The 57,021-nt window shown below is 62.1% G+C and carries 50 protein-coding genes, 1 tRNA gene and 5 pseudogenes (2 of these 56 cut by a window edge); 17 read left to right on the forward strand and 39 right to left on the reverse strand.

The genetic code is table 11. The annotated features are described in order from the left end of the window. Positions 1-970: pseudogene (locus AIOL_RS01065) on the forward strand (IS3 family transposase) (it extends 128 nt beyond the left edge of the window). Positions 971-1,119: 149 nt separating this feature from the next. Then, complete coding sequence (locus tag AIOL_RS25780) at positions 1,120-1,257, forward strand: helix-turn-helix domain-containing protein (RefSeq protein ID WP_235438883.1); 138 nt, start codon at positions 1,120-1,122, stop codon at positions 1,255-1,257. A gap of 29 nt (positions 1,258-1,286) precedes the next feature. On the opposite strand, the gene AIOL_RS24165 is transcribed toward AIOL_RS25780, so the two are convergent. Then, on the reverse strand, positions 1,287-1,691 hold the full coding sequence (locus AIOL_RS24165; RefSeq protein WP_082152361.1) for a substrate-binding domain-containing protein: 405 nt from the start codon (positions 1,689-1,691) through the stop codon (positions 1,287-1,289). A 364-nt stretch (positions 1,692-2,055) separates the two neighbouring features. Beyond that, complete coding sequence (locus AIOL_RS01075) at positions 2,056-2,763, reverse strand: glutathione S-transferase family protein (protein ID WP_049641188.1); 708 nt, start codon at positions 2,761-2,763, stop codon at positions 2,056-2,058. Between the two features lie 386 nt (positions 2,764-3,149). Between AIOL_RS01075 and AIOL_RS01080 the strand changes: the two genes are divergently transcribed. Further along, positions 3,150-4,028 (forward strand): LysR family transcriptional regulator, encoded by an 879-nt coding sequence (locus AIOL_RS01080; RefSeq protein ID WP_049641189.1) that lies wholly within the window; start codon positions 3,150-3,152, stop codon positions 4,026-4,028. 81 nt (positions 4,029-4,109) lie between these two features. Here AIOL_RS01080 and AIOL_RS01085 read toward each other — a convergent pair whose 3' ends face one another. From AIOL_RS01085 to AIOL_RS01130, 9 genes are all read right to left on the reverse strand, one after another. After that, complete coding sequence (locus tag AIOL_RS01085) at positions 4,110-7,163, reverse strand: efflux RND transporter permease subunit (RefSeq protein WP_049641190.1); 3,054 nt, start codon at positions 7,161-7,163, stop codon at positions 4,110-4,112. A gap of 4 nt (positions 7,164-7,167) precedes the next feature. Continuing rightward, positions 7,168-8,355 (reverse strand): efflux RND transporter periplasmic adaptor subunit, encoded by a 1,188-nt coding sequence (locus tag AIOL_RS01090; protein ID WP_235438818.1) that lies wholly within the window; start codon positions 8,353-8,355, stop codon positions 7,168-7,170. A gap of 560 nt (positions 8,356-8,915) precedes the next feature. Next, entirely contained in the window at positions 8,916-10,178 is a 1,263-nt protein-coding gene (locus AIOL_RS01100; protein ID WP_049641193.1) for an ABC transporter substrate-binding protein, read from the reverse strand. Positions 10,179-10,184: 6 nt separating this feature from the next. Next, positions 10,185-11,150: a branched-chain amino acid ABC transporter permease gene (locus AIOL_RS01105; RefSeq protein ID WP_049641194.1), complete on the reverse strand. Its 966-nt coding sequence runs from the start codon at positions 11,148-11,150 to the stop codon at positions 10,185-10,187. Next, positions 11,147-12,061: a branched-chain amino acid ABC transporter permease gene (locus AIOL_RS01110; RefSeq protein WP_049641195.1), complete on the reverse strand. Its 915-nt coding sequence runs from the start codon at positions 12,059-12,061 to the stop codon at positions 11,147-11,149. The genes AIOL_RS01105 and AIOL_RS01110 overlap by 4 nt, the downstream gene beginning before the upstream one ends. Continuing rightward, on the reverse strand, positions 12,058-12,786 hold the full coding sequence (locus AIOL_RS01115) for an ABC transporter ATP-binding protein (protein WP_049641196.1): 729 nt from the start codon (positions 12,784-12,786) through the stop codon (positions 12,058-12,060). The genes AIOL_RS01110 and AIOL_RS01115 overlap by 4 nt, the downstream gene beginning before the upstream one ends. Then, entirely contained in the window at positions 12,779-13,540 is a 762-nt protein-coding gene (locus AIOL_RS01120) for an ABC transporter ATP-binding protein (RefSeq protein WP_049641900.1), read from the reverse strand. The genes AIOL_RS01115 and AIOL_RS01120 overlap by 8 nt, the downstream gene beginning before the upstream one ends. A 4-nt stretch (positions 13,541-13,544) precedes the next feature. After that, complete coding sequence (locus AIOL_RS01125; protein ID WP_049641197.1) at positions 13,545-14,621, reverse strand: aldo/keto reductase; 1,077 nt, start codon at positions 14,619-14,621, stop codon at positions 13,545-13,547. Continuing rightward, positions 14,618-14,992, reverse strand: a complete 375-nt coding sequence (locus AIOL_RS01130) for a TIGR04076 family protein (RefSeq protein ID WP_049641198.1) — start codon at positions 14,990-14,992, stop codon at positions 14,618-14,620. Before AIOL_RS01130 ends, AIOL_RS01125 begins: the two co-directional genes overlap by 4 nt. Before the next feature lie 115 nt (positions 14,993-15,107). On the opposite strand from AIOL_RS01130, the gene AIOL_RS01135 reads away from it, so the two are divergent. Beyond that, positions 15,108-16,574 (forward strand): aldo/keto reductase, encoded by a 1,467-nt coding sequence (locus tag AIOL_RS01135; protein WP_082152364.1) that lies wholly within the window; start codon positions 15,108-15,110, stop codon positions 16,572-16,574. Positions 16,575-16,619: 45 nt separating this feature from the next. Here AIOL_RS01135 and ccoS read toward each other — a convergent pair whose 3' ends face one another. The 11 genes from ccoS to fnrL form a co-directional block, all read right to left on the reverse strand. Next, on the reverse strand, positions 16,620-16,757 hold the full coding sequence (ccoS, locus tag AIOL_RS01140) for a cbb3-type cytochrome oxidase assembly protein CcoS (protein ID WP_049641200.1): 138 nt from the start codon (positions 16,755-16,757) through the stop codon (positions 16,620-16,622). Next, positions 16,754-18,886: a heavy metal translocating P-type ATPase gene (locus AIOL_RS01145; RefSeq protein WP_049641201.1), complete on the reverse strand. Its 2,133-nt coding sequence runs from the start codon at positions 18,884-18,886 to the stop codon at positions 16,754-16,756. The genes ccoS and AIOL_RS01145 overlap by 4 nt, the downstream gene beginning before the upstream one ends. After that, positions 18,883-19,332, reverse strand: coding sequence for a FixH family protein (locus AIOL_RS01150; protein ID WP_049641202.1), 450 nt, complete (start codon positions 19,330-19,332; stop codon positions 18,883-18,885). Before AIOL_RS01150 ends, AIOL_RS01145 begins: the two co-directional genes overlap by 4 nt. Then, positions 19,329-20,744, reverse strand: a complete 1,416-nt coding sequence (ccoG, locus tag AIOL_RS01155) for a cytochrome c oxidase accessory protein CcoG (RefSeq protein WP_049641203.1) — start codon at positions 20,742-20,744, stop codon at positions 19,329-19,331. The genes AIOL_RS01150 and ccoG overlap by 4 nt, the downstream gene beginning before the upstream one ends. 66 nt (positions 20,745-20,810) lie before the next feature. Beyond that, positions 20,811-21,260: a c-type cytochrome gene (locus AIOL_RS01160; protein WP_053101134.1), complete on the reverse strand. Its 450-nt coding sequence runs from the start codon at positions 21,258-21,260 to the stop codon at positions 20,811-20,813. Next, entirely contained in the window at positions 21,261-22,112 is an 852-nt protein-coding gene (gene ccoP, locus AIOL_RS01165; protein ID WP_049641204.1) for a cytochrome-c oxidase, cbb3-type subunit III, read from the reverse strand. Continuing rightward, positions 22,105-22,320, reverse strand: coding sequence for a CcoQ/FixQ family Cbb3-type cytochrome c oxidase assembly chaperone (locus AIOL_RS01170; protein ID WP_049641205.1), 216 nt, complete (start codon positions 22,318-22,320; stop codon positions 22,105-22,107). Before AIOL_RS01170 ends, ccoP begins: the two co-directional genes overlap by 8 nt. Positions 22,321-22,333: 13 nt before the next feature. Next, positions 22,334-23,059 carry a cytochrome-c oxidase, cbb3-type subunit II gene (gene ccoO / locus AIOL_RS01175; protein ID WP_049641206.1) on the reverse strand — a complete coding sequence of 242 codons (726 nt, stop codon included), beginning with the start codon at positions 23,057-23,059 and terminating at the stop codon, positions 22,334-22,336. Between the two features lie 11 nt (positions 23,060-23,070). Beyond that, entirely contained in the window at positions 23,071-24,705 is a 1,635-nt protein-coding gene (gene ccoN, locus AIOL_RS01180) for a cytochrome-c oxidase, cbb3-type subunit I (RefSeq protein ID WP_049641207.1), read from the reverse strand. Between the two features lie 88 nt (positions 24,706-24,793). Next, a complete protein-coding gene (locus AIOL_RS01185; protein ID WP_049641208.1) occupies positions 24,794-25,201 on the reverse strand; it encodes a universal stress protein in 408 nt (135 codons plus the stop codon). A 369-nt stretch (positions 25,202-25,570) separates the two neighbouring features. Beyond that, complete coding sequence (gene fnrL / locus AIOL_RS01190; protein ID WP_049641209.1) at positions 25,571-26,299, reverse strand: transcriptional regulator FnrL; 729 nt, start codon at positions 26,297-26,299, stop codon at positions 25,571-25,573. A 53-nt stretch (positions 26,300-26,352) separates the two neighbouring features. Here fnrL and hemN point away from each other — a divergent pair, with 53 nt between their 5' ends. Beyond that, positions 26,353-27,708, forward strand: a complete 1,356-nt coding sequence (gene hemN / locus AIOL_RS01195; protein WP_049641210.1) for an oxygen-independent coproporphyrinogen III oxidase — start codon at positions 26,353-26,355, stop codon at positions 27,706-27,708. Between the two features lie 653 nt (positions 27,709-28,361). Here hemN and AIOL_RS01200 read toward each other — a convergent pair. Both AIOL_RS01200 and AIOL_RS26195 read right to left on the reverse strand, forming a co-directional pair. After that, positions 28,362-29,039, reverse strand: a pseudogene (locus tag AIOL_RS01200) (carbohydrate ABC transporter permease); the annotation flags it as partial. Further along, positions 29,039-29,674 carry an ABC transporter ATP-binding protein gene (locus tag AIOL_RS26195; RefSeq protein ID WP_449240094.1) on the reverse strand — a complete coding sequence of 212 codons (636 nt, stop codon included), beginning with the start codon at positions 29,672-29,674 and terminating at the stop codon, positions 29,039-29,041. The gene AIOL_RS26195 and the pseudogene AIOL_RS01200, both read right to left, overlap by 1 nt. 71 nt (positions 29,675-29,745) lie before the next feature. On the opposite strand from AIOL_RS26195, the gene AIOL_RS01210 reads away from it, so the two are divergent. The 4 genes from AIOL_RS01210 to AIOL_RS01225 all read left to right on the forward strand — a co-directional run bounded on the left by AIOL_RS01210 (position 29,746) and on the right by AIOL_RS01225 (position 34,256). Next, positions 29,746-30,717 carry a LysR family transcriptional regulator gene (locus tag AIOL_RS01210; protein WP_053101139.1) on the forward strand — a complete coding sequence of 324 codons (972 nt, stop codon included), beginning with the start codon at positions 29,746-29,748 and terminating at the stop codon, positions 30,715-30,717. A 215-nt stretch (positions 30,718-30,932) separates the two neighbouring features. Continuing rightward, positions 30,933-33,110 carry a molybdopterin cofactor-binding domain-containing protein gene (locus tag AIOL_RS01215; RefSeq protein WP_049641211.1) on the forward strand — a complete coding sequence of 726 codons (2,178 nt, stop codon included), beginning with the start codon at positions 30,933-30,935 and terminating at the stop codon, positions 33,108-33,110. A gap of 39 nt (positions 33,111-33,149) precedes the next feature. After that, entirely contained in the window at positions 33,150-33,611 is a 462-nt protein-coding gene (locus AIOL_RS01220) for a (2Fe-2S)-binding protein (protein ID WP_049641212.1), read from the forward strand. A 21-nt stretch (positions 33,612-33,632) separates the two neighbouring features. Continuing rightward, the gene (locus tag AIOL_RS01225) at positions 33,633-34,256 is read left to right on the forward strand and encodes a hypothetical protein (protein WP_049641213.1); all 624 of its coding nucleotides are present in this window, start codon (positions 33,633-33,635) and stop codon (positions 34,254-34,256) included. 46 nt (positions 34,257-34,302) lie between these two features. Here AIOL_RS01225 and AIOL_RS01230 read toward each other — a convergent pair. Continuing rightward, positions 34,303-35,280 (reverse strand): annotated as a pseudogene (locus AIOL_RS01230) (IS3 family transposase); the annotation flags it as partial. A 189-nt stretch (positions 35,281-35,469) separates the two neighbouring features. On the opposite strand from AIOL_RS01230, the gene AIOL_RS01235 reads away from it, so the two are divergent. After that, complete coding sequence (locus tag AIOL_RS01235) at positions 35,470-35,784, forward strand: hypothetical protein (protein ID WP_049641214.1); 315 nt, start codon at positions 35,470-35,472, stop codon at positions 35,782-35,784. Positions 35,785-35,904: 120 nt separating this feature from the next. Here the strand turns inward: AIOL_RS01235 and AIOL_RS01240 are convergent. The 4 genes from AIOL_RS01240 to AIOL_RS01255 all read right to left on the reverse strand — a co-directional run bounded on the left by AIOL_RS01240 (position 35,905) and on the right by AIOL_RS01255 (position 39,618). Continuing rightward, a tRNA-Arg gene (locus AIOL_RS01240) sits at positions 35,905-35,981 on the reverse strand. Between the two features lie 62 nt (positions 35,982-36,043). Continuing rightward, positions 36,044-37,447, reverse strand: coding sequence for a sensor histidine kinase (locus tag AIOL_RS01245; RefSeq protein WP_049641215.1), 1,404 nt, complete (start codon positions 37,445-37,447; stop codon positions 36,044-36,046). A gap of 24 nt (positions 37,448-37,471) precedes the next feature. Further along, the gene (locus AIOL_RS01250; RefSeq protein WP_049641216.1) at positions 37,472-38,881 is read right to left on the reverse strand and encodes a dihydrolipoyl dehydrogenase family protein; all 1,410 of its coding nucleotides are present in this window, start codon (positions 38,879-38,881) and stop codon (positions 37,472-37,474) included. Positions 38,882-38,886: 5 nt separating this feature from the next. Continuing rightward, positions 38,887-39,618: a TVP38/TMEM64 family protein gene (locus AIOL_RS01255; protein WP_049641217.1), complete on the reverse strand. Its 732-nt coding sequence runs from the start codon at positions 39,616-39,618 to the stop codon at positions 38,887-38,889. Between the two features lie 298 nt (positions 39,619-39,916). Between AIOL_RS01255 and rpmH the strand changes: the two genes are divergently transcribed. The 4 genes from rpmH to AIOL_RS01275 all read left to right on the forward strand — a co-directional run bounded on the left by rpmH (position 39,917) and on the right by AIOL_RS01275 (position 43,367). After that, entirely contained in the window at positions 39,917-40,051 is a 135-nt protein-coding gene (rpmH, locus tag AIOL_RS01260; protein WP_005980833.1) for a 50S ribosomal protein L34, read from the forward strand. A gap of 11 nt (positions 40,052-40,062) precedes the next feature. Next, entirely contained in the window at positions 40,063-40,446 is a 384-nt protein-coding gene (gene rnpA / locus AIOL_RS01265; protein WP_049641218.1) for a ribonuclease P protein component, read from the forward strand. A 195-nt stretch (positions 40,447-40,641) separates the two neighbouring features. Further along, entirely contained in the window at positions 40,642-42,711 is a 2,070-nt protein-coding gene (locus tag AIOL_RS01270) for a bifunctional sulfate adenylyltransferase/adenylylsulfate kinase (RefSeq protein ID WP_049641219.1), read from the forward strand. Beyond that, a complete protein-coding gene (locus AIOL_RS01275; RefSeq protein WP_049641220.1) occupies positions 42,708-43,367 on the forward strand; it encodes a hypothetical protein in 660 nt (219 codons plus the stop codon). Before AIOL_RS01270 ends, AIOL_RS01275 begins: the two co-directional genes overlap by 4 nt. 259 nt (positions 43,368-43,626) lie before the next feature. Here the strand turns inward: AIOL_RS01275 and AIOL_RS01280 are convergent, their stop codons facing one another. Both AIOL_RS01280 and AIOL_RS24780 read right to left on the reverse strand, forming a co-directional pair. Next, entirely contained in the window at positions 43,627-44,199 is a 573-nt protein-coding gene (locus AIOL_RS01280) for a transcriptional regulator (protein WP_049641221.1), read from the reverse strand. A gap of 115 nt (positions 44,200-44,314) precedes the next feature. Next, positions 44,315-44,443, reverse strand: a pseudogene (locus AIOL_RS24780) (IS3 family transposase); the annotation flags it as partial. Between the two features lie 259 nt (positions 44,444-44,702). On the opposite strand from AIOL_RS24780, the gene AIOL_RS01285 reads away from it, so the two are divergent. The 3 genes from AIOL_RS01285 (at position 44,703) to AIOL_RS01295 (ending at position 48,466) form a co-directional block, all read left to right on the forward strand. After that, positions 44,703-45,446, forward strand: coding sequence for a substrate-binding periplasmic protein (locus AIOL_RS01285; RefSeq protein ID WP_160314379.1), 744 nt, complete (start codon positions 44,703-44,705; stop codon positions 45,444-45,446). Positions 45,447-45,459: 13 nt separating this feature from the next. Further along, positions 45,460-47,709, forward strand: a complete 2,250-nt coding sequence (locus AIOL_RS01290) for a hybrid sensor histidine kinase/response regulator (protein WP_160314380.1) — start codon at positions 45,460-45,462, stop codon at positions 47,707-47,709. 85 nt (positions 47,710-47,794) lie between these two features. Further along, the gene (locus tag AIOL_RS01295) at positions 47,795-48,466 is read left to right on the forward strand and encodes a response regulator transcription factor (protein ID WP_082152367.1); all 672 of its coding nucleotides are present in this window, start codon (positions 47,795-47,797) and stop codon (positions 48,464-48,466) included. Between the two features lie 408 nt (positions 48,467-48,874). On the opposite strand, the pseudogene AIOL_RS26430 reads toward AIOL_RS01295, so the two are convergent. The 8 genes and pseudogenes from AIOL_RS26430 to AIOL_RS01330 all read right to left on the reverse strand — a co-directional run. After that, positions 48,875-49,006 (reverse strand): annotated as a pseudogene (locus AIOL_RS26430) (IS6 family transposase); the annotation flags it as partial. Positions 49,007-50,004: 998 nt separating this feature from the next. After that, positions 50,005-50,448: a MarR family winged helix-turn-helix transcriptional regulator gene (locus AIOL_RS01300; protein WP_049641225.1), complete on the reverse strand. Its 444-nt coding sequence runs from the start codon at positions 50,446-50,448 to the stop codon at positions 50,005-50,007. Between the two features lie 54 nt (positions 50,449-50,502). Next, a complete protein-coding gene (locus AIOL_RS01305; protein WP_049641226.1) occupies positions 50,503-51,087 on the reverse strand; it encodes an amino acid synthesis family protein in 585 nt (194 codons plus the stop codon). A 60-nt stretch (positions 51,088-51,147) separates the two neighbouring features. Next, positions 51,148-52,014 carry a UPF0280 family protein gene (locus AIOL_RS01310; protein WP_049641227.1) on the reverse strand — a complete coding sequence of 289 codons (867 nt, stop codon included), beginning with the start codon at positions 52,012-52,014 and terminating at the stop codon, positions 51,148-51,150. 2 nt (positions 52,015-52,016) lie between these two features. Continuing rightward, positions 52,017-53,504 (reverse strand): hypothetical protein, encoded by a 1,488-nt coding sequence (locus AIOL_RS01315; protein ID WP_049641228.1) that lies wholly within the window; start codon positions 53,502-53,504, stop codon positions 52,017-52,019. After that, positions 53,505-54,269, reverse strand: coding sequence for an AAA family ATPase (locus AIOL_RS01320; protein WP_049641229.1), 765 nt, complete (start codon positions 54,267-54,269; stop codon positions 53,505-53,507). Then, positions 54,259-57,000, reverse strand: coding sequence for a molybdopterin-dependent oxidoreductase (locus AIOL_RS01325; protein ID WP_049641230.1), 2,742 nt, complete (start codon positions 56,998-57,000; stop codon positions 54,259-54,261). Before AIOL_RS01325 ends, AIOL_RS01320 begins: the two co-directional genes overlap by 11 nt. After that, positions 56,997-57,021: the end of an FAD binding domain-containing protein gene (locus AIOL_RS01330; protein ID WP_049641231.1), read on the reverse strand. Its footprint extends 806 nt past the window's final position; only the last 25 of its 831 coding nucleotides appear in the window; its start codon lies beyond the right edge, outside the window; its stop codon occupies positions 56,997-56,999. The genes AIOL_RS01325 and AIOL_RS01330 overlap by 4 nt, the downstream gene beginning before the upstream one ends.

Raw genomic sequence — 57,021 nt, forward strand, 5'->3', positions numbered from 1 at the left:
CCGGGCGCAATTGAAACGTCTCAAGGAACTGGAAAAAGAAAACCAGCATCTTAGGCGGGCAGTGTCTGACTTGACCCTCGACAAGCTGATCCTGACTGAGGCCGCACGGGGAAACTACTAAGCCCTTCACGTCGCCGCCGGTGCATTGATCATGTGCGGCAGACGCTTGGCGTATCCGAGCGCCGCGCCTGCCGCACATTGGGACAGCACCGCTCGACCCAACGCAAGGTTCCAACTGGCCGGTCCGATGAGGAGCTGTTGACCGAGGATATCATCGAGCTTGCCCGAAAGTTTGGGCGGTACGGGTATCGCATGGTCACTGGCTTGCTCAACAACTCGGGCTGGTATGTGAACCACAAACGGGTTGAACGGATATGGCGACGTGAGGGGCTGAAGGTCCCGCAAAAACAGACAAGGAAGGGGCGGCTCTGGCTGAACGACGGTTCCTGTGTGCGGCTTCGGCCAGAACGACCGAACCACGTCTGGTCCTATGACTTCGTTCAGGACCGGACCCATGACGGGCGTGCGTATCGCACACTCAACATCATCGACGAGTTCACCAAGGAGGCTCTCATGATCCGTGTCGATCGCAAGCTCAATTCCATTGATGTCGTGGATGCCCTGACAGACCTGTTCATCTTGCGCGGACCGCCCGAGTTTATCAGGTCGGACAACGGACCCGAATTCATCGCCCTGAAGGTCAGGGAATGGATCGGAGCGGTCGGTGCGAAGACGGCCTATATTGAGCCTGGATCACCCTGGGAGAACGGCTACTGCGAAAGCTTCAATGCCAGGTTCCGCGATGAGCTGCTCAATGGCGAAATCTTCTACTCGCTCAGAGAAGCTCAGATCCTGATCGAACCAATGGCGCATCCACTACAACACCATCAGGCCACACCGCGCCCTGGGATACCGACCGCCCGCGCCAGAAAGCCTCGTCCCGATAGACCAGAGGCCCATCATGCACTAACAATTGACCCGGACCACCCGATGGCGGCTCTCCATGGGAACCTGCGCGAAATCAACAATATCGCCGAACGCTTGTCTTTGGGGCTTGATCTGCACCTGACCCGGTCCAGCCAAAGTGAAGACGCCGAGCGGCTGAATTACAAAGACCCAATGGACAATTTCGAACGGCGTCTCATCGAAAGCGCCCTGTCCGAGACCGGCGGGCGCAAAGCAAACGCAGCATCTCTTCTCGGGATCCCGCGCAAACGTCTTTATCTACGGATGAAAACCCTGAATATGCTGGATTAGTCAGGCTTTTGGGCCCGGATAGCGCCAGGTCAGCTGCTTTCTCCGGGGATCAGATCAAAACCCAGATCGGTCACTGTTTCGACAGGCGGACCAGAAAGGGCTTTCAGAATCCTCCGCGCTGCAATCCGGCCGGTGTCGTGTCTTCGGGTGTAGATTATGGTGAGCGGTCGCGGCAGGGCTTCGGTCATCGCCAGCCCTGTAAAGCCTGTGATGGCAACATCTTCAGGAGCTCGGAGCCCATTCTCAGGGCGATAGAACATACTGCCAATCGCGGCGAGGTCATTTGAGTTCATTACGACATCTGTATCGGGCGCGGCCGCAAGGAGCTGCTGCATTGCCGCGCTTGCCTGCGAGTGTGTCGGGGGGGGGGGCGTAGAAATCGGGGGTAAAATCGCAAAACCGTGTTCTCTCAAGCTGGGCTCGTGAGGCGACATATCGCTCTTTTTTGTTGATCGATGCAACACCTTAAACAACCCCAGACTGCATACCTTTAGACTTGATCTGACGGCCACTCAGCTTACGAGGCTGAGATCTTTGCCTGCGCGCAACTCCGCCAATGTCTGTGCTGTCATCCCCGGCATCGTTTCGGCCACCATTGAATTGGCCGCAACACGATACCGGCATTCGTTGAACCGACTGGTCAGAAACACGCACCTCCTGCTCAACTGAAGTCAGTCGGAATTGCTGGCGGAACCGCGGATAGAGGTCGAGATATTGCCGATCAATGGGCGCTTTCAGGTACGATTTTGTGGAAATCCAATTTTGACGTCCTTGTCTCGCGGTTGGTTGCGATCGGGTTCAATTTGCGATTGTTGTGACGTCTTCCTGCCCTCCACCGGCGGCGTAGGGTTCATAGAATTGAAGAAGTTGATCATCGTAATATTCGACCTGGGCTGAGGTCGCCCGCACATCCTCCGAACGGCACATTTCACCGAACCAATCCCCCAGTGATGAGGCGTGCGCGAGCGGACGGAACGACTTGTAGTAAGGCAAGAGAAGATTCATTCGGTAGGCGAAAGGGAAAAGCGCAACGTCCAACATGCCGGGGTGCTTTGCGTCTATCGCTGATCCACGTCCCACCGTTGCGGTTTCAAGGGATGCCAATCCTTCTGACAATGCTGTTCGGCTCTCTTGTGACTGAGCGCTGCCAACCGGCGCTTTCAAAAACCGATAAAACTGCGGGACGATCCAGCCGTTGATGTGATCAAGCCAATATCTCTGGTCGGCGCGCAGCGTAGGCGCGTTGTTCCAAAACTGCCCTGCGGCCAGATCATTCAGAAACTCCAACGACCGGATCGAATCTGGCACCCTTACGCGGTTGGCCTTGCCGTCCGAGAACTCGACGACGGGAACCTGCCCTTTTCCCCGAGAGATTTCCATCCAGTGTTCAGTTTTGTCATAAGGGTCGATCTCTATGTAAGTGTAGTCGAGACCTAGCATTTCCAGCGCTATCCAGGTGCGTTGAGCAAAGGGACAGTACCATGCGGAATAGAGCTTGATGTTCATCCGGTTGCCTCCGCGACGGCCAAAGGGCGGGGGATCAGATCATGTCGGGGCTTCTTGAATTGCGTCACCGCGGCATGTCTGGCCTCTGAGGTCTGCACGGTTCGTTTTCCGTAACGTTTGACTGTGTTTTTCATAATCTTTGGTCACTTTGATGCGTTTGGCGCAACGACCTGTGTGTCGCAGACCATGTTTCCTTGAACAGGATTTGGAGTAGGTTGCGGATTAAGACAATCCCGGGATAATGGATATGTAATATCCGATTTTGGATGAATGCTGGATGTGAGCATCCTTCTGGGGTGCGAGCCGCAGAACCAAAGCAAATACCGGAGGGCCGTAATTTGCCTACGAATACCGGGTCGGTTCTTAACACGGACCACGAACTTGCGATGCGAGTCTTTCTAGCCGTCGCCGAGGAAAACGGTTTCTCGGCCGGGGCTCGCCGCATAGGCATCCCGCAATCCAGCGCGTCCAGGCAGATTGCGAATTTGGAGCGGCGCATCGGCACGAAGCTCTTTCAAAGAAGTACCCGCAGATTGAATTTGACCCCGAGCGGAGAGATCTTCTTGGAACGTGTTCACGCAATAATATCCGAGATCGATGCTGCTACGGCCTCGCTTTCGACGGCCAACTCGGAAGTCGCTGGTCTATTGCGGGTGTCCATGCCTGCCGCGTTCGGGCGGTGCTGCGTGCTGCCGCTGCTGCAAAAGTTTCGCCTGCAGAACCCGGAGGTTGCGTTTGGCCTTTCGATGACGGACGAAGTTCAAGACATGGTCCAATTGGGGTTTGATGTTGCCATAAGAATAGGAGCTTTGCCCGATTCCAGTATGATCGCCAGAAGGCTTACCGCGTCTAGCTCCCTGCTTTGCGCCAGCCCGGCTTATCTGGACCGACGCGGACGGCCAGCGGCGGCAACAGACCTCTCGAGACACGATTGCCTTCAATTCAGGACAACGCCTGGCCAGAACGTTTGGCATCTGAAGAGAGGGGATCAAGCCGTCAATGTTAAGGTCTCGGGCCCGTTATACTGTGACAGCGGCGACACTTTGTTGAGCGCCGCCGAGCAAGGTCTTGGGGTCGCCTTCTTGCCGCGATGGTTGGTCCAACGCCCCATCGACAGCGGAAGACTTGAAGTCGTGCTACCTGATCACGAGGATCCGAGCCCTTCCGCCATTCACGCTCTTTACCCAACACGCAATTTTGTGCCGCGCAAAGTCACCGCGTTTGTGGACTTCCTCGCTGAGGAACTCCGACGCTCGGATCTTTGAAACGAGACCCTACAGAAAGCAGGCGCTTGCCAGGGTTCGAAGTTGCGTTTTGCGAACAGCTTCACCCTGTCGCGTGCCAATTTATGGCGCCTGTTCTGTTTCGCTCGAACGGACTCTGAAGAAGATTGCATAGAGCGCCGGAACAATAATGAGTGTGAGGATGGTCGCGAAGCTGAGGCCGCAGATGATCACCACGGCAAGCGACCTGAAGAACGGATCCCAGAGGAGCGGTACAACACCCAAGACTGTCGTCAGAACACCCAGAGACACCGGTCGGACTCGGCTGACTGCGGCGTCCACTACGGCGGCCATGCGCGCCTTGCCATCCGCGATCTGCGAGTCGGTCTCGTCGATCAGCACGATGGCGTTCTTGATCAGCATGCCCGTCAGCGACAGGACGCCGAGGATGGCCATGAACTCCATCGGCGTTTGCGACCCCGCCAAGCCAAAGATCACGCCGATTAGGGCGAGCGGGACGGTCAGCCAGATGATGATGGTTTGGCGCCAGGCGTTGAACAGGAACAGGACGACTAGGAACATTGCCCCAAAGCCCAAAGGCATGATCGACGCCAGACCGGCATTGGCCTCTGTGGAATTCCCATACTCGCCCCTCCACTCCAGCGAGTAGCCGGGCGGCAGCTCGATGGCTTCGATGGGGCCGCGCACGGCGTCAAAGAGATCCCCAGAGAGCACCCCGGGCGCGTTGTCAGCCTGTGCCGTGATCGCAAGCTGGCGATCAATGCGACGCAGATTGCCCGCCTCAAAGACGATGTCGAACCGGTCCACCACTTGGTTGATCGGGATATAGCCACCGATTGCCTGAGCGAAGACCTGAATGTCTCGGAGCTCGCCGATATCATCGCGTGCCTCCTCGACCGGACGCATCACAACGTCGCGCAGCTCGTCGCGCTCGCGGTAGACACCTAAATTCGTGCCGACGAGGTGGCCGTGGATCGCGCTTGAGATCTCGCCTTGGGTGAGGCCGATACGGCGCGCGTTTTCTGTGTTGATCACCGGGCGCACGACCTGCAATTGCTCGCGCCAGTCGTCTTTTACCGCAACCGCCCCCGCCTGGGACAGGATGGTCTTGGCCTGCCCAGCCAAATCGCGCAGCACCGCCGGATCGGACCCGAAAAACCGCGCCTCTACCTTTGAGCCGCCGCTTGGACCCAGCACGAATTTCCACACCTTGGCGTTGGACTCTGGGTAGGCCTCGTCGATATGGGCTTGCAGGTCTGTACGCAGCCCGTCGATGACGGAGTAATCCTCGACATCCACAAGGACCTGACCATAGGCCGAGTTATTGCCCTCGGATTCATAGATGAGCATGAACCGTAAATGCCCGCCGCCGACCACGGTATTGGTCCCCGTGACCCCATCCAACCCACGCGTATAGTCTGCGATTTCCAGCAGGTCCTGTTCGGTGCGCGTTATGTCCGCGCCTTCCGGCAGGAAGTAGTCGATGACGAATTGAGCACGCGTCGAGGGCGGAAAGAAACCCGGCGGCACGGCGCTAAACATGGCGATAGCGGAAACAAAAAGCGCAACAATCAAGCCCACGGTCAGCCAACGCAGGCGGATCGCCACCGCAAGGAGCCGCCGATAGCCTCTGAGCATCGCGTTCTCCTTTGGCTCTGCTTCCGCTTTGCCTTTCCTCAAGAGCAGCGTGCAGTAGTAGGGCGTCAGCCATATCGCTATGAGCCACGAGAACAGCAGCGCGATGCCAATGGTCCAAAACAGGCTACCGGCATATTCGCCGGTGTTATCGGGGGAAAACCCGATGGGCGAGAAGGCCAGAATGCCCACGAGCGTCCCACCCAGCAACGGCCATGTTGTTTGTTTGACAACCGCGCGTGAGGCCGGTCCCGCGTCTTCGCCGCGCTGCACGCGCACAAGCGTGCCCTCCACCACAACAATGGCATTATCGACGAGCATGCCCAGGGCAATGATCAGCGCCCCCAGCGAGATCCGCTGCATGTCGAGCCCGTAGAGATACATGCCGAACAGCGTACCCGCCACAGTGACCAGCAGGATGCCCCCCATCAGAATGCCGGACCGCAGGCCCATCACCAACAAAAGAGTGCCCACGACGATGGCAAGCGCCACCATCACGTTCACCACAAAGTCGTTGACCGACACCTCGACGCTCGCGCCTTGATCCGAGATCGGCAAGACGTTGATGCCGATGGGCCGCTGGCTCTCCAGCGCGTCGATCCGATCCTGGACCGCCTTACCCATAATCACAACGTTGCCGCCCAGCGTGTTGGAGATGCCCAAACCAATCGCGGGTTCTCCGTTGCGGTATAGGAGCGCGGATGGTGGCTCTCGTAACCCCCGCGAAACGGTCGCGATATCCCTCAGCCTGAAGGACGTCCCGGTCTCGGCGTTGGTGATCAGAAGGTTCTCGATGGCCTCGATGGAGCCCACGGCAGTTTCGGGCCGCACCGATAGCCGTGACAGCCCCGCCACGACGGATCCGGCGGGCGTCACAAGGTTCTGACCCTCCAGCAATTGCTGGATCTGGGCCGGTGCCAGCCCGAGTTCCGTTAGACGCGACGGCGAGTACTCGACATAAATGACTTCCGGCTGCACGCCGCTCAAAATGACTTTAGAGACGCCATCCACCGTCACCAGCTCGCGCTGTAGGTCCTTGGCATACTCATACAGATCCGAGATCGTGAAGCCTTCGCCGGTGATCGCATAATACTGCGCGTAGACGTCGCCGTAGTCGTCATAGACCTGGCTGGCCAATGCGTTCGGGGGCAGGCTTGATTGCGCGTCCAAAATCTTGGCCCGCATCTTGGAGAACATGGCGTCCAGTTCCGGATAGCCCGGTGTGGCCGCGATCGTGAACTCGACGGTCACGGTGCTGAGGCCCGGAGAGGAGACCGAGCGCACCTCATCCACACCCGCCAATTGCTGCAAGGCGTTCTCGACCACCTCGGTGACTTCCTCGGCGACCTGTTCGGACGAGGCCCCGGGATAGGGGGTGACGATCTGCGCCTGCCGAATGACGAATTCCGGGTCCTCGAACCGGGGCAACGCGTTGTAAGCAAAGTACCCGGCCCAAAGGATAAGAAACGTCGCGACGGCAGAAATCAGCCGCTTCTCAAGGGCAAACCGTGCAAGATCCATCTGATCAGTTCCCGACCTGAGTGATCGGGCGAATGGTCATGCCATCAATGATCTCGCTGACACCAGCCGAGACGATGATATCACCCTCCTCTAGCCCCTCGGACACCACCACTTGCGATCCGCTGGCCTCGCCCAGTTTGACGTCCCTGTGCGAGACCATTCCAGAGCCATCCACCAGCCAGACGAAAGGCGCCCCATCGGGGGCCGCGGCAATAGCCGATAACGGCGCGCGCAGCTCTGCCATGTTGCCGTCGGTCGACGCGATCACCCGCGCCACCATGCCGGGCAGGATCACCGCGTCTTCGGGAACTTCGACCGCGACACGACCGCGATATGTCTGGGTGGCACTGTCTGCCTGAACCGAAAACTCCACGATAGCCGCCTCGAATTCCTGCCCGGGCAATCCGTCAAACACCGCGGAGTTGCTGATCTGATCCGCACCATTTCGCGTAAGCGCGATGACATCAGGGCTTGGGATGTCGAATGCCAGATGCACCACATCCAAGCCCTGCAGCAATACGATGGTTTGACCGGCTTGCACGTTGGCAAAATTCTCGATGTCCCGCCGAGCGACGATCCCGTCAAACGGGGCAAGTAGGGTGGCATCCGCCAGGCTGTCTCGCGCCACTTTGATCTGCGCGTCAATCCCGCGGATAGCGGCCTCTGAGGCGGCAATGTCCTCGGGGCGCCCGCCGACTTGGCCGATCCGTAGCTGCTCTTGCTGCGCCCGCAGATTGGCTTCGGCCACGCGAAACTCGGCCTGGGCGCCTTCGACTTGCGCCCGTGTCGAGACGCCACGCTCTAGCAGCTGTTCCGCACGGGTAAGGGCCTCTCGGGTCTGGTCAACCTGCGCCTGAGCCGATTCCACGGCCGCTTCGAGCGCTGCGATTTCCTCTTCGCGCGCGCCGGCCCGCAAGGCGTCCAGCTGCGCAACGGCTTGATCTTTCTGGCTTTGGAGCTGCACGATCTGGTTCTCGAAATCACGCGGATCGATCTGTGCGATCACGTCCCCTTCCGCGACCTCGGACGCGGCGCGGACGGGCAGCTCGACCACTTGGCCGGACACTTTGAACGACAGCTCGATTTCCCGCGAAGGCAGAACGCTGGCGGGATAGGAACGCGTGATCTTGGCGGAAGACGCCGTCACCTCGGCGACCTTGGCCGGGCGGGGAGCCGCATCCTGCGCGGACACCGCATCCTGCGCGGACAAGGGCCCACAAAAAGCAACGCCAATCGCGCCTAACGTCGTCAATACACTGAAACGCAGCATAGGTTATTGCTCCTGTTCGCCTTACCTGTCCGGGTCTAGAGTTAACGCAAGAGCTTAACCATTGGAACAGATGATGAGCGACCTGCAGCAATTACTATTGGGCACAAGTTTGCTTACTTTCTGTGCGATCACCCACGTGATGGACGTTGCCCGGAGCCTTCCCCACGTCGGCAAGCTCGCGGCTCGGTTGCCAGAATAGCACTGGCCGCGTGTTCGGGCCGTGGCCCTCCTTGCGCTCGCTGTAGTTGATTTGGTGGCCGCGCATACCTCTCAGGTATGGGCCTGGGGCGTGAGCCTTTTGATCGCCACCGAGCTGCGTTGGCGTGCCCGCACAGAAACTGACATCGGCGTTTTGCGGACCGGTCGAGACATAGAGACCATTTTGTTCACTGGAACATGGGACGAATAACTGCGCCCCAGAAGTGATGGGGGCCGCCTGATCCAGGCGGCCCCAACATACCAGTCATAGTGACCAGGAGTGTCTATTTCAGTGACGCGACAAACGCATCTACATCGGCCAGTGACATATACTCGACCTCTTCGGTCCCGCTGTCGGAGAATGACCACACCACGGCGGGCGCGGACACATCTCCGTTGCCATCAAAGCGCACGTTGCCTGTGGCTCCCTGGAACATCACGGTGCCGCCTCCGGCAAGCACGCCCTTCGCCGCTTTGAAGCCTGCGGTGTCGGCCGTGACCGGAGTGCCGCTTGGGTCAGTGACCTTGGCCACCGCAGCGGCGATATCCGGGCCAGAGGCGTCTTTGCCGGCGGCTTCCATGGCGAGAAGCGCGATCATCGCCGCGTCATAGCTATTGGCAAGGCCGGGGCCGTTTGGCTCGGAGTCGAACCGCTGCATGTAAGCGGCGCGGAACGCATCAGCGCTTTCCGAACGGGGCGAAGCTGTGTCCGTGCCAAGGGCCGACCCAAGATACTGCATCCCGACATTGTCGCGAAACTCGTCCGACTTCAGTGCGTTGGCCAAGATCATGTTCTGCGTGCCACCGAGCGAGAGCCACTCGCGCACGGCGGCGGTGCCTTCGGCCGGGTAGAGCGCCAGATAAAGCGCTTCGGGCTGGCCTGACAGCGCTTCGGTCACCTCAGCGCGATAGCTGGGCTGACCGTCATTGATCGCGACAGAAGACGTCACCTCGACCCCGACAGCCGCGAAATCAGCCGCGATCTGGCGGGCCATGTCCTGCCCCCAGTCGTCGTTCTTGTACATCACCGCGACGGTCTTGTAGCCCTTGTCGGCGGCCACTTTGGCGCCGACAGCCGACTGAACGCCCGTCGTGGCAAAGGTGCGGAACCAAAGCCCGTTGGTCTTGCCCTCCTCGGCCAAACCGGTGAAGGCGGTGGACGACGAACAGCACGACATCTGCAGCACGTCGCCAGGGACGGTCACAGATGTCAGGATGGGCATTGAGACGCCCGAAGACACGGCCCCGAGCAGAACCTTGACTCCTTCAAGATCAACCAGCGCCTTGGCGGCATCGACGCCGACCTTTGGGTCAACTTGCGTGTCGCGCAGCACCATTTCGATCTGACAGCCCGCGGCGCCACCGGCCGCATTGACCTGATCCACCGCAAATTGTGCCGTCTCGGCAATCGGGCGGCCCCAGTCAACGGACGTTGGCAGCACGGCACCGATCTTGGTGGTGCAGTCCTGCGCATGCGCGGCGCCCGACGCAAATGCCAGCCCCAGCGCCAGCCCGAAGGCTGCGCTTAAGTTTCTGATTTTCAACATATTACCTTACTCCCTATTCTTTTTTGGTGCGTTTCCCTTTTGCGATACAACAAGCCGTTCCGGTAGCAACCCTTGGGGTCGCCACATCAGCATACCGACAATCACAGACCCGATTAGTATGAATTGAACTGAGCCCGTGTAAAGCTGTGCTTCGACCGGGGCAAAACGCGACAGCGCCCAGCCCGAAGCCGTCCACGCGCCCCAGATCAGAAAGGCCCCAAAAACCGCGCCCTTGTTGTTGCCCGCGCCGCCCACGATCAGCATCGCCCAGATCTGGAAGGTCAGCGTGGGCAGCACGTCTTGTGGGCTGACAAAGGCATAGAAGGTGCCGTAAAGCCCGCCGGCAAGGCCCAGGATGACCGCGCCGGTGACAAACGACGTCAGGCGCACTTTGGCCGGGCTCTTTCCAAGCGACCGCGCGGCCTCCTCATCCTCGCGGATCGCGCGCAACAGGCGACCGAAGGGCGAGGCGACTAGGCGCTCAAGGAACAGGTAGGTCGCGACCAGGATCAACAGGACCACGGCGAAGAACAGCAGGTTGTAGAGGAACCCGTCGCCCAAGGTCGCGCGCAGGGGCCTCTCAAACCCGCGGACGCCCTTTGCGCCGCCTGCCAGCCACTCTGCGTTGCGCATCAGGTTCTCAAACGCGACGGCCACTCCAAAGGTCGCAATCGCCAGATAGTCGTGCCGCAAGCGCAGCGTCAGCAGCCCGACGATCCACGCCATCAGCCCGGCGGCCAGCATCCCCCCCAGCAATGCGAGCGGATAAAAGAGCTCAAAGCCGCCCAGATGCCCCGCTTGCGGTGTGCCGCCCAAGATCAACGTGCCGTATGCGCCCGCGCCGAAAAACGCGACGACACCGCCGTTGAATAGCCCGGTATTGCCCCATTGCAGATTCAGCCCCAGAACGGCGATCGCCAGGATCGACGCGGTGGTTGCGAAGAAGACGAGGTAAGAGATTACTCCGATCATGCGCGCGCCTCACCAAACAGCCCATGCGGGCGGATCATCAAAACAACGATGATCAGCAGGAACGGCACCGACGGCGTATAACCGGAAGGCAGCACGACAAGAGCCATGTTCCCGGCAATGCCAACGATGAAGCCTCCCAGCACAGCGCCGTAGACGCTGCCGATGCCGCCAACGATTGTGGCCGCGAAAATCGGCAGCACCAGGTCGCGCCCCATCACCGGGATCAACTGATGGCTGAGGCCGTAGAACACCCCCGCCACAGCGGCCAGACCGCCGCCGATCAGCCAAACCCATGCAATGGTGCGCTGCAGGTTCACGCCGTTGACCTGCGCCAGCGATGGGTTCTCGGCGACCGCGCGCAGAGCGAACCCAAAAGTCGTGCGCGACAGGATAAGATGCAGGACCCACATCAGGATCAACGCGGCCACCAGCACGAACACCTGGTCGGGCTTCACCAGGATCAGAGGATCGCGGCTGAGCACCACGGCAAAGGCAATGTCTCGGGAATAGAGCTCGGGGCTTAGGCCGAAGATCAGCCCGATGACGTTGCGGATCACCAGCGCCATGCCGAAACTGGCAAAGACCATCGACAGCTCTTGCCCCTTTTCGCGCACGCGTTTGAACACCAGCCGGTCGATGACCAAGGCCGACAACCCGGTCAGCACCATCGAAACCAGGACCGCAACGATCAGCGCGAAAGTCAGCGAAAGGGGCGCGAGCTTTACCGCAAGGACGGGCACAAGGTTCGAGACAAGCGCGTCGAACACCAGCGCCACATAGGCGCCCAGCGACAAGAGCTCGGCATGGCTGAAATTGGCAAAGCGCAGGATGTGCATCACAAGCGTCAGCCCAATCGCCCCCAGCGAGATGTAAGAGCCTGTTAGGACGCCGTCGATCAGATTCTGGATCATTTGGCACCGACCCGTTTGCCACCCAGGTAAATCTCGCCCACGACGCGGTCATTCAACAGGTCCCGCGCCGATCCATCCACCTGATTGCGCCCTTCGGCCAGGATGAAGCAGTGATCGGCCAGTCGCAGCGCCTGTTTGACGTTTTGCTCGACCAGCAAGATGGACACGCCCTGCCTGGCCAGGGCGCGGGTGTGCTCCAACACCTCTTGCGCGGCCTTCGGGGACAACCCCGCAGAGGGTTCATCCATCAGGATCAGGCGCGGCTCCGACGCAAGCGCCATAGCGATGGCAAGAAACTGGCGCTGCCCGCCGGAAAGCGTTCCCGCCTTGTCGCGTTGCTTGTCCGCCAGTGCCGGGAACTGATCCAGCAGGCGGGTCAGAGTGTCTTTCGCGCTGGCGCTGCGGCGCAGGGCGAGATCAAGGTTCTGCCGGATCGTCAGGCTGCGAAAGATGTTGTCGGTTTGCGGAACATAGGCGATGCCGCGCGCGGTCAGCTGCTCTGTGGGGATGCTGGTGATGTCGTTGCCGTTGAAGGTGATGCTGCCCTCGCTGACCGGGATCAGGCCGGATATCGCCTTGATGAGTGTCGATTTGCCCGCGCCGTTCGGGCCAATGATCAGGGTGATTTGGCCCAACCGCGCCGTCAGGGAGACGCCGCGCAAGATCGGTAAGTCAGGCACATATCCCGCGGTCACATCATTGGCTTGCAGAACAATTTCACTCATCCGCCGTCGCCCCAAGATATGCGTCCAAGAGCATCGGGTTGGCCAAGGCCTCGTCACTTGTGCCCTCGAAGATCACCCGGCCCTCGGCCAGAGCAATCACCGGATCACAGTGGCGCATGACGAAATCCATGTCGTGCTCGATGATGACAAACGTCGTTCCCTGGCGGTTCAGCTCTTGGATCTTGCCGATCAGCGTTTCGGTCAGAACCGGGTTCACGCCGGCGGCAGGCTCATCCAGCAGGATGAGCTTGGGATCGCCCATCAAAACGCGTGCCAGCTCCAACAGTTTCATCTGCCCGCCAGAGATTTGGCCCGCGGGATGGTCTGCCAAAGCGCTGAGCGTGACGAAATCAAGCACCTCAAGCGCTTTGCTGCGGATGCGCCGTTCCTCGTCATGCATGCGCGCGCTACGCAAGAACGGCCCGGCCACGGTCTCACCGGTCTGGCCCGGCGGCGCCAGCATGACGTTTTCCAGAACGCTCATCCGCGCGAATGGGCGCGGGATTTGAAACGTGCGCCCCAGCCCAAGTGCAAAGAGTTGGTTCGGCGGCAGGCCTGTCGCATCTTGACCATCCAGATGGACAGAGCCCGCATCGGGCTTCAAGGCGCCGGTCATCAAGTTGAACAGCGTTGACTTGCCGGCGCCGTTCGGGCCGATCAGCCCGGTCATCGAGCCGCGCCGCACCCGCAGCGACACCGCGTCCACGGCCTTCATGTGACCAAAGCTGCGACTTAGGCCGTCCACGTGCAGGATGTCGTCACCCACTCCCAAGCACCTTGTCGTCGGGCTTGGTGTTCAGGTTGTATTTCATAATGCGTCCGTGTCGCCCGTTGCGATCCCGCTCTAGCGCAAAGACCGGGCCCTGCGGTCCTGGTGCCGCGTCCAGAATGGCCTGAATGGCGCTGCGGTCGAGTTCATCCAGCGCAACGTCGAACACCTCAAGCGTCTTTGGCAAATGGCTGGCATAGCGCGCGCCCACGATTGCGGCGGCCACCTGCGGTCGATCCAACACCCAACGTGTGGCGATGGTCGAAAGAGAGACACCGTGCTTGTCGCCGATGGCTTTCAGGCTGGTCAATAGGTTCTGGAAGACCTCCCAAGAGCCGAATTCGTCGATGATCAGCCGGTACTTGATTAGGCTTCGGTTCTCGAATGTGAAACCGGGGTCCGGCAGTCCCAACCACTTCTCGGTCAGGAACCCGCCAGCCAAGGTGCCGTAGCAGAGCAGCTGCAGGTCATTTGCCCGGGCCCAGTTGGTCAGCCCATTCTCGGACCGCCGGTCCAACAGCGAATATTGCACCTGCGTCGAGACCACATCAAAGCCAGCGTCCAGAAACGGCTGCGTTTCCGCCAGATCCCAATTGGTCACACCCAGATGCGCAACCTTGCCCTTCTCCTGGCAGCGCTTGAGCACCTCCAGCCCGACCTGTGGTTGGCCGAGCGACAGGTCCCACCAGAAAAACTGAACAAGGTGCAGCTGTTCAATCTGTAGCCGCTTGAGCGAGCGATCAATGATCGCTTCCACATCATCCGCGCGAATGTTCTCTAAAAGGCCCAAGTCGGGGACAAGTTTCGTGTGCACGCGCACCTGATTGGCCACACTGGCCCCGCGCCGGGTGCGGATGTCGCCGATGAAGTCACCGATCATCTCTTCCACGCCGACATAGATGTCGGCACAGTCGAAGGTGGTTATCCCCGCGTCCAGAAAGGCCTCCATATCGCGCACGGCCTCGGCGCGATCCACCGGCCCGTGATCGCCTGCCAGTTGCCACCCGCCCTTGATCACTCGGGAGATGGCATAGTTCGGCCGCAGTTCCGTGGTTTCAACGCTCATGTCTCATCCGATCGCCAATAGGCCTTGCCGCGCGCGTCAGGCAGGCCCGTTGTGCCCGCATGGGTAAAGCGCCGTTTGCCCAGCCGTGTGATCCTGAACCGTCCGCCGCAATGGGGGTCGGGGCAGGCGATTTCCGCATCCGTGCTAACCCAATCATTGGGATCGGTCATCCGTTGTTTTACGGGCAGCAACGGCAACAGGGCGGCCAGGGCGTACATGGAAATCTGCGTGCCCGGCTCGAACACCAAATTCTCACCCTCAACCCGAAAGCTCTCGCCTTCGATGTGGCGACAGACCGGCGTGCGGCCGTCCAGGACGGTCTCGACTTTCAAGTCGTACAGCCAGAATTCCCCGGTTGTGTCCTGATCCATCCGCACCCTTCCGCTGGACTGTGCCCAGCTGCTCGTCTTAACTGAACAAGCTATAGAATGTGGCGCGGCCCTCAAGCCCAATTCGCCAAACAACCTTTGGATGTCAGGACACTGCATGACAGAAAACCGCCCGGACCGCATACGCCTTTCTGACCGGCTTGAGATGTCTCGCGTGCTAACGGGGCTGTGGCAGGTGGCCGATATCGAGAGGGACGGCGGCGTGATTGACCCCGAGACCGGCGCGGATTGGCTGCACGCCTATGCGCAGCGCGGCTTCGATACGTTTGACATGGCCGATCATTACGGCAGTGCAGAGATCATTGCCGGGCGGCTCTTGGCGCGGCAAAACGCGTCCCAGCCGCTGGCCTTTACCAAATGGTGCCCAGCACCCGGCCCGATGACCGCCGAGGTGGTCCGCGCTGGCGTGATGGACCGGTTGACGCGCCTTGGCGTGGACCGTGTCGATCTGCTGCAATTCCATTGGTGGAGCTTTAAACACCCCGCGTGGCTGGATGCGCTGCACCGCCTTGCAGAGCTGCGCGAGGAAGGCATGATCTCTGAGATTGGCGTGACCAACTTTGATGCCGCCCACCTGCGCGTCGCCTTGTCGGACGGTATTCCCGTTTTGACCAATCAGGTTTCATTCTCGCTGATCGATAGGCGCGCGGCGCAGCAGCTGTCTGATCTATGCGCCGCGACGGGCACTAAGCTGCTAGCCTATGGGACCTTGTGCGGTGGGTTCCTGTCCGAGCGTTGGCTGGGACAGCCCGAGCCCGCCGACATCCCCGATTGGTCAAAGATGAAGTACCACCGCTTTATCAAAGTGACCGGTGGCTGGGACGCGTTTCAAGGCATCTTGACTGCGGCGCAATCAATTGCGCAAAAACACGGCGTTTCCCTCTCAAACGTCGCCACAAGATGGGTGCTTGAGCACCCTGCGGTCGCCGGGGCCATCGTCGGCGCACGACTTGGCGAGCGGGTGCATGCGGACGACAACCTCGGGCTCTTTCGCTTCGCGCTCGACGAAGAAGATCATGCCAAGCTGAGTGAGGCGTTCTCCGCCACGGCCCCCGTCCCCGGTGATTGCGGCGACGAGTACCGCCAGCCGCCATTTCTGACCGCAAGCGGCGACTTGAGTCATCACCTAGAGGAAATGCCCCTGCCACACAGAGCGACCGAGACGCCCCACCGTGCCGGCGGAAGCCAAGTCCTGAGCGGCTCGAAATGGGAAGACATCGCGGGCTATGCCCGCGCTCAGAAGGTCGGCAATCGCATCTTCGTCTCGGGCACAACCGCGACCGCAGGCGCGGATCGGGTCGTCGCCAAAGAGGACGCGGGGGCGCAGACGACCTATGTCATCGACAAGATCCTGGCGGCGCTGGATGCATTGGGCGCCACCGCCCAGGACGTTGTCCGCACGCGCATCTACATTGTGGACGAGGCCGATGTCGAAGCGATCTCCCGCGCCCATGGTCAGTATTTCGGCAGCATTAAGCCCGCCAACACCCTGATCGTCGTGTCGGGGTTGATTGGTGGCTACCGTGTTGAAATTGAAGCCGAAGCCGTTATCCCGGAGCATTAACTCACTCTCAACCGAACCTAGAGAATCCGCCCCTCTAGGACCGCATCAATCCTCTATGAGAACCCGCATAGCCTCGCCATCGGGGTCGTCATATTGGCGCGTTCGCAGCGACCAGATGAATGCCGCCAGCCCGGCGCCGCCGAGGATCAGCGAGACGGGGATGAGAATGACCAGCACGTTCATGACCGCAGCCCAATGCGCGCCGCATTCGCGATCACCGTGATCGACGAGAATGACATCGCCAGCGCGGCCATCAGCGGGGTCGCAAAACCCAGGACCGCGATGGGGATCGCGATGGCGTTGTAGGCGGCGGCGATGCCGAAGTTCATGCGCGACAGATAGACCGCGCGCCGGGCGACGGCAAAGAGCTCTGGCAGGCGCGCCAAGCGATCCCCGATCATCACCACATCCGCAGCACTACGGGCCGCATCCAGCGCCGTGCCCGGCGCAACAGAGGCATAGGCCGTCGACAGCGCGCCGGTATCGTTCAGCCCGTCCCCGACCATACAGGCCAGGGCCCCGCGCCGCTCAAGATCGGCGACGTGGTCGTTCTTCTGCTCCGGCGACAGGCCCGCGCGGTATTGCGTGACGCCAATGGCATCGGCCAGGGCGGCGGTCTTTGTGTTGGTGTCACCGGACAGGATCTGCGGCTTAAGACCGGCCTCTTGGCAGGCCGAGACCATGGCCTTTGCGTCCGGTGCCACGACCTCTTGATTGGGCAGCGGGTGGATCTGATCGCCTTTCTTCAGGACGAGCCCGTCCTGTAGCGCGCCCAACCACGCGGCCTGACCCAGAGCCACCGGGGTGCCGCCCCAGGTCGCTCGCACGCCGCGGCCTTCGACCTCTTCGATATCCTCCAATGGCGCGGGATTGATATCCCCCAGATAGGCGCTCAGCTCCTTTGACAGCGGATGCGCCGAGGACATGGCGAGCGCCTTCGTGACGCCCAGCTCTGCCGCGGAGAGCGTGCTGATGTCAAAGAAAAAGCCGGGCCGGGTCAGCGTTCCGGTCTTGTCCAGAACAAGGGTCTTAACATCGGCCAGCCGCTCCAACGCGGTGCCGGATTTCACCAGAAAACCCAGCCGATAAAGCCGGCTGATCGCGGCGGTCGAGACCGCGGGCACGGCCAGCCCCAGCGCGCAGGGGCAGGTGATAATCAGAACCGCGATGGCGATGTTCAGCGCATGGCGCAGGTCGCCGGTCGCCAAGAGCCAACCGGCGAAGCTCGCGCCCGCCAGCAGATGCACCGCCGGGACATAGATCCGCGCCGCGCGGTCGGCGAGGGAGGTGTAGCGATTGCGCGCGGTCTCGGCGGTCTCGACCATCTGCGCGATGCGGTGCAGACGGGTGTCCTTGCCGATGGCCTCGGCCTGCATCTCGAAGGGGCGCCCAAGGTTGATCTCGCCGGCGTTCAGAACGGCGCCGCTTTCATGCGAGACCGGTTCACTCTCGCCGGTCAGAAACGACCGATCCGTATGGGCGGCGCGGCTCAGCAAATGCCCGTCCACGGGCACACGCACCCCTGTGGGCACTAGAACGGTGTCGCCGGGGGTAAGCTCTGCGATGGGCACCGTCTGGGCCTTGCCGCCGGACAATCGCTGCGCGGTGTGGACCTCCAGCGCGGCAAGCTCCTTGGCGGCGTTGCGTGCAGCGGACCGCGTGCGATGCTCCAAGTAGCGCCCGATCAGCAGGAAGAATGTCAGCGACAGGGCCGCGTCGAAATAGGCATGCGCGCCGCCGTTGAGCGCCTCGAATAGAGACATGCCGCCCGCCAAGAGGATCGCCAGCGAGATCGGCACGTCCATGTTGACGCGACCGACGCGAAGCGCGCTCCAGGCGTTGCGAAAGAAGGGCTGCGCGGCGTAAAGCACCGCGGGCAGCGCGATCCCGGCGGAAATCAGGTGGAACAGGTCGCGGGTCGCCCCTGACGCGCCGGACCAGACCGCCACCGACAAGAGCATCACGTTCATCATCGCAAAGCCCGCCACGCCCAATCGCAACAGAAGATCGCGGCCCGCAGGGTCGTCGCCCGCGCCGAGCGAGGCCGCATCCAGCGGATGTGCGTCATAGCCGATCTCGGCAAGCGCCTGGACGAGGTCCTCCGGCGCAAGCTCCGTCTCAATCGCCACCCGTTTCTGGGTCAGGTTGACCCGGGCCGAGTTTACGCCCTGCACCCCGCTCAAGCGGTCCTCGATGGCCGAGATACAGGCCGCGCATCGGATCGCGGGGACTGAGAGCTGGACCACGTCCTTTGGCAGCGCCATGTCGACCGCGGCGGGGGCCGCCGCGCAGGCCGGGCAGGCGGCGGTCATTGCACGACCTTCACGATGATGCGCTGCTGAAAGCGGGTGCCGTCCGCGGCGCGCACCGCCACGCGCAGGTTCCAATTGCCGGGGCCGGCCTGCACCGGGGCCACAAAATCCTCGCCGTTAAAGGCGAAGGCGGGCGTTTGATCCGCCGCCACAGACGTGGCCCGGCCAAAGGTCGCGGTCTCGATCCCTGGGGCCAGGGGACGGTCGTCCTTGCGGAATGACAGGCGCAGCACGCCGCCCTCGACCACGGCGGCGACCTGCCAGGCAAGCGCCTCTTGCGCGGCGCGATCCTGATCGAAGGACTGGCTGGCAATATAGGAATTCGCGACCTCTAGCCCGGGGAAGGTGCGCACCGCGTTCACTGCCAGCGCCACATTCACCGCAATGATCGCCCCGAAGCCCAGACCAAAGATCCCCGCCACATGCCAACCGGTGATCTGTCTCATGATCCTGCTCCCGTTCCGTTAAACACAGTGTCTTTGGAGGCGCGCTCGCCATTGGCGAGGTCCTCCACCCAGAACCGCAGGGGCGTCTCGCTGGCCGTGGCCGATCCGCTGGCGCGGGGCGCGGTGACATAGACCCGCAGCCGCAAGGTCTCGTCGGCGGGCACGGGCACGGCGTGATAGGGGCTGCCCTCCAGCGCCAAGACCCACATGATGTCGCCACTCGCGTGGACGCCGAACATGCGCTCGGTCCCATGTTTGTTGCGCAGCCGCAGCTCGTAGGTGTTGCGCACCGAGCCATCCGCGAGCGTGACATAGGTCGGGTTGCGGATCGGGGCCACGGTCAGCTCGATCTCGGGGCGGATAAAGAGCGCATAGATCATCGCAGCACCAATCAGCGTCCAAATGGCGGTATAAAGAACCGTGCGCGGGCGCAGCACGTGCTGCCAGTTCGGGCGGGGTTTCTCGCCCGCCTGCTCACGCGGGGCATCTGACGGCGCCAGGTAGTCGATCAACCCGCGCTCGCGCCCCAGCTTGCCCATCACGTCATCGCAGGCGTCGATGCAGAGCGCGCAGGTGATGCACTCCATCTGCTGGCCGTTGCGGATGTCGATCCCCATCGGGCAGACCGCCACGCAGGCATTGCAATCGACGCAATCGGCGGCATTGGGATCGCTCTTCTTGCCGCGCGGCTCGCCGCGCCAGTCCCGGTAGCCCACGGTCAGCGTGTCATTGTCCATCATCGCGCCCTGGATGCGCGGCCAGGGACACATATAGATGCAGACCTGCTCGCGCATGAACCCGCCAAAGATAAAGGTCGTGGCGGTCAAAACGGCGATGGTTCCATAGGCCACAGGCGCGGCCTGCAGCGTCACCAGATCGCGCGCCAGCGTCGGCGCATCGGCGAAGTAGAACACCCAGGCCCCGCCCGTGGCCAGCCCGATCAGCGCCCAGACCGTCCATTTGGTCAGACGCAGCCGCGCCTTGCGCAAGGACCACGCCGCGCGGTGCAGCTTGATCCGCGCGTTGCGGTCGCCCTCGATCCAGCGCTCTACCAAGATGAAGAGGTCGGTCCAGACCGTCTGTGGGCAGGTATAGCCGCACCAGACCCGGCCCAGGGCCGAGGTGAACAAAAACAGGCCCAGCCCGGCCATGATCAAGAGCCCCGCCACAAAGTAGAACTCATGCGGCCAGATCTCGATCCAGAAGAAGTAAAAGCGGCGCCCGGCCAGGTCGACCAAGACAGCCTGGTCGGGGAGGTTGGGCCCCCTGTCCCAGCGGATCCAGGGGGTGAGGTAGTAAACACCCAGCGTCACCACCAGGATCGCCCATTTCAGGTTGCGGAACTTGCCGTAGACCCGCCTTGGAAAGATCGGCTCTCGCGCCGCGTAGAGGCTGTCGGCTGTGTCGTTCATCACTTTTGGCCCCTGGGCTGTTTAGACCAGAGTACAGATCGCCATGCCGGCAATCCTTGACTCAGATCAACTTTCGCCCGCAGGGGGCACCTGCAGGCTCTCAAGGTAGTTGGCGATGGCCAGCAGATCGGTGAAGACCGGCGTGCCCAGCCCGTCGCGCTCCACCACGATCAGCGGGCCCAGATCGCGATGGGCGAAGGCGGGCATCGGGCCGATCTCTTCGGAGGGAGAGGCGAAGATCGTCGACATCACGTAGTCCTGGTCGAACGTGCCATTGTTCCTTGCGGCGAGCAGCGTCAGGTTCGGCGGCGGTCTATCCAAATTAGCCGCATGCGGGCCCAATCCGTCGGCCTTGGCCCCATGACAGACGGCGCAATTCTCGGTGTAAAGCGCGCGGCCATAGGCGAGGTTCTCGGGGTCAGGCTCTAGCCCGGCGCCATTGTTGAGAGCGGCACAGCCGGTGACGAGGGCGCAGGCCAGCGCCGGAATGCTCAATTTGCTCAGGCCACCGGGCACCTATTCGCCCCCGCCCAGCCCATGCACATAGGCCGCCACCGCCCGCACATCCGCCTCGGACAGGCGCTGCCCCCAGGCCGGCATCACGCCGAAGCGGGAATATGTGATGGTCTCGACGAGGCTGTCGTAATCGCCACCATAAAGCCAAATCGCGTCCGCCAAGTTGGGCGCGCCCTGTTCGCGGTCGCCCGTGCCGTCCTCGCCATGGCAGGAGGCGCAGTTATCCGCGAACAGGGTCGCCCCGCTGCCCTCTCCTCCAGATACGGGCAGAGTCGGGATGAACTCGGCGATGGCGGCGATCTCTTCTGGTTCTAGGATCTCGCCAAAGGCGGGCATCTCGGTCCAATGCGCGTCGTTATCGGTCTCGTTGCGGATGCCGTGGCGGATCGAATAGGCGATCTGCTCCAATGTGCCGCCCCAGAGCCAGTCATTGTCCAGCAGGTTGGGATAGCCGGTGGCCCCGGCGGCACCGGCGCCGTGGCACTGGCTGCATTGCGCGCGGAACACCGCGCCGCCGCGCGCCACCGCGTAGCGGTGCAAGTCAGTTTGCGGGTCGAAGGCGGCCATGTCCTGGGTCAGCAGCGCACCGGTCAGGCCGGCATTCGCGGCCTCATGGGCGTCGATCTGGGCGGCCACCTCGGCGCGGGTCGAGTACCCCAAGAGCCCCGCCGTCGCCCCCGAGATCATCGGCCAGGCCGGATAGGCAATCGTGTAGCCGATGCCCCAAATGATCGTGGCGTAGAAGGTCCACAGCCACCAGCGCGGCATCGGCGTGTTCAGCTCTTCGATCCCGTCGAACTCATGGCCCATCGTCTCGCGGCCGGTGAGCTCGTCTACGCGCGGCTTATCCATTGCGGGTCTCATTCGTGTTCGTGTTCGTGGCGTCTTGGGGTGTGACATCGGCGGGCGTGTCGTCCCGCAGCGGGATCTCGGCGGCCTCCTGGCGCGCGCGCCGCTGCGACGGCCAGAAGGCCAGCGCGCAGGCCGCTATGAAGAAGCAGAACATCGCCAGCAGGAACCAGCTATCCGCGAAGGCGCGCAGTATCGTGTAGGTCTCCATCCTCGGTCTCCCTCTATCGGGTCGCGTCCGGCACAAAGGTCGAAAAGTCGACCAAGGTGCCAAGCATCTGCATATAGGCGATAAGCGCATCCATCTCGGTCAGCGCCTTCTGGCCATCGAAATTGCCGATGGCGGCGCCCGGGTAGCGTTCCAGCATGTCGTCCCAATCGGCGTCCGGGTCGGCCTGCACCCGGAAATCCGCCTGGGCATTGGCGATCTGGTCGTCCGAGTACGGCACGCCGACAAAGCGGTGCGTCTGCAACAAATCGGCGATGTGATCGCCCTCTAGCCGCGCCTCCATCAGGAAGCCGTATTTCGGCATCACGCTTTCGGGGACCACGGATTGCGGGTCGATCAGGTGGTCGAGGTGCCAATCGTCGGAGTACCGCCCGCCGACCCGCGCCAGGTCCGGCCCGGTGCGCTTGGAGCCCCATTGGTGCGGGTGGTCATACATGCTCTCGGCGGCCAGCGAGTAATGCCCATAGCGCTCCACCTCGTCGCGCATCGGCCGGATCATCTGGCTGTGGCAGGTATAGCAGCCCTCGCGGACGTAGATTTCGCGCCCGGCGAGCTCTAGCGGCGAATAGGGCCGGACGCCTTCGACCTCCTCAATGGTGTTCTCCAGCCAGAAGAGCGGCGCGATTTCCACGATCCCGCCAATGGTCACCACGGTCAGCGAGACGGCCAACAGCAGCGTCGGGCTCTTCTCCAGAATGACATGTCTGTCGATCAGGGCCATTCATATTCTCCTTATTCGGCAGGTGTGGCCGGGGCCGCGCCGGCACCGGCGGGCGCGGTCATCTGGGCCACGGCCTGGGTGACGGGCCGGTAGCCGCGGATGGTCATCCACATGTTCCAGCACATGATCCCGGCGCCCGTGAGGTACATCAGCCCGCCCAGCCCGCGCACCACATACATCGGGTACTTGGCGCTGACCGTGTCGGCGAAGCTGTTCACCAGGAAGCCCTGGTCATCGACCTCGCGCCACATCAGGCCCTCCATGATCCCGGTGACCCACATCGAGGCCGCGTAGAGCACGATCCCGATCATCGCGAGCCAGAAGTGCCAGTTCATCGCGGCGGTGGAATACATCGCCCCCCGGTTCCACAGCCGCGGCGTCAGGAAGTAGATCATCGCGAAGATGATCATCCCGTTCCAACCCAAGGCGCCGGAATGCACATGCCCCACGGTCCAGTCGGTGTAGTGGCTTAAGGAATTGACCGCGCGGATCGACATCATCGGCCCCTCAAAGGTCGCCATGCCGTAGAAGGCCAGGCTCGCCACCAGGAAGCGAATGATCGGATCGGTGCGGATCTTGTCCCAGGCGCCGTTCAGCGTCATCAGCCCGTTCATCATGCCCGCCCAGGAGGGCATCCACAGGACCACGCTGAACACCATGCCAAGTGTCGAGGCCCAGTCCGGCAGCGCGGTGTAGTGCAGATGGTGCGGCCCCGCCCAGATATAGAGGAAGATCAGCGCCCAGAAATGCACGATGCTCAGCTTGTAGCTATAGACCGGGCGGTTCGCCTGCTTGGGCACGAAGTAATACATCAGCCCCAGGAACCCCGCGGTCAGAAAGAAACCCACCGCGTTATGCCCGTACCACCATTGCGTCATGGCGTCCTGGACCCCGGCGAAAAGCTGCACCGACTTACTGCCCCAGATGCTGACCGGCACGGCCAGGTTGTTGACCACATGCAGCAGCGCAATGGTCAGGATGAAGGCCAGAAAGAACCAGTTGGCGACGTAGATATGCCGCTCCTTGCGGCGGATGATCGTGCCCAGGAAGACCAGCAGGTAGCAGACCCAAACGATGGTCAGCCACAGATCCACATACCATTCCGGCTCGGCATATTCCTTGGACTGCGTCGCGCCCAGCAGATAGCCGGTGGCCGCGAGCACGATGAAAAGCTGGTAGCCCCAAAAGACGAACCAGACGAGGTTGCCTCCGAAGAGGCGCACCCGGCTGGTGCGCTGCACGATATAGAACGAGCCCGCCAGCAAAGCGTTGCCGCCAAAGGCAAAGATCACCGCCGAGGTGTGCAGCGGGCGCAGACGCCCGAAATTTGCAAACGGCTGCGCCCATTCAAAGTTCAGCACCGGAAAGGCCAGCTGGAACGCGATCAACACGCCCACGGCCAGCCCCGCCATGCCCCAAAACGCCGTGGCGATGACCCCCGCGCGGACCACGTCGTCCTTATAGTCCCCTTGCACGGGCACCGGGCGCGGCGCGTCCGAGCGGCGCAGCTCCCAGATCATCAGGCCCAACGCCACCAGGAAGATCAAAAGCCCGTGGATGCGAAACGCAATGTCTCGGCCCTGATCGGCAGCATAGGCCGCCGCCAGCATCACCAGACCCAATGCAATATACTTCACCGCAGCCATGCGCCGCTCCTATCCATGCCACTGTCGTTCTGGAGTTGGTTAACCCGCGCGGGCGGGCCGTTCTTTGATCTGCGTCAAGTTCTGTGCCTCAGCGCAAAACAAGGACCGAGCAGCGCGCATGGCGCACCACCCAGGCCGCGGAGGACCCCAAGAACAGGTCCGAGAAGGCCGGCTGATGCGAGGCCATGACGATGCAATCGGCGTCATTCTCTTCGGCCCAAGCGACGATGCTGCGCCCTACGCTGCCCTGCACCAGAGCCGTGCCCTTAAGGTCCAGCCGGTCCGCTATCGACTTGAGCTGCTCTTTGGCGGCCTGGAATGTCTGTTCGTGGATTTCGGCTGGGAAGTAGGGCTCGACATAAGTCGGCAAGGGCTCGATGACGTGCAGCAATGTGATCTTCCCGCCCTCGGCCAGAAGGCCTTGCGCCTTGGCCGCGGCGTCTGAGGCGTCGTCTGGGTTCGAGAGAAGGACGGGGAGGAGGATGTTGTTGAACATTGAAGCTGCTCCTTTCTGGTTCGAAAGAAGTCTTAGGCTATTGGGCGCGGCTTGCCTTGATCTGGATCAAGGGGTTTTCCGGGAGTGCTGTTTTGGCATGGATTGGTCGCTGACATTGGTGGAGCCAGCGCCGACCCGGGGTGGCGCTCCACAGCATCCGTTTCTGCCAATTTATCCCTGCCAAGCTCCGTACAAGCTGACTGTCGCGCGTGACCTCACCAAAGCGCCTCCCGCGGGGCGGGTCGGCGCTGGCCGGGCGGCTGCGCCGCTGTTAACCGGCCAATATCGCTGCCGTTCGAAGGTCCGCCACAGGCCCAGTTCAGCTAATCACACTCGCGCACGCCCCGCCGACCTCACAGCGGTCAGATATCAGACGATCACCCCGCCATCCGCATCGTCCCCGCTGGCCATATGCAGGGCGTTCATGTCTTTGATGCGGAAATGACGGCGGTCGATGAACTCGACGACGCCCTCCTTCTTCAAAGCGGACAATTGGCGGCTGATGGTCTCCAATGTGAGCCCCAGGAAGTTCGCGATCTCTTCGCGGGTCAGTGGCAGCTTGTGGTCTTGGACGTTCTGAGACGGCACGGTCTCGCGCCGCACGATCATCTGCAGGAAGGTGGCGATCTTTTCCCGGGCGGTCTTGCGGCCCAAGAGCACCATCCACTCGCGCGCGGCGTTCAGCTCGTCCAGGGCCATCTCCATCATGCGCTGCGAGATATGGGGCACGCGCTCGACAAGGCCCTCAAACGGGCGGCGTTGGAACCGGCAGAGCGTGACATCTGTCACCGCGGTTACATCAAACTCAACCGTCTCGCGCCCCGGTCGCCCAATGAAATCCGAGGGCAGCAGCAGTCCCACCATCTGGGTGCGTCCGTCCTCGAGCGTTCGGGTCAAGGACGCGATGCCGGTCACCAGCGAGGCGAAATGCGTAAGATCATCCCCGCGCCAGATGATCGGCTGCCCGGCCTCGAATGTCTGATAGGATTTCATCCCCTCGAGCACCAGCAACTCGTCCTCGTCGCAGCGGGCGCATATGGCCCGGTGTCGGATGGGGCAGTCGCCGCATTTCTCGCGTTGGTTAAGTACAAATGTCATCTGGCTTGATCTGGATCAACGAGGCTTGATGGAACGTCAAGTAAGTCGGCTGCATGGAGAAGATAAGTACCCTGCGCCATTATGGACTATTTGACGCGAAAGTCCCGCGTTATACGAGCTATCCGCCCGCAAACCGCTTCCAGCAGGATGTTGGCGCGCGCAATCAGCAGGACTGGCTGGCCAGTGTCCCGCCTGGCGAACCGGTGTCGGTCTATGTCCATATCCCATTCTGCAGGCGGCTGTGCTGGTTCTGTGCCTGCCGGACGCAGGGCACCAAGACCCTGGCGCCGGTCGAAGGCTATGTGGCTGATCTGATAGCGGAAATTCAGGCTGTCGCCGCGCTCTTGCCCAAGGGCGTGCCGATGGCGCGGCTGCATCTGGGGGGCGGGACGCCGACGCTGCTAACGCAGGCTTTGATGGAGCAGCTGCTAGAGGCGCTCTTTGACGCTTTTGAGCGGACCGAAGATTTCGAGTTCTCGGTCGAGATTGACCCAACAGAGGCCGCCCCGGACCTGCTGGAGGCTCTGGCCCGATGGGGGATGCGCCGCGCAAGCATCGGCGTGCAGGACTTCAACCCAACGGTTCAAAAGGCCATCGGGCGGCCGCAGAGCTTTGAGCAAACACGGTTGGTCGCGGATCTTCTTCGCGCATACGGCGTGGGCAGCCTGAATGTCGATCTGCTCTATGGTTTGCCGCATCAATCCGAAAGCAGCCTGTTGGAGAGCCTCGACAGGGTGATCAGCCTCGGGCCGGACCGCTTGGCGCTTTATGGCTACGCACATGTTCCGCATGTCTCAAAGCGGCAGGTGATGATCCCCATGGATGACTTGCCGGATGCCGAGACCCGTTTTCAGATGTCCGAGCGCGCGCGCGAACGCCTGCTGAGCCTTGGGTTCTGCGCGCTGGGCATTGATCACTTCGCCCGGCCAGAGGACAGCCTGGCCAAGGCGGCGGGTGCCGGGCATATGCGGCGGAATTTTCAGGGATATACCGATGATCCCTGCGAGACGCTGCTGGGTTTCGGCGCCTCTGCGATCTCGAAGTTTCGCCAGGGATATTCGCAGAATGCGGTCTCAACCGCGGCGTATCGGCAACGCGTCCAAACCAGTGGCCGCGCGGGGCATAAGGGATACCAGATGACACCAGGCGACCGGGCGACCGCCGCGCTGATCGAAGCCCTCATGTGCGAGGGCCGGGTGAATGTGTCAAAGGCGACGGCTCAAACTCCGAGCCTCGCGGCGGATGCGAGGGGTCTGACGCGGAACCTGCTGAGTAAATTCCCCGACATATTGGCGGGGACAGAGGAAGAGATCGTCCTGCGCCAAGAATTCGGAGCCGCGGCGAGGTTGATCGCCGCAGATCTCGACGCATCGCTTATGGAACACAACATCCATAGCAAAGCGATCTAGGTGTGAACTCTCGGTAGGGTGTTCAGCCAGTTCGGAGTTGGGCTGCAATTGCCAAGCTCCAGCCGAGGCCCCCGAAGGATGACAACCAGCATCACAATGCGCGCACGACCATCCGCAGTCGAGAGCTGATCATTGCGCGGCGACTGGGCGGGGGGTTAAGAGGGTCTTACCCATCCGCGCGGGGGATTTTGCCCCAAGGCACGCGACTCATAGGTTAACGCCTTATTTTGCTGGAAAATCGCCGGTCGGCAAAGCGTCGGCAAAACGTCGGCCTTGCGTATGGCACCTCGTATGGCACCTGGTGGGGTTAACACACCGCGCGGTGGCTTGGCGTAATGGCTGCGAGGCGCAGCAAACGGCCAGCGCGCGTCCGTGAGATCACCCCGGACAAGACAGTCGCTCCCGCCACAGCAAGCGCTGAATGTGCGCCCCACCACAGCGTAAGAAGCCTGTCTTTCGATCTGGAGCCGGACTTTGAGGGCCGTCATGCCGCTGAAGTATCGGCCAACGCGCAGCCATGAAATTTATCTTACCCTTGTCATTTGCGCTTTGCGGTCTGGCCGGGGGATAGTTGGCCATGGGGCGTCGCGCCGGGACAGGTGCTGAGGATTGCCGAGCGGATCGGCATCTGAACGAAGACGGCGCGCGACTTATACAGTGGTGGGGCCCAAGAGCGGCCAGGTCACCAAGCGGAACCGGTCCCAGCCGCTGGTGGCGCCGTCCATCTCGGCGGCGTCGTGGAGCGCGCGCGGGATCGAGGTCAGTCCCGCCAGATACAGCACCATATTGAAGCCGAACCCCTGCCATACCCCTATGAAGCTGACCGTCCAGATCGCATAGTCCCGGTCGTTCAGCCAAAGCGGGAAGGTGCGCGCGCAGCCCTCGGCGTACCAAGACCAGCGCTCTAGGACGGTGCCGCATCCACGCTCCAGCGTGGAGTTGATGATCCCAATGGTCGGGTGAAACGCGAATTCCCAAACGATGGCCATCGCGATCAGCGCGGCCATCACTGGCAGGAAGTAGATCGTCTTGTAGAGGTCCCCGATGCGCCCCAGCGAATTGATAAGCAGGGCCGCGCCCAACCCCAGCCCCACCGTCAGCGGCACCACCACGAACACATAGCGGAAGGTCGCAACAAACATCTTCTCGTAGGTCGAGCGGGTGAAGATCTTTTCGTAGTTCTCAAGACCGACGAACTCCGCGCCGGCATTGCCCAGCGAGTAGTCGGTCAGGCTTAGCCCGACCGCGATGAGGATCGGAATCAACAGGATCACAAACATCAACGCCAGTGCGGGCCCGATGAACCAAAGATGCGCGTAGCTCCGCGGCATCAGGCGATCTCGCGCGTGACAATGGGCGCGTAGAGCCGCCTGCCATGGGGGCCGAAGAGCAGCGCGGCATCAGGGTCTATAGAGAACCTTGCCTGGTCTCCGATTCTGGCCGATGCGCCGGGCGACGTGCGCAGAACCAAAACCCGCTCCAGCCCCTCCAGATCCAGATGCAGATACAAGTCGGAGCCCAGATTCTCGCGGTGCCGCACGGTGCCGACAAAGCCGCCGGAGGCGCCCAGGCTCAGATGCTCTGGCCTTACCCCAACCGTCACCGGGCCAGGCGCGGCGCGGAAGGTCCCGAGCCGTCGCCCCAAGACGGTCAGTTGGCCCTCTGCGTCGATCTCTGCTGGCAACGTGTTGATCGCAGGCGACCCGATGAACTGCGCCACCTCCAGACAGTTTGGGTCCGCATAGATCGCATATGGCGGACCGACCTGCAGGATGCGCCCATCCATCATCACCGCCATGCGGTCTGACATGGTCAGGGCCTCGGCCTGGTCGTGGGTGACATAGACGAAGGTGGCGCTTAGGCGCCGGTGCAGCTCTGATAGCTCGGCGCGCATATGCACACGCAGGGCCGCATCTAGGTTGGACAGAGGCTCGTCCATCAGGAAGGCCACGGGCGCACGCACCATGGCGCGACCCAGCGCCACGCGCTGGCGCTGCCCACCGGACAGCTGCCCCGGTTTCCGCCGCCGCGCGTCGGATGGGCGTGTCGCAATCCGCCGTCAGCCAGCACATCGGCAAGCTTGAGGCCAGGGTCGGCGCGCCGCTCTTGGTGCGCGGGCGCGACGGGGTGGTGCTGACCCCCGTTGGGCAAGAGATCTTTGAGCTGGCCGACGATTTCGCGGCGCTGGACCAACGCATCGAGGAGCGACTGCGAGGCCATACGGATGTCGAACGCGGGCAGCTCACCATCATCGCCAATGCGCCGCAGCCGGCCCTAAGCCTGATCGCGCGCTACACCGGGACCTACCCGTTGGTATCCGTCGATTTCCGGCTGCTGGATTGGGCGGCGGCCATGGAGATGGTCACCTCCAAGCAGGCCGACATCGCCATCATAACCGATCCGTCCGATCAAAGGGACCTTTTTGTGCGCCCCATCACGCGCACGCGATATGTGTGCTATATGCGGCAAGATCACTGCCTCGCGCACCGCGCCGAGATCTCTCTGAACCAGATCGCGTCGCATACGCTGCTCTTACCCGAGCGTGGATCGCTGACGCGGCGCGTGGTGACAAAGGCGCTGGCTAAGGCGCGCTTGACGCCGCGCCGCATTGTGACCATGACCACCTTTCCGGTTATGAAGGAAGCCATCCTGCAAGGCATCGGGCTTGGGATCTTCCTGGAGGCCAGCTCCGTCGCGGACAGCCAGCTGAGCGAGCTGCCAATCACGGAGATGCAGCAAACTCTTACCACTTCCGTTGTGATCCCCAAGCACAAGGTCGGATTGCGCATTACTCAGAGCTTCTTGGGGGTGGTCGAAGGAACGATCAACGCATGGCGAGTGCATGAATCGAGTGTCACTTGCGTCGCGCCCCAAAGCCGTACCTTAACTTTAGCTGAACTATCCGGTTCTCCCAGTAGGAACTGGCCGCATGAATTCTGCGGTTGGACCCCATTAAAGATTGGGGGGTTACCCTGCCGTCATCGCATTGAAACGCGCGCAACACTCTAAATTTCTCTTGACAGTGTGGTTAAATCGGCCATCGTGTTGTCACGGTGACAGCTTTCGGAAAGTTGTAAACCTCGGCCCTTACGACGACAAAAACGTCCGCACTTTTCAAGACAGAGCTATGGCGCCACGTCTTGCCATGGCCCGAACAGCCCCAGAGCGAACGCGCAAATGCAGCCGAATCTTTGTCAGAACCTTGCATTGAGGAGTACCCATCGATGAACACGTCAACGTCCCGACGAAATTTCCTGAAAGGCGCCGCGGCGACGGGCGCTGTTTTGATGGTGGGGGTGACGCCCAAAGGTGTGCTTGCCGCCGGACATGCGGGATTGGCTTCGCTGACGCCCTTCGTGAAGATCGACGAGGCGGGCACTGTAACGGCCGTGTTGAAACATTTCGACATGGGTCAGGGCGCGTCCACCGGTTTGGCCACGCTGATAGCCGAGGAACTGGGCATCTCGCTGGACGAGATCGAGATCGAGTTCGCGCCGCATAATCCTCAGGTTTACAACAACCTGTTCTTTGGTCCTGTACAGGGCACCGGCGGGTCGACAGCGATTGCCAATTCGTTCATGCAATACCGTCAAGCAGGGGCCGCCGCGCGCGAGATGATAAAGGCCGCTGCTGCAAATGCTTGGGGCGTTGCCGCCTCGGAGCTTGCGATTGTAGACGGGGTCGTGACAGGCGCCGGTCAATCGGCCCCGATGGCCGAGTTTGTGGCCGCTGCCGCCGATCTGGCCGTGCCAGAGGACCCATCCCTGACCGATCCCAAGGACTTTCGGCTGATCGGGAACCCGACAACACATCGCAAAGACAACGCGCCAAAGATCACCGGCCAGGCGCAATATGCCATGGACGTGCATCTAGACGGACAGGTCGTTGCCGTGATCAAGCGGCCTCCGAAGTTTGGGGCCACGGTCGTTTCGTTCGACGCGTCGGCTGCCGAGGGGATGCCCGGCTATAAAGGCGCGGCGGCCCTGCCCACCGGGGGCGGCGTCGTGGTTTATGCGGACACCACGTGGCAGGCGTTTCAGGCCCGCGAAGAACTTACCGTGGAATGGGATTTCACCAACGCCGAGACCCGCAGCTCTGATCAGATCCGCGATGATATGCTGGCGATGGTCAATTCCGAGCCCGAATTCGTGGCCCGCGCTGATGAAGGCACCGACGCGGCCATGGCCGGGGCGGCTCAGGTCATCGAGAAAGAGTTCTACTTCCCCTATCTGGCCCATGCCTCGATGGAGGTGCTGAACTGTACCATTCGCCCGGATGAGGACGGTGGTGTCACGCTCTTTGACGGCTGCCAGGTGCCGACCCTCTCTGCCGGAGCGTTGGCGCAGGTGCTTCAGATGCCGATGGAGAAGGTCCGGGTTGAAACCCTCTGGGCGGGTGGCTCCTTTGGGCGCCGCGCCACATCCGAGGTCGATTACAATGTCGAGGCCGGGTTGGCGTTTTTGCTGGATGGCGGCCAGCGCCCGGTCAAGCTGATGTGGTCGCGTGAGGATGACACAACGGGTGGGTATTACCGCCCTGCCGCGGCTCACAAGGTGCGGGTCGGCCTGGACGCGAACGGGCGCATCGTCGCCTGGCAGCATCAGCTTGCGACGCCGTCGATCTTCAAGGGCACCTTCTTTGCGGCCACCCAGGTTGTGGACGGGGTAGATCGTTCGTCGGTCGAGGGCGTGCCGGACACGCTTTACGATATCCCGAAGATGACCATGGGGGTCAGCGATTTCCAGTCGCCGATCACCGTGGCGTGGCTGCGATCTGTCGGCCACAACCACACTGGCTATGTCATGGAAACGATGATGGACCTGGCCGCAGAGGCCGCGGGGGTCGATCCGTTGGAGTATCGCCTGTCCTATCTGTCGGGCGAAGGCGAAGAGCGCGCGCGGATGCGCGAGGCGTTCCAACTGGCCGCCGACACCGCCGGTTGGGGCACGCCGCTGCCCGACGGCCACGCGCGCGGCATCGCGGGTATGTTCTGTTTCAACACCGCGGTGGCGCAGGTGGCCGAGGTCAGCAAGGATGAGGACGGCTATGTCCAGATCGAGAAGTTCTCGGCCGGGGTCGATGTTGGCCTCGCGGTGAACCCCGATGTGGTCGAGGCGCAGGTGCAGGGCGGCATCGGCTTTGCCCTTGGGTTCATCATGCGCGACGGGATCGGCTTTGACGAAGGCGAAGTGATCCAAAGCAATTTCCACGACTACGAGCCGCTGCGCGTCTGGGACATCAAGGATATCGAGGTCGCGATTGTGCCCTCCGCCGCGCCGCCCTCTGGCATCGCCGAACCGCCAGTGCCGCCCGCTGGCCCCGCCCTTGCCAATGCCATCGCGGCACTTGGCACCCGTGTGACGATGCTGCCCATGGCAGAGAATGGTGTTGATTTCGTCTGAGGTGAGACGCCCGGACACAAATGACGACGGAGAAAAAAGATGGCCACGACAATTACGGTGAATCAAACCGAGCGCAGCTTAATCTCTTCCGAGGAAACCCCGCTGCTCTGGGTGTTGCGTGACGAGTTGAAGTTGACTGGTACGAAATACGGCTGCGGCGTTGCCCAATGCGGGGCCTGCACGGTGATGCTGGACGGGCAACCGGTGCGCTCTTGCCAGGTGGCGATTGGGGATATCGCCGGGTCGGATGTGACGACGATCGAAGCGGTCTCTGGGGTCGAAGCGGACGCCGTGCGGCAAGCCTGGGTCGAGATGGATGTGGTGCAGTGCGGCTTCTGCCAGTCCGGCCAGGTGGTTCAAGCCATTGGCCTTCTTGAGCTCAATCCAGAGCCGACAGATGGGGACATAGATACCTATATGGGCGGCAATGTATGCCGCTGCGCAACCTATGTTCGGGTCCGCAAGGCGATCCACCGCGCCGCCGAGATACTGGCCGCATAGCGCAAAAGAGGGACGGGTATCATGCAGAATACAAGGGCTCTCATGGCCTGCGCCTTGGTCGCGGGCCTGCTTCTTGCACCGGCGTTTGCCGCGGACGACGAAACGGTTGCGTATCCCGCAGCTGGCACCGTGGATGGGGCAACGGGGCTAGAGGCATGGTCGCGGATCTACGAGGTCGCCTCGCACCCGCGCTGCGCCAATTGCCACACGGGCGAGTCCGACGTGCCAATGTGGTCGGGCCCCAGCTATGGGGATGAACCACGCCAGCACGGCATGCGAATCCGCGCGGGCGAAAGCCGGATCGGGGCCGAGCATCTGACCTGCTCGACCTGCCACAGTTATTCCGAGATCCCGCAGACCGTACCCCATGCCGCGCCACGCGTCGGCGCAAGCTGGCAATTGGCCCCGGCCGAGGCGCATTGGTTTGGGAAATCCTCTGAGTTCATCTGTGCCCAGCTGCGCGATCTGGAACGCAATGACGGGCGCGATTACCTGGCCTTGGCAGACCACATTGGCCACGATGTGATCCTGCATTGGGCCTGGAGCCCCGGAGTGGGACGCGAACCAGCCCCCTACAGCCTTGCGGAGCACATCATGGACATACATCTCTGGGGCGCCGCCGGCCAACCCTGCCCGCAGGACTAAGCGGCGCGGTAATCCCCCCATTTTTAATGGGGTCCAGCAGTAGAATTCACGCGGCTGTTTTCGGTTTCATTGCGGGTGTCACGCCGCCTATGCCCATGTTGGGTCGCTCGTTGTTGTAGGTCCAGAGCCATGCGGTTGCCTGATCTTGTGCCTCCTCGATGGTTTCGAAGATGTATTGCCCCAGCCATTCGCCACGAACGGTGCGATTGTAGCGCGCGATGTAAGCGTTCTGCTGGGGCTTTCCCGGCTGGATGTATTCCAATCGAATATTGCGTTTCTCGGCCCATTCCATCAGCATTCCGCTGACATATTCGGGGCCGTTGTCGACACGAATTGTCTGCGGCTGACCACGCCATTCGATGATCTGGTTCAAGCTACGCCGCGAGACCTTGTCCGCCATTGGTCCGAGGACAATGGTCGAGCGCGCTCAGCGGGCAGAGAGAAGTCGACCTCGATGGCCAAGCCCTCGCGATTAAAGTCATCCAAGACGTCCAGCGTCCTGACGACCGACCATCTGCTAACTGATCGGCCATAAAATCCATCGACCAAGTCTCATTGGGTCTTTCAGGCACCTTCAGTGGTTCAGGTTTGTCCCGCTTGAGCTGTTTCTTAGGCTTGATCCGTGGGTTCAGCTCCAGTTCACAGTAGATCCGGTAGACGCGTTTGTGGTTCCAGCCACAGCCCTGCACATTGCGCAGATAGAAAAAGCACAACCCCAAACCCCAGTTGCGCTTGTTCGCCGTCAGACGTTCCAGCCAGTCCGCGATCTCTTCGTTCTCGTCGCTCAAAACAGGGCTGTATCTGTAGCAAGTCTCGCTGATCTCAAACGCACGGCACGCCAATGCGATGCTTACGCCGTGCCGTTCGACCGCATTCATGGCCATCTCTCGTCGTAGAGACGGCCTTAACGCGCGCCATTGTCGCTCGTACCAATGGCGCAACAAGTGGCGCCTCCAAGGGCTTCCCTCCGCAGATCGTTCTGCATGCTCATCTCAGCGTACATGCGCTTCAGGCGTCGGTTCTTCATCGTAAATCTCCTCAGATATCTTGCCGAGAAAATTCTAATTTTGAACACCACTAATTTTAGGGGGGATTACCCAAAGGCTGTGCAAGCCACCGCAAATCGATACGCAAGGTTGCAATCGAAGGGCAGTTTGAAAACCTGCTGCTATCTCTGGAACCGTCTCAGGACCTCGTCAGCATTGCTCGAGCAATGTTTCAGGATTTCTGGGCCATGCGCGAGAAGCAGGCCGAACTGACCTCAATGACCGATAAAGAGAATCTCGCTAGGCTCGACGCTGACATCGAAGAACTCTTGGACCGGATCGTGGACATATCGCAAGAATCCGTCAGCGCAGCTTTTGGAGAACGCATCGCCAAGCTCGGGCAGAAGCTGCTTGTTTTGCAGGAAAGAGTGGCACAACCAAGTGTATCAAATGGCACCTACGAGGAGCTATTCGAACTCGCCATGAAGTTCCTGTCGAACCCTCGGCATATTTGGAGATTGCCGATCTTGCCGGAAAGATAACCGTGTTTAGATTGGCGTTCTGCTCTCCAACCGCCTACCGCCGAAATGAGGGTATTCGAACCCCACATTTTAGCCTTTTTATTCAAGGCATTGAAGGCTTCTGCGGTGGCAGATGTGAAATGGCGCACTCGGGAGGATTCGAACCCCCGACCCCTTGATTCGTAGTCAAGTGCTCTATCCAGCTGAGCTACGAGTGCGCAAGGTGGGCAGCATGTACCGCCCGTCGCGGGGCATTGCAAGGACGTTTTAAAAGTTTCCTCTACTCTGCCGCTTCATCCAGCGCGGCGGCGGATTTCGGCAGCACGATCGCAAAGCAAGTGCCCTCTGGTCCGGTGGCCAAAAGCTCCAGGCGCCCGCCATGTCCGCGGATCAACTCGGCCGATATCGCCAGGCCCAACCCCGTGCCGCCCTTGCGCGTGCCGCCCTGGAAGGGCTGGAACAGGAACTCCTGCGCCTTGGGCGGCAGGCCGGGCCCGGTATCCGAGATGCGGATCTGCCAGTCGCCCTCGGTGTCGAGGGCGGACACAGAGATCTTTCCGGGCGCGCCCGTCGCTATGATCGCCTGGCGCGCGTTGCGCACCAGGTTGCCGATCACGCGGTAAAGCTGCTCGGGATCCGCGCGCAGCGCCAGGTTGGCGGGCACGTCCTCGGCAAAGCTCAGATCATGCTCGCCCACCGCAAGCCGCTCTGCCCCAATGACATCGTCCACAATGGGGGCCAGCATCACGCGGTCCAGCCGCGGCGCGGGCTCCTCTGCCTTGCCAAAGGCCAGCGTCGATTCGCACAGGTTCACCGCGCGGGTGATCGAGCCCACAAGCTTTGGCGCGGCGCGCTTCACTGCCGGGTCCTCGCTGCGCTCCAGCCGATCTGAGAAGAGCTGTGCCACGGTCAGCATGTTGCGCAAATCATGGCTGATCTTGGCCACGGCGCCGCCCAACTGCGCCAGCCGCTCTTTCTGCTTCAGCGCTCCCGTCAGCTGCGTCTGCATCGACATCAGCGCGTTCTCGGCCTCGCGCAGCTCGGTCACGCCGGCGTTGGGCTCGATGATCGTGCGCGCGTCCTCCGGGGCCTCCGCATAGGCCGACATCACGTCCACCACGTGCCGGATCGGTTTCACCAAAAAGCTGCGCACCGCAAGGAACAGCAAGATCGCCGTGAACACAGAGATCACCGCCGACAGGATCAGGATGCGCAGCCCGTAATCCAGCATCTCGGCCCGTAGGCTCTCTGTGTCCATTGTGACCTCGATCAAGAGGCCCGCGTCGCGCACCGGGTTGCCGATGACCCGGATCACCTCGGGCTCGGGCGTCGCCAGCCGCCGCATCGCGTCGCCGATCAGCACCCAGGCGTTGACGCCCCGCAGATCAAAGGTTTGCGCTATGGGCGAGGGTATATCAGAGGCCAGGATCAGCTGCCGGATCTGATCGCGCCGCAGCACCACGTTGAAGACGCCTGCATTCTCCAGCAGCTCGTCCTCTAGCTCCATCGTGATCTGCGCATCCGCCAGAAGCGCCAGCGAGGCGATCTGGGCCTTCTCCAACCGCATCAAGAGGTAATCCTCGCGGAACCGCGCCACCGAGGGCACGAAGATCATGATCTCCGCCAGCATCACGAACACGGTTGTGAGGATCAGGAACCGACCAGAGAGGGAGTTCAGGAACATGTCGCTTCAGCATCCGCCCGGCTGTTAAGGTATCCAGCGCTGCACCAAGCCCACGATGCGCTTCACGCGCGGGTTCTCGAACAGCCTTGGGGTAAAATAGGCACCTGCGGCGCGTTTGTTAACCTCCCCTAGGGTGGGATAAGGCGCGACCATGGCGGAAATGTCCGACATCTTCAGCTTCTTGGTGATCGCGAGCGCCCATATCTGGATCAGCTCGCCCGCCTGCGGCCCAACGATAGAGGCGCCCACCGGGCGCCCGCGGACCACCATGACCTTGATCAGGCCGGTTGTCTTCGCCTCGGCCAGCGCGCGGTCGTTGCCCTTGAACTCGGCTCGGGCGACCTCCATCTGGCCGCCGAACTTGGTTCGGGCCTCGGCCTCGGTCATGCCGACCTGGGCCAGCTCGGGGTCGGTATAGGTCGCCCAGGGGATGTGATCGCTGCGCTGCTTGGCGGGCAGCCCGAACAGCATCGAGCGGATGATCACCCCCGCGTGGTAGCCCGCCACATGGGTGAACTGCAGCCCGCCCGCCACGTCGCCGATAGCATAGACCCGACGGTTCGTCGTGCGCAGCCCGCCGTCGACCTTTACGGCGCGGTCATATGCAACGCCGGCCTTGTCCAAGTCCAACTTCTCTAGATTTGCCTGCCGCCCGACGGCCATCAGCAGATGCGAGCCGGCAAAGCGGCGCCCGTCCTTGGTCTCGACGGTGATCTCGTCGCCGTCCTGGGCGATCCGCGCGGCGAGCGCGTCCTCGGCGATCTCGATCCCCTCGCCGCGCAGCTTGTCCAGCACGATGGCGGCCAGCTCCGGGTCGTCCTTGCCCATCGCCTTCATGCCCTCGATCACCGTGACCTCGGACCCCAAGCGGCGATGCGCCTGCGCCATCTCCAAGCCGATGGGACCGCCGCCGATCACAAGCAGGTGCTTTGGCCGCTCGCGCAGCTCAAAGATGTCCTCGTTGGTGTAGTGGCGCACCTGGTCCAGCCCGGGGATCGGCGGCACGAGGGGCCGCGACCCTGTGGCGATCACAAAGCGCCGCGCGGTGATGATCGCGTCGCCCGCCTGCACCTCGGTGCGGGAGATGAAGCGCCCGAAATCCTGGATCACGCGCACGCCCAAGCCCTCAAAGCGCTCCACCGAATCGTGCGGCTCGATGGCGGCGATCACGCTGGCGACGTGGTCCTTGGCGGCGGCGTAGTCGACCTGCGGCTCCACGCCGGCCACGCCCAGCCCGCCCCGCATCGCATGCGCGGCCTTGCCCGCCGCGATCAGCGCCTTGGAGGGCACGCAGCCGTAGTTCAAGCAGTCGCCGCCCATCTTGTGGCCCTCGATCAGGACCACGCGCGCGCCCATCTGCACGGCGCCCGCGGCCACGCTCAGCCCGCCCGAGCCGCCGCCGATAACGCAGACATCCGTTGTAATGCGTTCCATGATGCTTACAGGTCCCTTTGGCCGCGGATGGCCTTGATCGCGATCGGCAGCGCCGCCAGCACGCAGAGCCCCAGGATCGGCAGGATGATCTGCGGCTCAAAGATGATGCCCAGATTGGGGGTCTCGCCGCGGGCGAAGACATCGCCCAGCCCCGCGCCCACCGAGGTAAAGACCACGGCGCCGGGGATGATCCCCAGGAAGGTGGAGATCACGAAGCGATGGGTCGGCACCTCTAGGAAGCTCGGCACCAGGTTGGCCATAAAGAACGGCACCGCGGGCACCAGGCGCATCAGAAAGAGCATGGACCACTGATTCTTGTCGATCCCGTCCTTGATGCGCTTCACGATGCCCTCCGAGCCCTCCAGCCGCGCGCCCAGCCGCTCTCCGAACCCCCACCGCGCGGCGGTGAAGATGGCCGTGGCGCCAATCGTGGCGCCGATGACGTTATAAAGCGCGCCGGGGAAGGTGGCGAAGAGGAACCCCCCGGTCAGCGTCGCGATGGTGGCCCCGGGCAGCGAGAAGGCCACGATCACCACATAGGCCGCGACGAAAACCGCCGCGGTGGCAAGGTAGTTCGCATCCCGGAACGCGATCAGCGCCTCACGGTTATCCGCCAGGGTCTGAAAGCTCAGGTAGTCGCGCAGGGTGAAGAACCCGACGATAGCCACGGCGAGAATCACAAGCAGAGGCAGCCGCTTGGCCAGCCTGGATTGCGCTGCATCAGTCATGTCGCTCATTTCGGTCGTCCCTCATTGCGTGCCAACTTGCCCAAAAGATGTGGGCAGCGGCAGGGCGGAATTGGCATTCTCACGCCGCATTGATCGGCGGTGATCGAATATTTCATGGATTTGGTGTATATTCGGTGCCGTTGACACATTCGCAGGGGGCCCGGGCCCCGCCCGGTCATTTTCTGAAACATTCTGGGCGCAGCCGAATTGACAAGTGCCGCCGCCGGGCCTAAAGACCGGGCTCTTAGAATTACACCGGCCTTTGAGTCCCCGCTAACGGGGCTTGGGCCCAGACGGAGACGACGCGATGAAGCGCACCTACCAACCTTCGAACCTGGTCCGCAAGCGGCGCCACGGCTTTCGCGCGCGCATGGCCACCAAGGCTGGCCGCAAGATCCTGAACGCGCGTCGCGCTCGGGGCCGGAAGTCGCTCAGCGCCTAAGGCGATAGACGATGGATGACAAAGAGGTGCCAGGGGCGTCCCCGGCGCCTCTTTTGCGTTTGTCGGTGCTCAAGAAGCGCGCCGACTTCCTGCGCGCGGCGCGCGGGCGTCGCCAGGCGACGCCGGGATTTGTGCTGCAAGGCTGGAACCGCAAGGACCCCGACCCTCCAAGGGTCGGCTTCACCTGCTCAAAGAAGGTCGGCAACGCGGTTGCGCGCAACCGCGCCAAGCGGCGCCTGCGCGAGATCGCGCAGCTTGAGCTGCGGCAGGCCGGGCAGCCGGGTTGGGACTACGTGCTGATCGGGCGCCATCAGGTGACGGCGGCGCGCGATTTTGTGCAGCTGCGCGAGGACCTTCAACGCGCCCTGAACGCGCTGCACGGCCGCAAACCCTGAACTTCTGACCCTATTGCGACGTAGCAAGCATGGCGACCTGGCTGGCCCGCGCGGCGCGCGCGCCTCTCCATGCAAACGCGACTGTTGCAGCTTTGCGACCATCGGCGGGATCGCGGGCTCCCGCCAATAAATTCCTTTCATTGCCAGTTAAGAGGTGTATGTGTTCACGCGTGAACAAACACTGAGTCGCGATCCATGTGCCCCGCACCCGCAAAATCCAACAGCCAAGACGAAGACCAGCTCTTTCTCTTGCTTCGGCAGCTAGAGCGCGCGCCGAAGGCCAACCAGCGTGCCCTGGCCGCTGCGATTGGGGTCTCGCTGGGCCGGCTCAACGCGCTGATGCGCACCGCCAGCGAGGCGGGGCTGATCCTGACCCAGGATCGCGACGGCCCCGACCGCCGCCAGCGCTTCGCCTATGCGCTCACCGAACGGGGCGTTTCTGAAAAGAACCGCCTTATCGACCAGTTCCTCGCCCGCAAATTTGAAGAGTACGCGTCGCTGCATGCCGAGCTTACCGGCTCGGTAAGTGACATTGTCCCCCTAAAGTACAGGAGTAAACTAATGCAAAATAACCTCGCCCCGATCCCAGAGCTCTACGTCTCCTATGACAGCGCGCTGAAGCTCAAACTGGAGGCCGCCGAGCTGACCTCTTGGGACCTCAAACCCCGCCAGATCTGCGATCTGGAGCTCTTGATGAATGGCGGCTTCAACCCGCTCAAGGGCTTCCTGACCGAGGAAGACTATAACGGCGTGGTCGAGAACATGCGCCTGGCCGATGGCAGCCTCTGGCCGATGCCGATCACGCTGGATGTCAGCCCGGACTTCGCCGACGGCATCGAGCTGGGCCAGGACATCGCCCTGCGCGACCAAGAGGGCGTGATCCTGGGCACCATGACGGTCACCGACCGCTGGACCCCGGACAAGTCGCGCGAGGCCGAGAAGGTCTTTGGCGCCGACGACCAAGCCCACCCGGCGGTGAACTACCTGCATAACGAGGCGGGAAGCGTCTATCTGGGCGGGCCCGTTGTGGGCATCCAGCAGCCCGTGCATTACGACTTCCGCGGCCGCCGCGACACGCCCAACGAGCTGCGCGCCTATTTCCGCAAGATGGGCTGGCGCCGCGTGGTGGCCTTCCAGACCCGCAACCCGCTGCACCGCGCCCACCAAGAGCTGACCTTCCGCGCCGCCAAGGAGGCGCAGGCGAACCTGCTGATCCACCCTGTTGTGGGCATGACCAAGCCCGGCGACGTGGACCACTTCACCCGGGTGCGCTGCTACGAGGCGGTGCTGGACAAGTACCCCTCCTCGACCACGTCGATGTCCTTGCTGAACCTGGCGATGCGCATGGCGGGCCCGCGCGAGGCAGTCTGGCACGGGCTGATCCGCGCCAACCACGGCTGCACCCATATGATCGTGGGCCGCGACCACGCGGGCCCCGGCAAGAACTCCGCCGGCGAGGATTTCTACGGGCCCTATGACGCGCAGGAGCTCTTCCGCGCGCATGCCGACGAAGTCGGCATTGAGATGGTGGACTTCAAGCACATGGTCTATGTGCAAGAGCGCGCGCAATACGAGCCCGCCGATGAGGTCACCGATGGCGCCACCGTGCTGAACATCTCGGGTACCGAGCTGCGCCGCCGGTTGCGCGAGGGGCTCGACATCCCCGAGTGGTTCTCCTTCCCCGAGGTGGTCACCGAGCTGCGCAAGCGCTACCCGCCGCGTTCCCAGCAGGGCTTTACCGTGTTCTTCACCGGCTTCTCCGGCTCGGGCAAGTCCACGATTGCGAACGCGCTGATGGTCAAGCTGATGGAGATGGGCGGTCGCCCCGTGACGCTGCTGGATGGCGATATCGTGCGTAAGAACCTCTCGTCCGAGTTGGGCTTTAGCAAGGAGCACCGCGACCTCAACATTCGCCGCATCGGCTATGTCGCCAGCGAGATCACCAAGAACGGCGGCATCGCGATCTGCGCCCCCATCGCGCCCTATGCGACCACGCGCCGGGCCGTGCGCGAGGACGTGGAGGCCTTCGGCGCCTTCGTCGAGGTCCATGTGGCCACCTCGATCGAGGAATGCGAGCGCCGCGACCGCAAGGGGCTCTATAAGCTGGCCCGCGAGGGCAAGATCAAGGAGTTCACCGGGATCTCCGACCCCTATGACGTGCCCGAGAACCCCGAGCTGAGCGTAGAGACCGAGAATGTCGAGGTCGATAACTGCGCGCATCAGGTGCTCTTGAAGCTGGAGAGCCTCGGGTTGATCGCAGGTTGATCATAGCGCTGACGTCGATCCCGCCACGTTTCGGCGGGCTCGGCGCGCGGCTGCGCGCGATCCTGGCGCAGGCGCCAGAGCGTGTCGTCGTCACGATCCCGAATGAATATGCGCGCTTCCCCGAATGGGGTGGCGCGCTGCCCGATTTGCCCGTCGGAGTGGAGCTGTTTCGCGGCCCTGATCACGGCCCAGCCACCAAATGCGTCGAGGTCTTTCAGTGCTTCCCCAGGAATGACGTGCTGATCTGCGACGACGATTGCGATTACGGGCCAGGCTGGCTTGAGGCCTTCCGTTTGGCCAGAGCCGCACATCCCAACGCGGTGATCGCGGCCAGCACCTTTGGCACTGAACGGCTCGGCCTCGCGCAAGGCGACGCGGTCGTGCAGGGCTTCGCAGGCGTTTTATTGCGGCCTGAATGGCTTGATATCAGCCCGCCGGACGCCCAGGCGCAATGGGTCGATGACATATGGCTCTCGGCGGTGATCGCCGCGGCAGGGCTTGAGGTCGTCCCCGTCGCTCAGGCACGGGCCTGCGTCACGCCACTCGCTCAAGCCGCCGCATTGCAATCGGCACAAATCCAAGGCCAATCCCGCGCCGACCTGAACCGCAGCGTGGCCCTGCGCCTTGCCTCTTCATACGGGGTCTGGGGAAAGTAGCACCCTCACCCGACTGCTTATGGTCTGGTGCTGTCGTTGGCCAAAACACACGACGCCCCAGCAACGTCTGCCGACACCAGACGCATCGGAACCCAAGCAATGCAACCGCCCGAGCTTTCCTTGGGCAGCGGCCATTCGGCCAGGAGGCCGCTGCCCGGGTTGCGCTTGGCTCAAGGCGGAGGCCTCAGATCATTTTCTGTTTCCTTTCAGGGGGCTGGCTTTCGAGGCGCCCCGAAACCAACATTTGACCAACAATCCGTTAGGCCGTCAAATCCGCCACGGAGGCCAAAGGGGCCAACAGATTGTGTGGGTCTGGGGCTTTGAATTTGTTGCCCTTTCTCGCTTCAAGCGTCACGATCCTGAACCCTCCGTGGTTCTGGCGTTTCACGTCCGTAAGATCGAGAAGGTCGATAGAAAGGGACAACCCTGCTGCGATGACGCCCAGGACCCGGTGCGGCCCTATTGGCTCCGGTATGATGAACGAGATCGTTTGGCCGTCGCGGCTCTGCGGGGCCACGGCGACCACACCGAACTGCGCGCCGTTGAGGTTCGCCCACGAGTGCGGCGTTGCCTCCTCCTCCGAGGGGAATGTCACCCGGCCCCCTTTGACCTCGATCGGGCCCGCAACCAGGAGGACCGCGCCGTGGGCCTGCACCGCGTTCGCTTGCTTCTGCGCGGGTGTTTCTCCCGGTTTTCGGGCAAGTGCCAGCCAGACCTCATCCACCCTGAGGGTTGTGGCGAGCGCCCGTATCTTGTCCTCGCGCGGGCGGCTCATGCCGTGGAACCACTTAGGCACGGTGTTGACGCTGACATTGGTCGCCTGCTTCTCCAACTCACGCCTGAGCCAGGATAGGCGACCGAGCGGCTCAGATCCATCAGCGCCTCTTCGCCGCCCTGTTCGTAAAGTTCTGGACCTGTCGCGTTGTGATGCCGCCCGAAGTTCTCATTTATGCAGCCTGAGCCTCGAAGACCAAGGGGCTTTTCCACCCCAAGGCTGAGTGCCTTCTGCGCGTATTGGAGAAGCCGTTGATGTATTCATAGAAAGCCAGCTCAGCTGCGCGGCGTGTTGGCCATGACCGCTGCCGATTGTCCATGGGCTTTAATCTACGCCGAAACCTGTCCAACAGTTACGGGGTAGCTCGGTCAAAGCTTGTCCACGCAAAAGGTGCCCGATGGGGGCAAGGGAGCCTGTCGCATTTTGATGCCATTGGTCGAGTGGTCATTGCGAATGGGCGCAATTCGTGCAGGATAAATCTTGTTCATTTTCGCACTCAAGGCGCTGCTGCGCATCTTCTTGCGCTCCGCCCTCGGCAACCAGGGTGGTTTGCTGGCAAGGTGACGCGCGAAATGTCTGGGGGAGGACATGAATTGACGCGAACATTCAGAGTGTGGCCGACAGGTCTGCTGCTTGCTGCGACGCTCGTGTTCCTTTCGGCGGTGGGCGCCAAGGCCCAAACGCTGAGCTTTAGTGGGATTGACGGGTCCCAGAACCACGAGGCCGTCTCTAGGGTCCTACGCGCGGCCTATGCTGAATTGGGCTATGAGCTTGATATCACCACAGCCCCTGCGCGCCGCTCGATTGAGATGGTCAATGCGGGGCAGTTTGATGGAGAAGTGCAGCGGATCACCGCAGTTGGCGACAGTTTTGAGAACATTCAGCGCGTGCCGGTTCCAATCCTTGAGACGCGTTGGAAGGCCTATACGCTCGACCCCGACCTCAAAGCCACAAAATGGAGCGACTTGATGGGCCGCACTGTCGGTGCGGTCGCTGGCACCTGGTATGTCCGCAAGTTGCCGTCTGACCTTGATTTGCATCTCACCACGCCTCAGAACCTCGCGCAGATGTTGGTCCACGGGCGGGTCGATGTGATCATTGTGTCCACACTGGCCGCACAGGATTTCGAGTTTGAGCACTATCCGCTGGAGACGCCAGAGCTCTCGCTTGAGCTTTATCACTATCTTCACAAGCGCCATCAGGACCTTTTGCCCGAAATCACGGCGGTGCTTTCGCGCATGAAAGATGAGGGTGCTTTTGCGGCGCTCTTGGCGGGCACATTCACCTCAAAAGATAACAACTGATTATGGTACCAGCTTGGGCAAGATCTCTCGAAAACTAGCCCTGGCGGGCTTATTGGCGGCTGTCATACTTGGCTTTGTTTCAAGCACGATTTTGATCGCATTGGACTACCAACGCCAAATCGATGCGATGGATGCGACAGCCGAAGAGCTGCTAGAGGTTTGGGCCCCCCCTTCAAGCACGGCCGCTTTCCGGCTTGATCGGGTGTTTGCGGACGATATCGTCTTGGCGCTTACATCCTATCAGTTCGTGACCGAAGCCAACATCCAAAGCGATTTCGAGGCCAGCCTGGCCTTCTCAGAGACACCCTCGCCACCAGAGAACGTCTCTGTATTGGCCGGCCTTTTGCCCCAGCGTTTTGCCAGTTTTGAGCGCGAGCTGGTCTTTGACGGTGCGCAGATCGGTATTCTTTCCATCAAGATCGATCGCGGGGTGATGATCCAGGATTTTGTCAGCCGATCCCTCACGACACTTGCCCTTGGTGTGTTGCGCAACCTCTTATTGCTTGCCGTGCTTCTGGTGCTTTACGAGCGCTACCTCACGGCACCGCTGCTGAATTTCATCACGACCTTGCGAAAGGTTGACCCCAAAAAGCCGCATCCCATGGGCGATGTGGTGGGGCCGCATGGGGCGGGCAACGAGCTGGAAGGGCTCAATGAGGCAACCAACACCGTGTTGGAACAAAGCGCGGCCCATCTTGCCGATCTCGATTCAACCAACAGTGACCTTTTGCACAGCGAGGAACGGTTCAAGGACTTTGCTGAATTGGGAGCTGACTGGCTTTGGGAGCTTGATCAGGACGGCAACACGATCTTTTTGTCTTCCCAATTCGAAGAGCAAACAGGCCATAAGATTGCACATGTGCTGGGCAAACACTGGCGCGAGGTCACGGTGGATCAAGACGGCGAAAAGCTGCCTTTGTTTGAGGTTGAACAAAGCATTATGCAGACCGAATCCAGCGACGTGCAGAAAGGTGTAATCGGTCTGCTACGACGCGCTGATGGCACGGAAATGAACTTGCTTTTCTCGTTTGCCAATATGCTGGATGACGATGGCACGCTGCGCGGCGTGCGCGGGGTGACGCGGGACCAGACTGGCATCATCGCGGCGCAGGCCGAACAGGCCATGCTGAACAAACAACTTCGCCAGGCGGAACGGCTTAAGGCCATTGGCCAGCTTTCGGGCGGGGTGGCGCATGATTTCAACAATATCCTCGCCATTATTCGCGGCAATATCGAGATGATCTCGGCCAATACGCAACACGAAGACGTGCCGCATATGCTTAATGTGGTGGATCGCGCTTCCAGACGCGCGGCGGATCTGACCCATCAGCTTCTTGCATATGCCCGCCAACAGGCCCTGCGCCCCAGCACGGTTGACGTCAACCAGCTGATAAATGATCTCTCGATCCTCCTAGAGCCGGCCCTTGGAGAGCGCGTCCAAATGGAAACCGTCGCCAGCCGGGGGCTGTGGAACTGCCGCGCCGACCAAAGTGAGCTGGAAGCCGTGATCCTGAACCTTGCGATCAACGCAAGTGATGCGATGCCCGAGGGTGGGAAGCTGACGATCGAGGCATATAACGCCCGGATCGAAGACCCCATCCCGGACGAGCCAATGCTTGAGCCGGGGCAATATATCTGCATCGCGGTCACGGATAACGGTCATGGCATGAGTGACGACGTGAAGGCCCAGGCGTTCGAGCCGTTCTTTACCACCAAGGCAGTCAACAAGGGCTCGGGGCTTGGGCTATCCATGGCCTACGGCTTTGCCAAACAGTCCAAGGGCCATATCACCCTTTATTCCGAAGAGAATGTCGGGACGACCGTAAAGCTATACCTGCCACGAGAGCGCACCCGCGCCGAACCTGCCGCCCCAAGCGAAGACCTTCCCGAAGTGTCCGGCACCAAAGTTCTGGTCGTGGAAGACGACCGCGACGTTCTTGAAACCGTTGCACGTTTCCTGCTGCAACTGGATTGCAACGTCATCCAGACCAGCTCTTCCGAGGAGGCTATCGTCTTGTGCAAAGAGATCAGAGACATAGATCTCTTTTTGATCGATGTCGTGTTGCCAGGGCCATTGAACGCCAAGAACCTCTCGATCATGCTCGAAGAGCACCACCCCAATACACCCACTGTGTTTATGTCCGGCTATACCGAGAATTCGACCATCTATAATGGCCAACTAGACAATGGGGTCGTGCTGCTTAAGAAGCCGTTTTCTCTAGGACAGCTTGCCAAAGCCATCCATGCAAAAATGGAACCCTAGTCGACCGGACCAGACAAGGCGCTGCTTCGTTTGATATGGTCAGAATACGCGCTATGTCGTCGCCGGGGATAGGGGGAAAAAGAAAATGCGTGTACTTTTATTGGAAGATGATCCGTTGCTGGCCGAGACATTGGTGAACAGCTTCAAACGACGCGGGGATGGCGTGGATCACGCATCCAATGTGGAAGAGGCGCTGGCGGCGATTGCGGTGCAGAATTACGATGCGCTCATCCTTGATATCAGGCTGCCTGATGGCTCCGGAGCCGAGGTATTGAGCAAGGCGCGAAAGCAGGGCCATAGCACGCCGATCATTCTGATCACCGGGTTCCCCGCGAATGAAGACGCGGCGCAGCTTTTTGATCTTGGCTGCGACGACTACCTCCGCAAGCCCTTCGATTTGTCCGAGTTACACGCTCGGCTGCGCGCGATTTTGCGGCGCAAAGAGGGGCGCGAGGGGACCATGCTGAAGCTTGCGGATCTAACTGTCGACCCTGTCAGCATGTCGGCCTGGGTGGCTTCTGACGAGGTGTCGCTGACCCCGCGCGAATACTCTTTGTTGGAAATCTTCATGCGCAGCCGCGGGGCCATGCTCTCAATGGCGCAGCTTTTTGAGCACCTTTATTCGTTCGATGACGCGCCAGAGGACGTAAACGCTGTGCAACTGCATATCGCCCGGCTGCGCAAGAAAATCAAAAACAGTGAAGCTAAAATTGTCAATCGTCGCGGTTTTGGTTATCAGTTCCTGGCTTCAGAATAGTGTTGAGTAAATCATCCCTACCTGAGCTTTGGTTTGTATTGGCAATAAAGGCCTGCCTCTGAGCTGCAACTAAAGCCACAGACAAGTCATTAAGGTTGTGTTTCGCGGAGTAGCTAATAAGATCCTCAAAAACTCCGATCAACCAGTCATGATCATGTTTCATTACAAATCCACCGACACTATTACCCCGGAAATTTTATCGCGGGTTCCTGTCGGTAAGCTGTCGACCGGAAAAGTTGCGTCAGGCCACCGGCTATAGATGCTGAGGGGCCATCTAGATGGATTTATAAGTGAGGTAAGGAGCCGTGCTATTGGCAGGCCAGTCATTAGGCCGAACTTACGGAAGAGGCTTAGGGCGTTTTGGCATTATTTGGCCCAGCCCGGATGTGTGCCGATGCTGTACCTCAATCAAGCGGCTTCGAACGGCGCGCGAATGGACCGGGTCTCGCCTCTGACGCCTGGTTGTTTGTGATGGATGTGGCCGCGTTTCATGCTGCGCATTGTCTCGACCCCGCTCAGGGTTTCCTTGGCCGTTCGCAATGGGATTGTGTGGAGAAAATTAACTAGAGATCAGGGGCATGCGATGATGATCTGGCCCTTTCTGCTCCTTCCAGATGGCAGCTGGGGCGCTCGTCGCACGTCAGAGTTGACAAAAATCGGACTTTCTTTCTCTAGAGATCTTTAGTGTATTGCAGAATGTGAGCGATCATGTTGGTGCAAATGCACTGACCTGTTTTCTGATTGTGAGCATCACAAGCTATTTGCCGTTGGGTGGTCGTCACTATGTCTATCAATCGCAATGTCTTGAGATCGTGGGACGCCGCAGCGACCTCCTGTCCGTGCAGGACGTTCTATAGCCGCTGAACGCGCTGGAACGAAGAAGGAACCCGCGCACGGCGGATGACCAGCCTAGCTGCCAAACACGGCGATGATAGGATCGTAATGATAGACGCGATTTTCCTGATCGCGAACAGAACAGCGACAAGCTTGGCCACCAAACGGGGCGGCGCGATCGCCATATCGGTCAAACCAAGGGCTTTTGTTCTGCCGTCGCACGCGCAGCAACCGTTATCTTTAAGGTATGATCTTAGTCCTAGGACGGCCCCCTGTAGGCCAAAAGGTGAACTCCCCTCTCACCATGAGTTTTTGTTCAACCGATTCCCGCAATGACTTCGTATGACTGGACATTTTTGCAATGCGGAGAATTTCTGCTCTCCGGCCTAGGTCACAGCCGACGGGTAGAGTTGTGCACACGCAGCGAGTGACGACGGCTAGGTCCGCTAAATCGACATTCGGAAAGAACACGTCTCCTAGCCTCAATCGTCGCGCGCAGGACCGCCCCCGCCCCTCCGCACGGTATGTTAACCATGGGGTTTGCCATACGAGGTGCCATACGCAAGGCCGACGTTTTGCCGACACAAGTCCGACCGCGGATTTCCCCATAAAATTAGGCGTTAAGCTCCGATTCGGGGACGGGCGGGCGCGTGTCTCCGCGCGGGGCGTTTACCATTTGCCAACACGCCCCGCCCACAAAGCCATCAGCCAAGCTTTGCAAGCAGCGCCAGGAACGTCCTTTGTTCCGCCCGGGTCAGGGGGCGCAGCGTCTCTTCGGTAATCCGCAACCCGTCGCGCACCAGCGTGTCGACGATCACGGCGCCCTTGTGCGTCAGCGAGATATTGGACCGCCTCTTGTCCTTCGGATCCGCCGTGGACGTCACCAGCCCCTTGCTTTTCAGCCGGTCCACAACGCCCTTGACCGTCGCCACATCCATCGCCGCCATGCGCCCCAGATGGTTCTGCGAGGCGTGCCCGTGTTCCGCAATCCGAATGAGGGTCGAGAATTGCGTCGCGGTCAGATCCTCAGAGATAAGCGCCTGGAAAATCGTCGCATGGCGCTGGCTTGCAAGGCGCAGCAGATAGCCGACCTGCTCGCTCAGGCGGTAGCGCGCAGTGATATCCGTTTCTTCGATCGCCTCAGACATATCACCCCCTAACGCGAATGGCCCGGGGCCGCAAATTGAAGCCCCAGGATGCAACTAACGCAAGCCGTCCTTACCCTCGGCCTGCTCATGGGTCAGCCCGCCCACGCGCGGCAAGGGCCGCCCGCTATCCGTCACGGCGACGGCGACCATAATCTCGTTGCGGCGCGGTGCATCGTTCAGGCGGACCTCGATGCCGTCGAAATGACTGCGCACATAGGCCGCGTCCTTATGGCCAAGCGGCACGTCCAGCACCTGGCCCGGACTGCCCATCTTCTTGGAGGACGGCACCAATGCCGCGCCTCTTTCGACCTCTGCGCGCAGCGGCGCGCCCAGCTTGGGATGCAAGATCGCGGCGGCGTGTTCCAGCTCGCCATTCTCGCCCACCATCGCCGATTTGCCATAGCTTTCGGCCTGCGCCGGGGTGATCCCCAAGGCCTCGACGCATCTCCTGCCCAAGAGCGCGCCAAGCTCGGCGCCGATCTCCATCAACGCCGAGAGGTCCTCGGTATACGCGCCCGCGAACGGGTTCTCGATCACCGCAACGGCCACGGCTTTGCGGGTGGGGGGCGAGATCGCCCTGCCAATCTCGATATGGGTTTCTTCAACGTTCACAGCGATTTTTCTGATCTTGGCGCTCATCTCGGGCCGACCTTTCCTAAGCTGTCTTCCACGGAGAACGCGGTGTTGCGCGGGTTTGGATCAGGCATGTTCGGCCTCTTTGGGTTGCAGTTGCAGCGCCGACAATGTCCTGCCGGTCACCGCGCTGTGGTTCTGAAGGAACAATGCGGCGGCTTCGATGCGCCGATCTTTCTTGAAGGACGCCGCCCGGGCAAGGCCGCTTTGCAGCGCCGTGCGGCAGTCAGCGTGGCTCAGCGGCGCGCAATGCGTGACGACCGGCTGCGCGCCGAGGTCCGTGTTGTCGTCCAGCATATGCGCCGGGCAGCGGTTGACGCCGGGATGGCCCGGCAGGTCCACCGCATTGGCAATCAGCGTCGCGGCGGCATCCGCCGCGGCGGCGGAGCGCGCCAGCACGGTGGCGCTGTCGGCAATCCCAAGGCTATGGCTGCGCCCGTGCCGCCCGCTGGTGGCGATGCCAGCGATCCCGTCGCCGCGCGTCAGCGCGATCTGCCCCAGAACCCGCCCGGTGTGGTCCGAGATCGCCATTCTGAAAACCTGCCCCTCGGCCAGATGCAGCGCGATGTCCCCGCCATTATTCACATAGGCGCGCTCTAGCCTTGCCGCGTCGACCATCGCGTGCAGCACCTCGTCGGCCACCGCCCCGGCCACCGCCGCCATGCGGGTCAGATGCCCGATGCTCACAAAGGGCGCCACCGCCGCATGCATGCGCGCGGCGATGATCCCGTGCGGCTTGGCGGATTTGTCATTAAGCGGCTCTCGCAGCCTGGGCAGTTCCGCGACAAGCTCGGCCAGAACCGTGCCAAAGCGGGCATGGGCGGCCTCGAACGCGCGGCTCCTTTGGCCGTCTGCGCCGATGACCAGATCAATGGGGCCGTGTTGCAGATGCAACCTGTCGCCGCCCGGCAGAAGATGTGCTTGGGGTCCCAAAACTATGTCGCCCGCTTCGACCAGCGGAAGTTCCCAGGCGCCATCGGGTCGTGGGCGCGCGGGTTCTGGGCCACGCGCCGCGCGCCGCCCGAGCTGATCTGATCCACCGGCGTGATGTGGTCCATATGCCCGCCAAGCGTCTGGTAGTCGGTGACCCGCAGGGTGAACTCGATGGGGGCGACAAGCGCCGGTGTGGGCACATAGCCGAAGGATTGCGTCGGCATGTCCAGAATGTCGACCATCACGGTGATGCCGCCTCCCGGCCAGACATAGGCGTCGGCCCCGCCGCAGGACACATGGGTCAGCGCGCCCTTCACGGACCGGGTCAGGCGCACGGGGTTCTCTGTGACGCCCGCGCGCAGGCTGCCACCGGCGCCGCCCATGAACAGGACCGAACATACCGAGGGCTCGCAGTTCTCGGCAATCAGCTCTGCCGATTGCAGCAGCGCTGTTGGGACGTCCTTCGGCTGCGGAGCCAGGTCGGCGTCCAGCTCGAAATAGGCGTATTGCTCGCCGGTGGTGGACACCATCAAAAGCCGCAGCCCCTCCCACGCCACTTTGGCATTGAAAGGCCCAAGGATTTTTAGCGGGTCCTCGATATCCGTGCCGCCCCAGCCGGTGCCGGGATTGGCGACCTGAAAATACCGCCCCGGGGTCGAGCGCCGCCCGAGGATCTTGATCCCCGTCGCGGGCACGTCCAATTGCTTGCCCGCCTCATGCTCGGACAGGACGCCGGTGATGTGGTCGTCGACCACCACGACCTCGTCGGCATGGTCAAGCCATTGCATCGCGAACATGCCGATCGCGGCAGAGCCGCAGCCGACCCGCATCAGGCTTTCGGTCACGCCGTTGACGATGGGCGCCTTGCCCGCCTCGACCACCAGAGCGGTCTGGTGATCCGCCTCGCCGATCTGCATGGTCACGGCCTCGCGGTTGCACAGCCGCAAGAGCGCGTCGCAGGTCACCCGGCCTTCCCGCTTGCTGCCGCCGGTCAGGTGCTCGACCCCGCCAAGCGACAGCATCTTGGAGCCATATTCCGAGGTCATCACGTGCCCGATGGGCTCGCCATCCACATAGACGATGTCGCGCTCGTGGCCGATATGGCGGTCGGTGTCGATTTTGACCTTCACGCCGCAATAGCTAAAGATGCCCTCGGTCACGACGGTGACCATATCCACCCCATCTATGTCCTGGCTGACGATGAAGGGCGCGGGCTTGTAGTCGGGATAGGTGGTGCCGGCCCCCACCGCGGTCACGAAGGGCCTGCCGCCCTTGATGATGTCGCCGTCCCAGCTCTCGTCGGCCCCCCCGCCGGGCATGAACGGGACAAGCTTTTGATCGCCGCTTTGCACGATGGTCAGCGGGTCCAGCCGGACCAGCGCGCCGCCGTGATTGGCGTACCGGTCGCAGGCGCCGGATTTGCCGTCCGCGATGTAGCACATCACCGGGCAGGCGTCGCAGCGGATCTTCTCGGGCAACTCCCGCGCCATCTAAGCGTCCCCCTCTGGGTCCAAGGCCTCGGCCACGAACCCCTCGGGGTCCGCCGTGAAGGCGCGGTAGAGCCGGAAATGCGCCGTCTCGCGATAGTCGATCTCGGTCAGCCCGCGCCGCGTGATCTCCAGCACCTGCGCGCCGGGCACCGCCATCAGGATCGGCGAATGGGTGGCCAGGATCACCTGCGCGGTCTCGCTCTCTTGGATGCGCGCCAGGAGGCGTAAGAGCTCGCGCTGGCGATTGGGGGACAGGGCGCTTTCGGGTTCGTCCATGAAGTAGACGCCCTGGCGGGTCATGCGCTCTTCAAAGACGCGCATGAAGCCCTCGCCATGGGACCAGGACAGGAAGTCCGCGTATGGGCTTGCGACTTCATCAAGGTAGCGCGCCACCGAGAAGAAGGATTCCGCGCGAAAGAACCAACCATCCGTGACCTTGGGCAGCCAGCCCGCGCGCAACACTTGCGCAAGCTCGGCACCGCTGCGGTCGATGGCGCGGGAGTGGTCCACGGGGCTGTACCCCTTGCCGCCCCCCGCCTCGTCATAGCCCGCAATGGCGGCGATGGCCTCGACCAGGGTGGACTTGCCGGTGCCGTTCTCGCCCACGATGATCGTGACCGGCTGTTCGAAGTAAAGTTCGAACTCCGGGCCCAGCCAGGGCAGGTCGAACGGGTAGCCGGACTGCTCCGCCAAGGGCTCCTCCTGCACCGTCAGCCGCCGTAGGAAGGGCGCGGGCAGCTTGGTGTCGCGCCGCTTACGCGCCATTTCGGTCACCGGTCTTCAGCGCGTCATGCAGGCGCTGTGGCGTCGCGGGCACGCGGTGCAGCCGCACGCCCGTCGCGGCCTTGATCGCGTTCAGGATCGCGGGCGCCGTGGGGATCAGCACATGCTCGCCCAGCCCCTTGGCGCCATATGGCCCGTGCGCGTCGGGCTCTTCGATGATCAGCGTCTCGATGGGCGGGATGTCTCCGATGGTTGGGATCAGGTAGTCATGCAGGTTCTCGGTGCGCCCGGGGAGGTACTCCTCCATCAGCGCCATGCCCAGCCCCTGCGCGATGCCGCCATGCACCTGGCCCTCGACCAGCATCGGGTTGATGGCCCGCCCGACGTCATGGGCGGCCACGAATTTCAGCGGCTTGACGGTGCCCATGGCGGTGTCGACCTCGACCACGGCCAGATGCGCGGCATAGCCGAACTGCGCGTAGGGCGCGCCCTGGCCGTTCGCGTCCAGCGGCTTGGTGGGCGGGTCATAGGTCTCCTCGGCGCGGAAGACATAGCCAAGCGCGTCCACCGGCAAGGCGGCAAGGTCGATGTGGTGCTCGGTGGCGCCGCGCATGCGGATCTCGCCCTGGCCAAAGGCGATCTCGCTGTCCGGCGCGGCGTTCACCTTTGCCAGGATCGCGGCCCGCAGGGCCGCCCCCGCCAGCCGCGCGGCGTTGCCAGACACGAAGGTCTGGCGCGAGGCAGAGGTCTTGCCGCCATCAGGGGTCACATCGGTATCCGCGCCCACCAGCTCCAGCGCGCCGGGGGTCACGCCAAGCTCTGCGGCAAAGATCTGCGCCATAACGGTGCTCGCGCCCTGCCCGATATCCATCGCGCCCTGGTGCAGCACGACCTGCCCGTCCGGCCGCACCCCCGCGCGGAAGGTCGAGGGGTTGGGCAGCGACGTGTTTCCGCAGCCATACCAGCCCGCAGCCACGCCGACCCCTCGGCGCAGGGGGCCGCTGGCTTCGTTAAAGCCCGCCGCGGCCCGATGCTCGGCCTCCCAGGCCGGTCGCAGCGCTTCCAGGCAGGCTTTGATCCCCACGCCTTGGTGGAAGACCTGCCCGCAGACCGTGGGGACGTCATTCTCGAGGGCGTTCAGGATCCGGAATTCCAGCGGGTCGAGCCCGAGCCTCTCGGCCAGCTCATCGAACAGGCATTCCTGGGCAATCGCGGATTGCGGTACGCCAAAGCCCCGGAACGCCCCGGCGGGCGGGTTGTTGGTGTGGATCGCCTTGGATTCGGCGCGGTAATGCGCGATGCGATAGGGCCCGGAGGCATGCACCGGCACCCGGTTGGCCACGGTCGGCCCCCAACTTGCATAGGCCCCGGTGTCAAACACCCCGAGGAAATCAAACCCGGTGATCCTGCCCTGCGCGTCCGCCCCGATGCGCAGCGTTATGTCCGACGGGTGGCGCTTGGTCGAGCTCTGCATGGATTCGTTGCGCGTGTAACAGATGCGGACCGGCTTGCCGGTCTTGAGCGCGGCCAGCGCAAGATAGGGCTGCACCGTGATATCAAGCTTTGACCCAAAGCCGCCGCCCACAGCGGTGGGCAGGATGCGGATCTGCGACCGGTCCATGCCGAGGATATCCGCCAGCGCCTCGAGGTCCATAACCGGCGCCTGCGTGCAGGCATGCAGCTCGACGCGCCCGTTCACGATCTCGGCAAAGCCCGCCTCTGGTTCGATATACCCATGTTCGACGAACCCGCTTTGGAACCGCCCCTCGACGGTGGTGGCGGCGCGAGCCAGCCCGGCCTTGGGATCGCCGCAGGTGACGAAGCCGCCGCACATGACGTTATTGGCGCGCCCCTCATGCAGGTCGGCAGCCTGCGGGGACTGCGCGGCGTCTATATCGGTCGCGGCGGGCAGTTCGGTCCAGCTTACCGGGAACATCTGTGGCGCGAATTGCACCAGAAAGGCCGGTTCGGCCACCACAGCGGCGACCGCCTCGCCGCGAAAGCGGGTCTCCTCCTCGGCGAAGACGGGCTGGTCCACGAATTGAGGGATCACGCCAAAGGCGTTCTTGCCCGGGATGTCCGCCGCCGTCAGCACCGCCGCAACGCCCGGGGTGTTGGCAAAGGCCTCTAGATCCCCAAAGCTGAAGCGCGCGCGCGGGTAGGGCGCGCGGATCACAAGGATCTCCAGGCAGCCAGGCGGGGCGACGTCGTCGCCAAAAAGCTCGTCCCCCGCGACCTTGGCGGCGCCGTCCACGCGCCGCAGAGCAAAGCCAACCTCGCCCGCCCCGTCGAACGCGATGGCGGGCGCGCCGACGACCGCATCAATGATCTTCCGGTACCCGGTGCAGCGGCACAGCACGCCGCCCAGCGCGTCTTGCACCGCGCCCTCGTCGGGGGCGGGGTTGTCGCGCAGCAGCGCCACGGCGGAGACCATCATGCCGGGGGTGCAGATCCCGCATTGCGCGGCGCCATGGTCCTGAAAGCTCTCTGCCAGCCTGGCCGCGATCGGCTCGTTCTGTCGCAGGCCGCGCAGCGTCTCCACGTCCCGGCCTTGCGCCTGATGCGCCGGCGTCAGGCACGCGCAGACCGGCTTGCCGTCCACCAGAACGGTGCACGCGCCGCAATCCCCCGCATCGCAGCCAATCTTCACATCGCGCGCATCAAGCCCCTCGCGCAACAGTTCTGACAGCCGCTGCCCAGGATAGGGCGTGGCCGAGACCCGCGCGCTATTGAGCGTAAAGCTTAGGGACAATTCCGGCATTTGCTTGTTCATGCCGCGCTGGCCCTTTGAAGG

The organism is Candidatus Rhodobacter oscarellae (assembly GCF_001078595.1).
GTDB lineage: Bacteria > Pseudomonadota > Alphaproteobacteria > Rhodobacterales > Rhodobacteraceae > Rhodobacter_B > Rhodobacter_B oscarellae.

What these genes read in the sequence shown, in the direction of transcription:
- AIOL_RS25780 (WP_235438883.1), top strand. Translation starts at nt 1,120, where the DNA reads ATGGACAATTTCGAACGGCGTCTCATCGAAAGCGCCCTGTCCGAGACC.
- AIOL_RS24165 (WP_082152361.1), bottom strand. Translation starts at nt 1,691, where the DNA reads ATGTCGCCTCACGAGCCCAGCTTGAGAGAACACGGTTTTGCGATTTTA.
- AIOL_RS01075 (WP_049641188.1), bottom strand. Translation starts at nt 2,763, where the DNA reads ATGAACATCAAGCTCTATTCCGCATGGTACTGTCCCTTTGCTCAACGC.
- AIOL_RS01080 (WP_049641189.1), top strand. Translation starts at nt 3,150, where the DNA reads ATGCGAGTCTTTCTAGCCGTCGCCGAGGAAAACGGTTTCTCGGCCGGG.
- AIOL_RS01085 (WP_049641190.1), bottom strand. Translation starts at nt 7,163, where the DNA reads ATGGATCTTGCACGGTTTGCCCTTGAGAAGCGGCTGATTTCTGCCGTC.
- AIOL_RS01100 (WP_049641193.1), bottom strand. Translation starts at nt 10,178, where the DNA reads ATGTTGAAAATCAGAAACTTAAGCGCAGCCTTCGGGCTGGCGCTGGGG.
- AIOL_RS01105 (WP_049641194.1), bottom strand. Translation starts at nt 11,150, where the DNA reads ATGATCGGAGTAATCTCTTACCTCGTCTTCTTCGCAACCACCGCGTCG.
- AIOL_RS01110 (WP_049641195.1), bottom strand. Translation starts at nt 12,061, where the DNA reads ATGATCCAGAATCTGATCGACGGCGTCCTAACAGGCTCTTACATCTCG.
- AIOL_RS01115 (WP_049641196.1), bottom strand. Translation starts at nt 12,786, where the DNA reads ATGAGTGAAATTGTTCTGCAAGCCAATGATGTGACCGCGGGATATGTG.
- AIOL_RS01125 (WP_049641197.1), bottom strand. Translation starts at nt 14,621, where the DNA reads ATGAGCGTTGAAACCACGGAACTGCGGCCGAACTATGCCATCTCCCGA.
- AIOL_RS01130 (WP_049641198.1), bottom strand. Translation starts at nt 14,992, where the DNA reads ATGGATCAGGACACAACCGGGGAATTCTGGCTGTACGACTTGAAAGTC.
- AIOL_RS01135 (WP_082152364.1), top strand. Translation starts at nt 15,108, where the DNA reads ATGACAGAAAACCGCCCGGACCGCATACGCCTTTCTGACCGGCTTGAG.
- ccoS (WP_049641200.1), bottom strand. Translation starts at nt 16,757, where the DNA reads ATGAACGTGCTGGTCATTCTCATCCCCGTCTCGCTGATCCTCGGCGGC.
- AIOL_RS01145 (WP_049641201.1), bottom strand. Translation starts at nt 18,886, where the DNA reads ATGACCGCCGCCTGCCCGGCCTGCGCGGCGGCCCCCGCCGCGGTCGAC.
- AIOL_RS01150 (WP_049641202.1), bottom strand. Translation starts at nt 19,332, where the DNA reads ATGAGACAGATCACCGGTTGGCATGTGGCGGGGATCTTTGGTCTGGGC.
- ccoG (WP_049641203.1), bottom strand. Translation starts at nt 20,744, where the DNA reads ATGAACGACACAGCCGACAGCCTCTACGCGGCGCGAGAGCCGATCTTT.
- ccoP (WP_049641204.1), bottom strand. Translation starts at nt 22,112, where the DNA reads ATGGATAAGCCGCGCGTAGACGAGCTCACCGGCCGCGAGACGATGGGC.
- AIOL_RS01170 (WP_049641205.1), bottom strand. Translation starts at nt 22,320, where the DNA reads ATGGAGACCTACACGATACTGCGCGCCTTCGCGGATAGCTGGTTCCTG.
- ccoO (WP_049641206.1), bottom strand. Translation starts at nt 23,059, where the DNA reads ATGGCCCTGATCGACAGACATGTCATTCTGGAGAAGAGCCCGACGCTG.
- ccoN (WP_049641207.1), bottom strand. Translation starts at nt 24,705, where the DNA reads ATGGCTGCGGTGAAGTATATTGCATTGGGTCTGGTGATGCTGGCGGCG.
- AIOL_RS01185 (WP_049641208.1), bottom strand. Translation starts at nt 25,201, where the DNA reads ATGTTCAACAACATCCTCCTCCCCGTCCTTCTCTCGAACCCAGACGAC.
- fnrL (WP_049641209.1), bottom strand. Translation starts at nt 26,299, where the DNA reads ATGACATTTGTACTTAACCAACGCGAGAAATGCGGCGACTGCCCCATC.
- hemN (WP_049641210.1), top strand. Translation starts at nt 26,353, where the DNA reads ATGGAGAAGATAAGTACCCTGCGCCATTATGGACTATTTGACGCGAAA.
- AIOL_RS26195 (WP_449240094.1), bottom strand. Translation starts at nt 29,674, where the DNA reads ATGGTGCGTGCGCCCGTGGCCTTCCTGATGGACGAGCCTCTGTCCAAC.
- AIOL_RS01210 (WP_053101139.1), top strand. Translation starts at nt 29,746, where the DNA reads ATGGGCGTGTCGCAATCCGCCGTCAGCCAGCACATCGGCAAGCTTGAG.
- AIOL_RS01215 (WP_049641211.1), top strand. Translation starts at nt 30,933, where the DNA reads ATGAACACGTCAACGTCCCGACGAAATTTCCTGAAAGGCGCCGCGGCG.
- AIOL_RS01220 (WP_049641212.1), top strand. Translation starts at nt 33,150, where the DNA reads ATGGCCACGACAATTACGGTGAATCAAACCGAGCGCAGCTTAATCTCT.
- AIOL_RS01225 (WP_049641213.1), top strand. Translation starts at nt 33,633, where the DNA reads ATGCAGAATACAAGGGCTCTCATGGCCTGCGCCTTGGTCGCGGGCCTG.
- AIOL_RS01235 (WP_049641214.1), top strand. Translation starts at nt 35,470, where the DNA reads ATGTTTCAGGATTTCTGGGCCATGCGCGAGAAGCAGGCCGAACTGACC.
- AIOL_RS01245 (WP_049641215.1), bottom strand. Translation starts at nt 37,447, where the DNA reads ATGTTCCTGAACTCCCTCTCTGGTCGGTTCCTGATCCTCACAACCGTG.
- AIOL_RS01250 (WP_049641216.1), bottom strand. Translation starts at nt 38,881, where the DNA reads ATGGAACGCATTACAACGGATGTCTGCGTTATCGGCGGCGGCTCGGGC.
- AIOL_RS01255 (WP_049641217.1), bottom strand. Translation starts at nt 39,618, where the DNA reads ATGAGCGACATGACTGATGCAGCGCAATCCAGGCTGGCCAAGCGGCTG.
- rpmH (WP_005980833.1), top strand. Translation starts at nt 39,917, where the DNA reads ATGAAGCGCACCTACCAACCTTCGAACCTGGTCCGCAAGCGGCGCCAC.
- rnpA (WP_049641218.1), top strand. Translation starts at nt 40,063, where the DNA reads ATGGATGACAAAGAGGTGCCAGGGGCGTCCCCGGCGCCTCTTTTGCGT.
- AIOL_RS01270 (WP_049641219.1), top strand. Translation starts at nt 40,642, where the DNA reads ATGTGCCCCGCACCCGCAAAATCCAACAGCCAAGACGAAGACCAGCTC.
- AIOL_RS01295 (WP_082152367.1), top strand. Translation starts at nt 47,795, where the DNA reads ATGCGTGTACTTTTATTGGAAGATGATCCGTTGCTGGCCGAGACATTG.
- AIOL_RS01300 (WP_049641225.1), bottom strand. Translation starts at nt 50,448, where the DNA reads ATGTCTGAGGCGATCGAAGAAACGGATATCACTGCGCGCTACCGCCTG.
- AIOL_RS01305 (WP_049641226.1), bottom strand. Translation starts at nt 51,087, where the DNA reads ATGAGCGCCAAGATCAGAAAAATCGCTGTGAACGTTGAAGAAACCCAT.
- AIOL_RS01315 (WP_049641228.1), bottom strand. Translation starts at nt 53,504, where the DNA reads ATGGCGCGGGAGTTGCCCGAGAAGATCCGCTGCGACGCCTGCCCGGTG.
- AIOL_RS01320 (WP_049641229.1), bottom strand. Translation starts at nt 54,269, where the DNA reads ATGGCGCGTAAGCGGCGCGACACCAAGCTGCCCGCGCCCTTCCTACGG.
- AIOL_RS01325 (WP_049641230.1), bottom strand. Translation starts at nt 57,000, where the DNA reads ATGAACAAGCAAATGCCGGAATTGTCCCTAAGCTTTACGCTCAATAGC.